Origin of the sequence: Mesorhizobium sp. B2-4-13 (assembly GCF_006658535.1) — a bacterium.
In the GTDB taxonomy this organism is placed as follows: Bacteria; Pseudomonadota; Alphaproteobacteria; order Rhizobiales; family Rhizobiaceae; genus Mesorhizobium; species Mesorhizobium australicum.
Genome location: NZ_VFVB01000003.1, coordinates 739,392 through 794,552 on the forward strand (window position 1 = coordinate 739,392; position 55,161 = coordinate 794,552).

Genomic DNA, 55,161 nt, shown 5'->3' on the forward strand with positions numbered 1-55,161 from the left:
TGAGGCCGAGGAAAATCAGCCAGCCGACCTGGTTGTTCGACCGAAACAGCCGCAGGCACTGGTCTGGATCGTCGATATCCAGAACCGCGATCTGCCGCGCCATGTGGGCGCCGGCGGCGATCAATCCCGCCAGTGCCACCACCGGGGCTTGCGCCGAGGCGAAGGCGATGGCGAAGCAGATCAGCGTACCGCCATAGAGCCCCGCGAGCCATGCCTTGGTGTTGTCGCCGAACAGCCGCGCGGTCGAACGCACGCCGACAATGGCGTCGTCTTCCTTGTCCTGGTGGGCATAGATCGTGTCATAGCCGATCACCCACAGGATCGAACCGATATAGAGCATGATGGCGGGGCCATCGAGATCACCGAACTCGACCGCCCACCCCATCAGCGCGCCCCAGGAAAAGGCGAGGCCGAGAAACAGTTGCGGCCAGTTGGTTATCCGCTTCATGAATGGATAGACGGCGACGATCGCCAGCGAGCAGACGCCGAGCAGAATGGCAAAGCTGTTGAACTGCAGGAGCACCGTCAGGCCGACCAGGGCCTGCAGGACAAGAAACAGCCAGGCCCGCCGGCGCGTGGTCTGGCCGGACGGCAGCGGGCGTGAGCGGGTGCGTTCGACCTGATTGTCAATGTCCTGGTCGACAATGTCGTTATAGGTGCACCCGGCGCCACGCATGGCGATGGCGCCAATCAGGAAGAGCACGAGGTACAAGGGCGCCGGCAGCAGCGAGAGCAGCGGGTCGCCTGGGCGCGGATAGGCGCTCGCCGCAAGTGCGGCCGACCACCAGCATGGCCACAAAAGCAACTGCCAGCCGATCGGCCTGTCCCACCGCGCCAGTTGCGCATAGGGCCAGATGGCGCGCGGCAGCACGCGATAGACCCAATGGCGGTTCGGCGCATCGGCGACGCGACCCTGGGCCGCTTTTGACTGGACAGGTTCCATCGGCATGGAGTGGCAGCAGTGGCGGAAACCGTCAAGCGGCAAGCGGAGGAGCGGCGGCCCGCCAACCGTCACGACGCGAAGATGTCGCGTGTGGAAAACCAGACTTGCGCCACCGCGATGAAAGCCAGCGCCGCATTCGACACGCGCTGATGCGTATCGTGGGTGAGAATGATGCGCTGCATGGGCAGCGGATCCGACAGCGGTTTGCAGACGAGGCGCAAGCCGTCATAGCTGCGGTCGCCATGCGGGCGGGTATAGCTGACCGCGACGCCGAAGCCGTTGGCCACCATGCTGCGCTGGAGTTCGAACGAACTTGTTCGCATGTCGGCCACCGGCGACAGGCCACGGCCGCGGAACAGGTCGAGCATATGCTGCCAGCTATGCGGCTGGTCGGTCGTGATCAGCGGGTAGGCGGCCAGATCCGCCAGGCTGACCTCGGGGTGGCCCGCCAGTGCATGGCCCGCCGGCAGCAGCGCATGCGGCCGAAGCTCGTGCAGCAGGATGCGGGCGAAATGCGACGGCAGGCCGAGATCGTAGCTGAGGCCGAGGTCGACTGTGGCGTCCGCCAGGCGTCGCCCAAGCGTCTCGAACGTCTCGTCACGGACGACAACCGCGACCGCTGGATGACGTTCGGAGAAGGCGCGGATAAGGCCCGGCGCGAAAAAGGGCGCCAGATCCTCGAAGCAGCCGAGCACCAGCTCCCCACCGATGGCTGAATTGCCCGCCCCCAGGCTCATGAGTTCGTCAGTCTCGGCAAGAACCTGCTTTGCCTTCGCTACCACGACACGGCCGAACGAGGTCAGCGAAACGCCGCTTCCCCGCTGGCGTACGAATAGTTTCTGGCCGAAATCCCTTTCGATGGTGTCGATGGCCACTGAAACCGACGGCTGCGAAATGTTGATCGCTCGCGCCGCGCCGGTGACGCTGCCATGGCGGGCGACGGCGATGAGATAGCGGAGTTGCGTGAGCGTAAGGCTCATAGTCAAAACCTATGTGTCAGATGAGAAGTTATTATTTTACTGAATGAGAGGACATTGCGATAGTGGCCTCGATCCTGAGAGGAGGACACCATGGCTTCCCAAACCGCCACGCAGCCAATCGTCACCGAAATCATCGATGCGCAGACAATTGCCGACTACCAGCGTGACGGCGCGGTCTGTATCCGCGGCGCCTTCAAGGGCTGGGTCGACACGATTGCCGCCGGCATCGAGCGCAACATGCGGAGCCGCAGCGCCACCGCGTCCGACATCGCTGGCGGCAAGGGCAGCTTCTTCGACGACTACTGCAACTGGGAGCGTATCCCTGAATTCGTCGATGTCGTGCGCAATTCGCCGGCGGCGCGACTGGCGGCCGCGGTGATGCAGTCGCGCACCGCGCAGTTCTTCCACGACCATGTGCTGGTCAAGGAGCCCGGTACGCAGAAACCGACGCCGTGGCACCAGGACATCCCCTATTATTTTGTCGACGGCCAGCAGACGGTGAGCTTCTGGATCCCCATCGATCCGGTGAAGGAAGCGACGCTGCGCCTGATCGCCGGCTCGCACAGATGGGACAAGATGATCCTGCCGGTGCGCTGGCTGGACGACGGCAATTTTTACGCGGCCGAGGGCGATTATCGTCCGGTGCCCGATCCCGACACCGATCCGTCGATGAAAGTTATCGAATGGGAGATGGAGCCGGGCGACGCCATCCTGTTCGACTTCAGGACGGCACACGGCGCGCGCGGCAATATGACCGCGGCCCGGCGCCGGGCGTTGTCGCTGCGCTGGGTCGGCGACGATGCCCATTATGTCGAGCGACCGGGCCGCACCTCGCCGCCCTATCACGGCCATGGCATGCAGCCGGGACAGAAGCTGCGCGAGGATTGGTTTCCGGTGGTCTTTCAGGGCTGAACGAGCGCCGGAATAGGGGCGGTGGTGGCCGGCGCCCTATTCGACAGGGATAACGTTCCCGTGCGCAATCCACCCTGATGCCTTGACCCGTCGCCCAGAGAGCAATAGCGGGTTGTTTTCTCTATGGGATAGGCGGCATCAAGAGGTGGCCATGAACGTTCTTCTTCTCGGCTCCGGCGGCCGCGAACATGCGCTGGCCTGGAAGATCGCCGCTTCGCCGCTGCTGACCAAGCTCTACGCGGCCCCCGGCAATCCGGGCATCGGCGGCGAGGCCGAACTGGTGAAGCTTGATATCACCGATCATGCCGCGGTCGTTGCCTTCTGCCGGGAGAAGAAAATCGATCTCGTCGTGGTCGGCCCGGAAGGGCCGCTCGTCGCCGGCATCGCCGATGATCTGCGCGCCGAAAACATCCGCGTCTTCGGGCCTTCGAAGGCCGCCGCGCGGCTGGAAGGTTCGAAGGGTTTCACCAAGGACCTCTGCGCCCGGTACAACATTCCGACCGCCGCCTATGGCCGGTTCGGCGACCTGGCCTCGGCCAAGGCCTATGTCGAGAAGACGGGCGCGCCGATCGTCATCAAGGCCGACGGGCTCGCAGCCGGCAAGGGTGTCACCGTCGCCATGACGATGGACGAGGCACGGGCGGCACTCGCTTCCTGCTTTGACGGGTCCTTCGGTGCTGCCGGCGCGGAGGTGGTGGTCGAGGAATTCATGACCGGCGAGGAGGCGAGTTTCTTCTGCCTCTGCGACGGCACCACGGCGCTTCCCTTCGGCACCGCGCAGGACCACAAGCGCGTCGGTGATGGCGACGTCGGTCCCAACACCGGCGGCATGGGCGCCTATTCGCCGGCCCCGGTAATGACGCCTGACATGATCGAGCGCACCATGCGTGAGATCATCGAGCCGACCATGCGCGGCATGGCCGAGCTTGGCGCGCCTTTCGCCGGGATTCTGTTCGCCGGACTGATGATCACGGAAAGCGGGCCGAAGCTGATCGAATACAACACCCGCTTCGGCGATCCGGAATGCCAGGTGCTGATGATGCGGCTCAGGGATGACCTGCTGGTGCTGCTCAATGCCGCGACCGATGGCCAGCTCGCGCATATGTCGGTGCGCTGGCGTGACGAGGCGGCGCTGACCGTCGTGATGGCGGCCAGGGGCTATCCCGGCACACCGGAGAAAGGCTCCGTCATCCGCGGCGTCGAGGACGCCGCCGGTGAAGGCGTCCAGATTTTCCATGCCGGCACCGCAATCAATGGCGGTGCGCTGGTCGCCAATGGCGGCCGTGTGCTCAATGTCACGGCGAGCGGCGCCACCGTCGGAGAGGCGCAGGCGCGGGCCTATGCCGCCCTCGACCGCATCGACTGGCCGGACGGGTTCTGCCGCCGCGACATAGGCTGGCGGGCCGTGGCGCGCGAGCAGGCCGGCTGAAGCTCCGACCGGGTGGCGGCTATTGCTGACTTCGGTCGAGGGTTGTCGAAGCGGTGCTGACCGGGTCGGCCGCGGCAAAGGCGGCGTCAAGCTGTTCGGGGGAACGCTGCCCGCCCCGCTTCCAGGCCACATATTGGACAATGCCGAACCCCGGCCGTCGCGGCACCGTCTTCACGACTGGCATGCGGAACCCGTCGCGAAATTTTGACCACCGCGAACCAAGCACGGCGACCATTTCCTCGAAGGTCGGCGGCGTCGCCACATCGGCATAAATGATGGTGGCCTTGCCGGCGAGCGCGGCTTCCCGCGAGAGCGGCACTGGTACGCTGGCAAGATAATCGGCAGGCACGTCGATCAGGCCACCGAAAGGCCATTGCTGGCGCAGAGTGACGGCATCCGTGGGCGCCACGTTGACGTCGATGTTGTCGGGTGTGCCGGCAACCCTGTAGGGACAACGGAAGCGGCCGCAATTGGCCTGCGCCGAGAACTGCCAGAGCGCGTAGCCCTGCCAGTTGCCCATCGGAAAATGCACGTCGATGTCAGGCTTATAGCGCGCGTACCAAAGCGGCAGCCGCGACAAGAGCCGGTATTTGTAGCGGTTGTCGGCGATATATTGGGCGGTCTTGCCGTTGGTGTAGAGCACCGGGAAACGGCCGATTCGCCGATGCACCTGGCGGGCGAACTCCTCGGCATCGTCGAGCGACATCCATTGCGAGGGATCGATGCCCTCGATGTCGAGGGCCATGAGGTCGTCCGGTGCGGGGTCGGCGAAATCGAGGAAATTGTTGGCCTGTTCGACCGGATTGCCGGGACGGGCGAGATGATAGGCGCCCCATTTCATGCCGAGCGCCTTGGCCACGACCCTGCGTGTCTGGAACAATTCGCGCGTCACCGCGTGGCGTTTCCACAATGCCTTGCACAGTTTCACGTCAGTGTCGCCGCCGAAACAGAAATAGGGCGGCGGCATGCCGTCGGAAGCCTTGTTGATGAAGGCGACGATGCGCTTGTCGGTGGCAAGCTGGGCCCAGTCGATGGAATTGTATTCGTAGGCGTCGATGACGAGCGCGCGGTCAGCGCTCTTCCACGGCTCGGAGAAGTCCGAAGCCTTTGCCGCCGTGCCCAGCACAATCGCTGCCGCGAAAGCGAGAAGCGCCGTGCGGCGAAGGAGGCGCGCCGTCCTTTTCAAAACAGGGAATCCCCGTTGATCAAGGGTAAATCCTGGACCGCTATGGTTAAGAAAATATTTCTCGGACCCTGGTGCGGGATAAGCTAGCGCCGGCTGAACGGTTGAAATTCGAACGGGTTGGGCGCGGGCTCCTGTTGCAGCGTACCTTCGGCGGCGCGTTTGCGGTGGTGGGCAAGCGAGCATCGCGGCGAGCACAATATGCCGCGATCCGACCAGTAGGCGGCACCATTTCCCAGGTCGCCGTGATAATAGGAAAACCCGGTTGCCCGATAGGGCAAACCGCATTCGATGCAGCGATAGGCGTCAGGTCTGGCAAGCATGGGAATGTTCCGGTCGCTGGTTTTCCGTCGCCGGTCGATTTGGCCCGGCATCTGTCGAATTTAATACAGCCCTGCCTGATTGCAAAATCAGCGTGACAAAATTTGACGTTTACGTAAAAAGGCGATCGGAGACCGCCCAAAGGCGGATGGTTTTGCGGCGGCACTGGCTCTACGGTCGACGAGGCCGATGCATAAGGGAGGATCGAGCGGCATGTATCGGGCACCGGTCGAGGATATCGCGTTCACCCTGAAGCATGTGGCCGGCATGAAATCCGCCATCGACACGGGAGCGTTCGGAGACCTCAGCGAGGATCTGGTCGACGCCGTCCTTGGTGAGGCGGGCCGTTTCGCCTCCGAGGAGGTGGCCCCCCTTTATAAAATCGGCGACGAACATGGCGCCGTGCTCAGGGATGCCGCGGTGACCACGCCTCCGGGCTGGAAGGAACTCTATCGCCGCTGGATCGAAGGCGGCTGGAATGCGCTCTCCGGGCCGGAAGAGTATGGCGGCCAGGCACTGCCGACCATGCTCGGCGTCGCCGCACTCGAAATGTGGAACTCCGCCGCCATGGCCTTCGGCATCGGCCCGACGCTGACCATGGGCGCGGTCGAGGCGCTCGACAAGCACGCTTCCGAGGAACTCAAGGCGACATATCTGGCAAAGCTCGTCTCCGGCGAATGGATGGGCACGATGAACCTGACCGAGCCGCAGGCCGGATCGGACCTCGCCGCCTTGCGCGCCCGCGCCGAGCCCGCCGGCGACGGCACCTACCGCCTCTTCGGCCAGAAGATATTCATCACTTACGGCGAGCACGATTTCACCGACAACATCATCCATCTGGTGCTGGCGCGGCTTCCCGATGCGCCGGCCGGAACGCGTGGCATCTCGCTGTTCCTGGTGCCGAAATTCCTGGTCGGCGACGATGGCTCGCTCGGCGCGCGCAACGACGTCTTCTGTTCCGGCCTCGAGCACAAGCTCGGCATCCATGCCTCGCCGACCTGCACCATGATCTATGGCGACGGTTTTCAAGGCGCCAGGCCTGGCGCCATCGGCTGGCTGATCGGCGAGGAGAACAAAGGCCTCGCCTGCATGTTCACCATGATGAACAATGCCCGCCTTGCTGTCGGGATGCAGGGCGTCGCGGTCGCGGAAGCAGCGACCCAGAAGGCGATTGCCTATTCCAATGAACGCCGCCAGGGCAAGGCGGCGGATTACGCCGGCGCCGGCATGGCGCCGATCGTCCATCACCCCGACGTGCAGCGCAATCTCCTGACCATGAAGGCGCTAACCCAGATCGCGCGGTCGATCAGTTATTCCTGTGCCCATGCCATCGACATGGCGCGCGTGTCGTCTGGCGGCGAGGCGACGCATTGGCGCGACCGTGCTAATTTGCTGACTCCGCTCGCCAAGGCGTTTTCGACCGATGTCGGCGTGGAAGTCGCCTCGCTCGGCGTCCAGGTGCATGGCGGCATGGGCTTCATCGAGGAAACGGGTGCGGCCGCGTACTATCGCGACGCGCGCATCGCGCCGATCTATGAAGGCACGAACGGCATCCAGGCGATCGACCTGGTGACCCGAAAACTGCCGCTTGGCGGCGGCGAGCATGTGCATGGCTATATCGACGAACTGGCCGGCATCGCCAATGCGGTGCGAACGTCGAACCTCGAAGGTTTTGGCCGCACCGCCGACACTCTCGATCAGGCGCTCTCCGATTTGACGCAAGCGACGCGTTTCCTGCAGAAATTGTCGGCCGAGGGCCGGACGGAGGAGGCGCTGGCTGGCGCGACACCGTATCTCCGGCTGATCTCGCTTGCCGCCGGCGGCGCTTATCTGGCGCGGGCCGCTCTTGCCGACCAAGGCCGCATCGCGCTTTGCCGCTTCTTCGCCGAGAACCTGCTTGGCGAAGCCAGCGCTTTGAAGGAGCGCGTCATCGACGGCGCCGTCAGCCTGGCTGCTGCCGCCGAGGCACTGATTTCCGCCTGACCTTCACAAGGAAAACACCGTGACAGACCACATCCTCGTCGAGCGCCAGGGCGCCATCCAGATCATCCGCATGAACCGGCCGGACAAGAAGAACGCGCTGACGCGTGCCATGTATGCGAAAATGTCGGCGGCCCTTGCCGAAGGCGACGCCGATCCGGCGGTCCGCGTTCATGTCTTTCTCGGCGTGCCGGGCGCCTTTTCCTCCGGCAACGACCTTGCCGATTTCATGGTCGTGGCCACCGGCGGCGATGGCGGCACCGAAGTCTGGGATTTCCTGATCGCCCTGGCCGAGGTCGAAAAGCCCATCGTGTCCGGCGTCGACGGTATCGCGGTCGGCATCGGCACCACGATCAACCTGCACTGCGACCTGACTTTCGCCACGCCGCGCACCGTGTTTCGGACCCCCTTCGTCGATCTCGGCCTCGTGCCCGAGGCAGGATCGAGCCTTTTGGCGCCCCGCATCCTGGGCCAGCAGGGTGCTTTCGCGCTGCTCGGTCTCGGTGAGGGATTTTCGGCCGAGCGCGCGAAGGCCGCCGGGCTGATCTACGAGGTGGTCGAGGAAGGTGGGCTGGAGGCTTCGGTGCTTGCAGCGGCCGGCCAGATCGCGGCCAAGCCACCGCAAGCGCTCAAGATCGCGCGCGACCTGATGCGTGGCTCACGCGACGATCTGGTTGCCCGCATCGGGATAGAGAGCGAGCATTTCCGCGAGCGGCTGAAATCCGACGAGGCGCGCGCCGCCCTCACGGCATTCATGACCAGGAAAAAGGGCTAATGGTTCGTCAGGGATAGAGCCTGGCCTTGTCCCAGCCGCCTGCCGCGTTGCGTGAAAAGACGACGCGGTCATGCAGCCGGAACGGCCGGTCGTGCCAGAATTCGATCGTCTTCGGCACGATCCGGAAGCCCGACCAATGTTTCGGTCGCGGGATTTCGCCGATGGCATAACGCGCCGTGTATTCTGCGACCGCCTTTTCCAGCGCGAAGCGGCTTTCCAGCGGGCGCGATTGCTTCGACGCCCAGGCGCCGATGCGGCTGCCGCGTGGCCGCGTGGCGTAATAGCTGTCGGCTTCCGCATCGCTGACGAGCTCCACCGGACCGCGAATGCGCACCTGGCGGCGCAGCGATTTCCAATGGAAACACATCGCCGCCTTCATGCTGCCAAGAATCTCCTGGCCCTTGGCGCTCTCGAAATTCGTGTAGAACACAAAGCCGCTTTCATCGAACCCCTTGAGCAGCACCATCCTTACGTCCGGCATGCCCTCGGCATCGACGGTCGCCAATGCCACGCCATTGGCATCGTTGATTTCGCTCTTGGTAGCGTCGTCCAGCCATGCGGCAAAGAGGCGAAACGGCTCGGCCGCCTCGGTAAAGTCACTGCTTGTTAACTCTGTGTCACTCATAGTTTTTCTCAAATTGTCACGAGACCAGGGAGGTTGCCGATTGTCGCGTATCGCGCAAGCTTTTGACAGCAGGCAATGGGGCGTTATCGCTTCAGCCAGCACGAAAGCGGCGATCGTGGCAGTCGCCCTGCCGCTCGCGGCCTGCGGTGCAGGTGGCTTCAGCCTGGAAAAGGCCGAAGTCGACCGCTCGATCCTGACCAGCAGCACATCGGCTTCGCCCAAGCCGGCCGATTCGGATCGCGACTCCGACCAGACGACGATCGGCAATGCGGTATCGTCCGCCGATATCGAGCAACTCGGCGGCCAGGCGGTGCCGTGGGCGAACACCGGCACCGGCTCGCGCGGCTCCATCACCGAACTGGCGGAATTGAAGGACAGCGGCCAGACCTGCCGCCGCTTCAAGGTTTCGCGCGAAAGCTTTGACGGCGTTGCCATGTTCCAAGGCGAACTCTGTCTTGCCGGTGCCGGCGGCTGGCGCATGCAGGGCTTCAAGGCACTCTGATTTTCCGCCGTCGATATGAAGGTCCGCTACTGGAATTTCTTCCTATGCGAGCGCATATAGGGGGCAAGTATGGACTCAACTCATTTCCAGGGCAGGAAGCATGCGCGACCCCTATGAGGTGCTGGGCGTTGCAAAGAACGCATCGGCCAAGGACATAAAATCGGCGTACCGGAAACTCGCCAAGAAGCATCATCCGGACCAGAATCCGAATGATCCCAAGGCGAAGGACCGTTTTGCCGCGGCCAATCAGGCCTATGAGGTCATCGGCGACGAGAAGAACCGTGCGGCTTTCGATCGTGGCGAGATCGACGCCGACGGCAAGCCGCGTTTCCAGGGTTTTGAAGGTGCGGCCGGCGGTGGCGACCCCTTTGCCGGGTTCCGCCGCCAGCAACAGGGCGCCGGAGGCTCGCGATTCGAGTTCCGTTCGGGCCGTCCGGGCGGCGATCCATTCGACGGCAACAGCGATATCTTCAGCCAGATCTTCGGCGATGCCTTTTCAGGCGCGCGCGGGCCAGGCGCGGGCGACCGCCGCCAGGCGGCGACAGCAGCCGACCTGAACGTCACGCTCGACGTCACCATCGAGGAAGCGGCCAATGCCGAGAAGGTGACGGCGATGTTCCCGGATGGCCGCAAGGTTGCGGTCAAGCTGCCGGCCTATGTCGAGGATGGCCAGACCATCCGGCTGAAGGGCCAGGGCGAGCAGGGACCGGGCCAACCCGGCGACGCACTGGTCAAGATCCATATCCGCCGGCATCCACGTTACCGCATCGAAGGCCGTGACCTGCACGCCGACCTGCCGGTTTCGCTGGCCGATGCGGTGCTGGGCGCCAAGGTGCCGGTCGAGACGCCGACAGGCAGGCTTGCGGTCAACGTTCCCGCCTGGTCGAGCTCGGACAAGGTCCTGCGGCTCAAGGGCAGGGGCTTGCCGGAGAAAGCCGGCGGCCATGGCGATCTCTATGCCCATGTGCGCATCATGCTGCCGGAAGGCGGCGACAGCGCGCTGGAATCGCTGTTGCGCGGCCAAAAAGGCTGATCGAGAGCTTTTGTCCCCCGAACTGTCCGCTTTGAACGCTTGAAGGGGCTGTATGCCTGTGCGATAGGCACTCCACAAAGCAGATATCTTGCGGAGAACACGCATATGGCGGGTGGACAGGGCCTGATGGCCGGCAAGCGCGGCCTGATTCTTGGCGTCGCCAACAACAGGTCGATCGCTTATGGCATTGCCAAAGCCTGCGTCGATCACGGCGCCGAGATAGCGCTGACCTATCAGGGCGAAGCCTTCAAGAAGCGCGTGGAGCCGCTGGCGGCGGAACTGGGCGCCTTTGTCGCCGGCCATTGCGACGTAACCGATCCGGCGAGCCTGGACGAGGTCTTCGCCAATGTCGCCAAGCATTGGGGCAAGCTCGACTTCCTCGTGCACGCCATTGCCTTTTCCGATAAGGACGAGCTGACCGGCCGCTATGTCGAGACGACGCGCGACAATTTCCTGCGCACCATGGACATTTCGGTCTATTCCTTCACCACCATCGCCAAGCGCGCTGAAGCGCTGATGACCGAGGGCGGTTCGCTGCTGACGCTGACCTATTACGGCGCCGAGAAGGTCATGCCGCACTATAACGTCATGGGCGTCGCCAAGGCGGCACTGGAGGCCAGCGTGCGTTATCTCGCCGTCGACCTTGGCGCCAAGAAGATCCGTGTCAACGCCATCTCGGCCGGTCCGATCAAGACGCTTGCCGCCTCCGGCATCGGCGACTTCCGCTACATCCTGAAGTGGAACGAATACAATTCGCCACTGAAGCAGACGGTCACGCAGGAAGAGGTCGGCGATTCCGGCGTCTATTTCCTGTCCGACCTGTCGCGTGGCGTCACCGGCGAAGTGCACCATGTCGATTCCGGCTACCACGTCGTCGGCATGAAAGCGGTCGACGCACCCGATATTTCGACGGTCAAGGATTAGCTCTCCCCGCCTTTCCTCCGTCCAGGCCCTGGCCCGATCTCCGGAAGAGCTGATGTACCCGCTGGTTTATATCGTGCGCCACGGCCAGACCGCGTGGAATGCCGAGTTCCGGCTTCAGGGCCAGGCCGATACCGATCTCAATGCTCTCGGCCGCGAACAGGCGAGCGCAAACGGGCATCGGCTGGCCGAACTCGTCGGCGCTCCCCAGGAATTCGACTTCGTCGCCAGTCCGATGAGACGCACGCGCGAAACGATGGAACGCATCCGCGCCGCCATGAGGCTCGATCCGCTCGCCTATCGAACCGATATCAGACTGATTGAAGTCAATTTCGGCGATTGGCAGAGTTTTACCTTCGCCGAGCTTGAGAGGCAGTCGCCCGGCGCGAGCCGATCCCGCGCACTGGACAAGTGGAATTTTCAGCCGCCAGGTGAAGGCGCGGAGAGCTACCAGATGCTGCTCGAACGGGTGAAGCCATGGTTCGATGAGCTTCGGGGGCAGACGATTTGCGTGACGCACGGGGGCGTCATGCGCACCCTGTTTCGCTTCGTGCTCGATATGGCCGAGGACGAGGCCGCGAACCTGGAGATACCGCAGGATCGCGTGCTCAAACTTGAAGGCAGGAGCCTGGAGTGGCTCGCCCGGTGACGCCAACTCCTAGTTCGTGTCGCTGTCCCCCGGCAGCTGCATGTCGGTGACGACGTTTTCGCCATCGGTCACATCGTAAGCAATGACGATGTCCATCCCCGGCTTCAGCGCATCAAGATCGGTTTCGGCGTTCAGCTTGTAAGATTTGCCGTCGTCCAGCGTCAGCGTCAGCGCGTCCTTGTCGATCTTCTTGATCAGGCCTTCGGTCTGGCCGGCAAAGGCGGCGGTGGAGAGCAGCAGCGTGGCGGCAACAGCGCCAATCAGGGTACGCATCATCGTCCTCTTTGGTCATTGCGCCGGCCTGGGTGGCGGCGGATCCTCAACGGCGAATGGAGGAGAGCAGAAACCAACCGAATGTGTCAAAACTAAATCCGTCGGATCACAGTTTGACCACTGTGGAAAACGCCAATAGAAGGCTGGCTTCAGCCGGTTTCGATGCCGGGCAGGGCACTTTCCATGTCTCACAACACGTTCGGCCATCTTTTCCGCGTCACCACCTGGGGCGAGAGCCATGGCGCGGCGCTCGGCTGCGTGGTCGATGGTTGTCCGCCGGGTATCCGTTTCACGCGCGATGAAATCCAGGCCGAACTCGACAAGCGCCGCCCGGGTCAGTCGCGCTTCGTCACGCAGCGCCGCGAGCCGGACGAAGTGAAGATCCTCTCAGGCTTCGTCCTCGACGAGGACGGCGCGACGATGATCACCACCGGCACGCCGGTGTCGATGTTGATCGAGAATGTCGATCAACGCTCGAAGGACTATGGCGAGATCGCCCGCCAGTTCCGGCCGGGCCATGCCGACTACACCTACGACGTCAAATACGGCATACGCGACTATCGCGGCGGCGGCCGCTCCTCGGCACGCGAGACCGCTGCCAGGGTCGCTGCCGGCGCGCTCGCCCGCAAAGTGGTGCCGGGCATGGTGGTGCGCGGCGCGCTCGTGTCGATGGGCGAAAAGTCGATCGACCGCGCCAACTGGAACTGGAATTTCATCGGCGATGCCGAGAACCCGTTCTTCACGCCGGATCCGGCTTCGATTCCTGTTTTCACGCGGTATCTCGACGGTATCCGCAAGGCCGGTTCCTCGGTTGGCGCGGTGATCGAGATCGTCGCCGACGGTGTGCCTGCCGGCCTCGGCGCGCCGATCTACGCCAAGCTCGACCAGGACATCGCGTCCGGCTTGATGTCGATCAACGCCGTCAAGGGCGTCGAGATCGGCAATGGTTTCGAGGCCGCCCGCATCACCGGCGAACAGAATGCCGACGAGATGCGCATGGGCAATGACGGCAAGCCGGTGTTCCTGTCCAACAATGCCGGCGGCATCCTGGGCGGCATCTCGACGGGCCAGGCGATCGTCGCCCGTTTTGCGGTGAAGCCGACTTCGTCGATCCTGACGCCGCGCAAATCGATCGACAAGGACGGCAGGGATGTCGAAGTGATGACCAAGGGTCGCCACGATCCTTGCGTCGGCATCCGAGCCGTGCCGATCGGCGAGGCCATGGTTGCCTGCGCCATTGCCGACCACTATCTGCGGCACAGAGGACAGACGGGGAAGGGAGGGGAATAGGGCCGTAGGGCAGTAGGGCAGTAGGGCAGTAGGTTACGCAGCCAGCCGAAACAGCCAGGATTTTCCTTTCCCCTACTGCCTTACTGCCCTATTCCCCTACTGCCCTGCGAGCAAAGCGAGCGTTCCATGCCTTACGACCAGAAGAAGATTGTCGAAGCCATCCGCGCCTTCGAACGCGGCGAGATCGTCGTCGTCATGGACGATGACGGGCGCGAGAACGAGGGCGACCTGATCGTCGCCGCCGTCCATTGCACGCCGGAGAAGATGGCCTTCATCGTTCGCAACACGTCGGGCATCGTCTGCACGCCGATGCCGCGCGAGGAGGCTAAACGGCTGAACCTCGCGCCGATGGTGGCCGACAATGATTCGGCTCACACCACCGCCTTTACCGTCAGCGTCGACTTCAAGCATGGCACGACGACAGGCATTTCGGCCGACGACCGCACGCTGACCGTGCGCAACCTCGCCAACGGCAATGTCGGCGCCTCCGATTTCGTCCGCCCTGGCCACATCTTCCCGCTCATCGCGCGCGAGGGCGGCGTCTTGATGCGCTCGGGTCATACCGAGGCGGCGGTCGATTTGTGCAAGCTCGCCGGCCTGCCGCCGATCGGCGTGATCTCGGAACTGGTCAACGACGACGGCACCGTCAAGCGCGGCCCGCAGGTCGCGGCTTTCGCCGAGGAGCATGGCCTCAAGCAGGTATCGGTCGCCGACCTCATCGCTTACCGGCAGCGCAAGGAGACCCTGGTCGAGCGCGTCGCCTGCTCCGACATCGAGACGCTGGGCGGCAAGGCGCAGGTCTTCACCTACACGCTGCCCTGGGACACGATGCATCACGTCGCCATCGTCTTCGGCGACATCCGCGATGGCGAGGAGGTGCCGGTGCGGCTGCATTCGGAGGATGTGGTGACCGACGTGTTCGGAACCAGCCACCGGCTCGACGGCATCATGAAGGCGATGGGCGAGCGCAAGCGCGGCGTCATTGTCTATCTCAGGGAAGGCTCGGTCGGCGTTGCCCACCAGGAGCGCAACCGGCCGGCGCCAGGCGACCGCGAGGACCATGAAGAGGCGCGCCGGCGCGAGAGCGAATGGCGCGAGATCGGCCTTGGCGCCCAGATCCTGAAGGACCTCGGCATTTCATCCATTAACCTGATTGCCTCGCGCGAACGCCACTATGTCGGCCTCGAGGGTTTTGGCATTCACATCGCCAAGACCGAGATCCTCTGATCTCGACAAACCCTGCCTGTCACTCGGCCGGGATTGCCGCCTCGCATCCTTCCAACTCGCATTCGTGGGTGGCGAGGCTGCGCTGGCCGAGCAGCACCGTGATCAGCGCGATAGCGCCTGACGTCACCGAGACCCAGAATCCGTTCTGGGCGCCGAATGCATCCACCACGGCGCCGGCGGCGAAGGAGCCCAGCGCCATGCCGATGCCGATCCCGGTGGTTACCCAGGTGATGCCTTCGGTCAGCATCGCTTCCGGGACATGCCGCTCGATCAGGCCGAAGGCGGTGATGAAGGTCGGCGAGATCGCCACGCCACTGATGAAGACAGTCAGCGCGAGCGCTGGCACGGTGCTGGCGGTAAGCGGCAGCAGTGTGCCGAGCGCGACCAAGGCAACCGCGATGGCGAGCTGGCGTTGCAGCGGTGCTTTCAGGTTGAGCGCGCCGATGATGATGCCGAGCACGAAGGAGCCCAGCGCATAGACGCCGATGACGAGACTGGCAGTGCCCGGCTGGCCGAGTTCCTTGGTGATCGCCACCGTGCTCACCTCCGTCGTCGCGAAGGTCGCGCCGATGAAGATCATGGCGAAGGTGATGATTTGGACCGGCCCCAGGCGGATTGCCGAGCCGCTGGAGCCATGGTCCACCGGCCGCACTTGCGGCTCGGTCGAACGCTGCAGAATGAAGGCTGTCGAGCCCAAGGCGAGGAACAGCGTGCTGACGAGCACGCCCGCTTCCGGGAACAGCGCGGCGCTGAGGCCCACAGACAGCGATGCGCCGGCGATATAGACCAGTTCGTCCGCCGCCGACTCGAAGGCGAAGGCGGTGTTCATCTCGGACCGGCCCCGGAAAATCTCGGTCCAGCGCGCCCGCACCATGGCCGGCATGCTTGGCATCGCCGCGGCCAGCAGTGCCGACGCGAACAGCGTCCATACCGGCCAGCCTTGATTGGCCGATGCGATCAGGGCCGCGAATGCGAGCACGGAGATGATGGTGGTGGGTACGACAACCCGCGTCTGGCCGAGGCGGTCGACCAACCTCGATATCTGCGGCGCCAGGAAGGCATTGGCCAAGGCGAATGTCGCCGAAACCGCACCCGCCAGCCAGTATTCGCCACGCGTCTGCGACAGCATCGCCACGATGCCGATCGGCGCCATGGCGATCGGCAGGCGCGCCATGAAGCCGGCGGCGGCAAAGCCCGTGGCTCCGGGAGCGCGAAAGATTTCCGAATAGGGGTTTTGCATGATCCTGTTCCTCGACAAGGGGCGATTCGACAATTACATACGAGACGTATAAGTGTTAAATAGAGCATACGTCGCGTATGTCAATTGGCATACGGAGCGTATGTAAGTAAGGCCAGAAGCATGCATCGACCGCGCAAGGAGATGATCGCCGAGACACGCGCCAAGCTGATCGCCGCGGCGCGCCAGGCTTTCGGCACCATCGGCTATGCCGAAGCGTCGATGGATGATTTCACCGCGTCGGCCGGGCTGACGCGCGGCGCCCTTTATCATCACTTCGGCGACAAGAAGGGACTGCTTGAGGCGGTTATCGCCGAAATCGACGCGGAAATGGCGGCCCGGGTGAATGAGGTCGCGTCGCGGGCGCCGACCCGCTGGCAGCATTTCGTCGACGAATGCACCACCTATATCGAAATGGCGCTGGAGCCGGAAATCCAGCGCATCATGTTCCGGGATGGTCCGGCTGTGCTGGGCGATCCGGCACTGTGGTCGAATGCCAATGCCTGCGTCGGTTCAATGACCGATCATCTGACAGCGCTGCAGCGGGAAGGGGTGGTCGTCCCCGGCGTCGACCCGGAGTCGGCAGCGCGGCTGATCAATGGGGCGAGCAGCCAGGCCGCGCAGCGCATCGCCAATTCGCAAGATCCCGAAGCGACATCGAAGATGGTGGTGGCCGCGTTCAAGCAATTGCTCGAAGGCCTGCTGAAAAAGCCGGAAGCGCTTTCAAGATGAACCACCATGGCAGTCCCGCCACTGCCTGCAATTGACAATAGCCGGTTTGAGCGCATCCTCCGCAGCCATCTCTGAGGGGAGATTCGGGCATGTGGGATTTCGATATCGGCAGGTCGGTGTCCATCATGATGCGGACCTGGCCTTTCATTGTCTTTCGCATGATCATCTATTTTGGGATCACCCTGGCCTACATCGTGGCCACCGGCACCGGCGCCTCCGTCGGCTATGGCGTCGGCCATATTTCCACCGATCCCGACGGACCATTGTCTTTTGCGATGTGGGGCGGCGTGGTCGGTTTCGGCATCGTCTCGATCGCCGTCCACTGGATCCGCGAATACATCCTCTACGTCGTCAAGGCGGGCCATATCGCCGTCATGGTGCATCTGATCGAGGGCCATGATATTCCCAATGGCCAGAACCAGATCGCCTACGCGAAAGAGGTCGTGACCGAGCGTTTTGCCGAGGCCAACATCCTTTTCGTCGTCGACCAATTGGTCAAGGGCGCCATACGCGCCATCACCGGCCTGCTCGGCGGCATCGCGGCCTTCCTGCCCATTCCTGGCCTGAGCGGCCTGGTTTCGTTCCTCAACACGGTGATTCGCCTGTCGCTGACCTATGTCGACGAGATCATTCTCGGCTACAACATCCGCAACAGTTCGTCCTCGCCGTTCGAAACCGCGCGCCAAGGCGTTGTGCTCTACGCCCAGAACGGCAAGACCATGGTCAAGAATGCCGTCTGGCTAGGGGTCATCATGTGGGGCGTGTCGTTCGTGATTTTCCTGCTGATGCTGGCTCCGGCAGCCGCTATTCTTTACGTCATGCCCGGGCAGCTCGCCGGCTGGGCTTTCGTGCTGGCAATCGTCTTTGCCTGGGCTTTCAAGGCGGCCTTCATCGAGCCGTTCGCCATTGCCTGCCTGATGCAGGTCTATTTCAAGACCATCGAGGGTCAGGTGCCCGATGCCGCCTGGGACGCCAGGCTGGCCGAAGCCTCGTCGAAGTTCAGGGAACTCAAGGACAGGGCACTGGCTTCTTTCGGTGGCTCACGGTGGGGCACTGCCGGCGCGACGAGCTGATCAACCGGCCTCGCCGGCGCACCGGCGACGGTGCCGAGGCGCGCCACTGCTGATTTGAGCGGCGCTTCGCCTTGTCCGCGAAAAGTCTCGCTCATGATAAGCTCGGGCAACGGCAGCCGCCGGCCCCAGCCGTGTGTTTCGAGATCCGGCTTCGGTGCGAATTCGGAAACGCGGCCGACGCAGAGATAGGCGATCGGCGTCACTTGATCGGGAATACCCAGCAAGCTTTTCAGCGCTTGCGCCTCGATGATGCTGACCCAGCCGACGCCGACGCCCTCGGCGCGTGCCGCCAGCCAAAAATTCTGCACCGCGCAGACCGTGCTGTAGAGATCCATCTCCGGATTGTGCCAGCGCCCCAGCGGCGAGCCTTTCGAGCGCTCGCGGTCGCAGGTGATGCAGATGTTGAGCGCGCTTTCGCAAATGCCTTCCAGCTTAAGCTTGCGGTAGAGCGCCTGCCGTTCTGCCTCGATTTCAGGCAGTTCCCGTTCTCGCGCGGCCAGGAACAGGTCGCGCACTTCCGCCCGCCGCGCGGCATCGCGAATGACGATGAAGTTCCAGGGTTGCATGAAGCCGACCGATGGCGCGTGATGGGCGGCAAGCAGCAGCCGCGCCAGCACTTCGTCGTCGATCGCTTCCGATGTAAAATGGCTGCGGACGTCGCGCCGCGTAAACATGGCGCGGTAAACAGCGTCGCGCGCAATCTGGTCAAATCCATCGCCCATTGGAGCGGTCATAGCTTCCGGCATCGCTTGTCCCCTTGCGATTGCAATCGATGTCATCCGCCTGACCATGCGGATGACGATGCCTGCCAGGCCGGTCTTCTGGCTCGGGATCAACCCGCGTCCGGTGCCTTCCCGTCATCGACAGTGGCATTTTACCGGCGCGGTCCCCCTCACAGCGTTGGGCACGCCACGGAGTTCAACCGTGTTCCCGATTCTCCCGCCAAGGCATTTGCAGCCAAGTGGAATCACTTGGCGTCGCAGAATGTCGCTAAAACAAACAGCCCGGCGGGCACCAGGCAGTGGTTGCGACCTTACGCCGAAGGGCCGGCGCCGCCAATGCCCGCAGCGACATGAATGGACGCAGGTTCGATTTTCCCCAGCGATCAAGCCGCAACGCATGGCCATCACGACGCCGGGGCACTAGATAGGGGGCATGGCCACCCGTCTCTACACGCACCCGATCTTTCTCGAACACATCACGCCGCCCGGTCACCCCGAGCGGCCCGACCGCCTGCGCGCCATCGAGCGCGTGCTCGACGACGAAGCTTTTGCCACGCTTGACCGCGTCGAGGCACCGCACGGCGACGAGGCGACCATCCTCTACGCGCATCCCGCCGATTTCGTCGCGCGTGTCCGCGCCGCCATCCCCGACGAAGGCATTGCCCGCATCGACGCCGACACCACCGCCAGCCCGAAAAGCTGGCAAGCGGTGATTACGGCGATCGGTGCCGCCAATGCTGCCGTCGACGACGTCTTTGCGGGCCGCGCCGACAACGTTTTCGTCGCCGCCCGTCCGCCCGGCCACCATGCCGAAAAGACCACGGCCATGGGCTTCTGCTTCTTCAACACGGCGGCAATCGCAGCGCGCCATGCGCAGAAGAAGCACGGCGCCGAGCGTGTCGCGGTCGTCGACTGGGACGTGCACCACGGCAACGGCACGCAGGATATTTTCTGGGACGATCCCTCGGTGCTCTATTGCTCGACGCACCAGATGCCGCTTTATCCCGGCACGGGCGCGAAGAGTGAGACCGGCGCCGGCAACATCGTCAATGCGCCGCTGGCGCCTCGGACGGGCAGCGAGGTGTTTCGCGATGCGTTCCTGTCGCGCGTGCTGCCGGCACTCGACAATTTCGCGCCGGATCTGATTATCGTTTCGGCCGGCTTCGACGCGCACCATCGCGACCCGCTGGCGAAAATCAATCTGACCGAGGACGATTTCGACTGGGCGACCGGCCAGCTGATGCAGCGCGCCGCAATCCACGGCGGCAACCGGCTCGTCAGCCTGCTCGAGGGCGGCTACGATCTGCAGGGATTGGCATTTTCGGTCGCCGCCCATGTCGGGCGACTGATGAAAGGATGAATGATGACCGGTGAGATCAACGAAGACGTCAAGGCGATGAGCTTTGAACAGGCACTCGACGCACTGGAGAAGATCGTCGATGATCTGGAGCGTGGCGACGTGCCGCTCGACCAGTCGATCCGGATTTACGAGCGCGGGGAGGCGCTGAAGGTTCATTGCGACCGGCTGCTGAAGGCCGCCGAGGACAAGGTCGAGAAGATCAGGCTGTCGCGCGACGGCAAGCCGGTTGGAACCGAGCCGCTCGACGCGGACTGAGGTCCGGAGCAGCCTTACCGGTTTTTGGACACGATCATCATTGAGGATACAGTTCGTCCCGATTGAAACGGACAAGAGGAGATACGGAAGCGATGTGCAGAAACATCAAGACCCTGTTCAATTTTGATCCGCCGGCAACCAACGACGAAGTCCGCGACGCGGCACTGCAGTTTGTCCGCAAGCTGAGCGGCACGACGCGGCCTTCTGCCAAGAACCAGCATGTGTTCGATCATGCGGTCGAAGCCATCGCGGCATCCGCACGCGAATTGCTCGATTCCCTCGAAACCCACCAGCATCCTCGCAATCGCGAAGAGGTGGCGGCCAAATTAAAAGCGAAAGCGGCGATCCGGTTCGCCTGATATGCCCAAGCGCCCACTGACCGCTGACGAGGAGAGTTCATGAGCTTCTTCCCCGGCAAGGACCCTGAGGCCGGCGATGCCTTCGCCAGCGACCAGATCGAGCTGATGGTTATCCCCAACGCCAAGGACATTGGCGGTTTCGAGGTGCGTCGCGCCTTGCCGACCGCCAAGCGGCGCCTGGTCGGGCCGTTCATCTTCTTCGATCGAATGGGTCCCGCGATCATGCGCGCGGGCCAGGCGCTCGATGTCCGTCCCCACCCGCATATCGGCCTGTCGACCGTGACCTATCTGTTCGACGGCAAGATCAGGCACCGCGATTCGCTCGGCACCGAAATGGTCATTCAACCCGGCGACGTGAACCTGATGACGGCCGGTCGCGGCATCGTCCACTCCGAGCGCACGCCGCAGGAATTGCGCGGCGCGCCGATGTCGATCTCCGGCCTGCAGACCTGGTTGGCTCTGCCGGACGGCAAGGAAGAGGTGGCACCGGTGTTCGAGAACACAGCGGCGCTGCGGCTTCCCGAAATCGACGCCGAAGGCGTCAGCGGCCGCGTCGTCATCGGTGATTTCCAGGGTTTGCGATCTCCGGTGCGGGCCGATTCCGAAACGCTCTACGCAGATTTGCGGCTGGCGCCCGGCGCCAGCGTAAAAATCCCAGCCGATGCCGAGGAGCGCGCCATCTACACGCTGGAGGGCGAGGTCTCGATTTCGGGTGATGCGTTCCCAGCGGAACGGCTGCTGGTATTCCGGCCCGGCGACGAGATCGTCATATCGTCATCGACCGGTGCGCATTTCATGCTGTTCGGCGGCGCCTCGCTTGGTTCGAAGCGCTACATCTGGTGGAATTTCGTTTCCTCGTCCAAGGAGCGCATCGAGCAGGCCAAGCAGGAATGGAAGACTGGCCGCTTCGATATCGTTCCTGGCGATGAGAAAGAATTCATACCGCTGCCGGAAGGCTGAGAAGATCGGTGATGCGCTGACCGTCCGCGTCAGCGACACGCATTTACTTTCGCCGGCCGGCGGCCTATCCCGCCGATGAACAGAAAGTCTGGGCCCAACGTGAACGCAACGCCGCATACGCCGCTTCTCGATAGGGTTCGCGTCCCGGCCGACCTGCGCACGCTGGCCGAGAGCGACTTGCCGCAACTGGCATCAGAGCTTCGCCTCGAACTGATCGACGCGGTGTCGCGCACCGGCGGCCATCTCGGTGCCGGCCTTGGCGTGGTCGAACTGACGGTGGCGCTGCATTATGTCTTCAACACACCCGATGACCGGCTGATCTGGGATGTCGGCCACCAGGCCTATCCGCACAAGATACTGACCGGCCGTCGCGACCGCATCCGCACCTTGCGCCAGGAAGGCGGGTTGTCGGGCTTCACCCGCCGAGCCGAGAGCGAATACGACCCGTTCGGCGCCGCCCACTCCTCGACATCGATATCGGCCGGCCTCGGCATGGCCGCCGCCCGCGACCTCTCAGGCGGGCGCAACAATGTCATCTCCGTCATCGGCGACGGCGCCATGTCGGCCGGCATGGCTTATGAGGCGATGAACAATGCCGGCGCGCTCGATGCGCGCCTCATCGTCATCCTCAACGACAATGACATGTCGATCGCCCCGCCAACCGGCGCCATGAGCGCCTATCTGGCGCGTCTGGCTTCCGGCAAGGCCTATGTCGGCCTGCGCGACTTCGGCAAGAAGCTGACCTCCTATCTCGGCAAGCGGGCCGATCGAGCCATCACCCGCGCGGTCGAGCATGCGCGCGGTTACGTCACCGGCGGCACCTTGTTCGAGGAACTCGGCTTCTATCACATCGGCCCGATTGACGGTCACAATCTGGAGCATCTCATCCCGGTCCTGAAAAATGTCCGTGACAACGGCAAGGGTCCGGTGCTGATCCATGTCGTCACCCAGAAGGGCAAGGGCTACGCGCCGGCGGAAGCGGCCGCCGACAAGTATCATGGCGTCAACAAATTCGACGTCATCACCGGCGCACAGGCCAAGGCGCCGGCCAATGCACCGGCCTACACCAAGGTGTTTGCCGAAAGCCTGATCCAGGAGGGGCGCGAGGACGACCGCATCGTCGCCGTCACCGCCGCGATGCCGGGCGGCACCGGCCTCGACCTGTTCGGCGAGGTGTTTCCGTCAAGGACTTTCGACGTCGGCATTGCCGAGCAGCATGCGGTGACCTTCGCCGCCGGCCTGGCGACGGAAGGCTACAAGCCCTTCGCCGCGATCTATTCGACCTTCCTGCAGCGCGCCTACGATCAGGTCGTCCATGACGTCGCGATCCAGAAACTGCCGGTGCGTTTCCCCATCGATCGCGCCGGCTTTGTCGGCGCCGACGGTGCCACCCATTGCGGCGCCTTCGACACCACCTTCCTGGCAAGCCTGCCGGGCTTTGTCGTAATGGCCGCGGCCGACGAGGCGGAATTGCGTCACATGGTGCGCACCGCCGCCAGCTATGACGACGGGCCGATCGCCTTCCGCTATCCGCGCGGCAACGGCGTCGGCGTCGACATGCCCGAGCGCGGCTCTGTTCTGGAGATCGGCAAAGGCCGCATCGTCCGGGAAGGCAGCAAGGTTGCCCTCCTGTCCTTCGGCACAAGGCTGCAGGATTGCCTCATCGCGGCCGAGGAACTCGGCGCGGCCGGGCTTTCCACCACGGTCGCCGATGCCCGTTTCGCCAAGCCGCTCGACCAGGATCTGATCCGGCGGCTGGCCCGCTCGCATGAGGTTCTGGTGACGGTGGAGGAGGGCGCAATTGGCGGCTTCGCCAGCCATGTGCTGCAATTCCTCGCCCATGAAGGACTGCTCGAAAGCGGCCTGAAGGTACGCCCGCTGGTGCTGCCGGATGACTTCACCGACCACGCCAAGCCAGAGAAGATGTATGCCGATGCTGGCCTCGACGTCGCCGGAATCGTGCGCACCGTATTCACCGCGCTCGGTCATACGGTCCGCGCCCAGCGCGCCTGAATCAAAACCTCAACAGCTTGAATCAGTTTGCCGGCTCGATTTTATAAGGCATTGTTAACGTTGCCGTTTGGCGTTTTGCTTACCCTGTCCCTTGGCCGTTTTTCAACGCCGCCCTGCTAGATCACAGCCAGGCAGGGAGACAACGAGAATGAAGACGCTTCTGTGCGGCGCGGCCTTCTTGGCGGTGATGGTCGTACCGGCTGCCGCCGAAACGCCCTACGACCGCAATCTCGAAAAGGCGGCGATAGGCATTGTCGCCGGCAAGATGGGCGATATCCGCGGCGGCTTTTCCTACAAGCAAATTCCGCAGCTTGTGGTGCCGCCGGATCCTTCGCCTGTATCACCTGTTGCGACCGGGCATGCGCGTGAGCAGGCTTCAGGCGGTCGAGACGACGGTTTGTCTCCAGCCATCGAGCGCCAGGCTCCGCGAACCATCTTCTAAAACCACATGTCGCGTACGCAGCGGCCGTCGCGCGGCAGATCGTCGTAAGTGTCGAGGCCATCGAAATGGTCGATCGGCAGATCGGCGACGGCCTCGGGGGGCGCCAGCCGGACATTGACGGCCATGCGTCTTCGACCCGAGGCGCTGGCGCGCAGTCCGCGCCAGCCGAGCACGCAGGCGCAACGCGGGCAGAACAGGATCTCGAGCGACGGGTCTTCCTGTCCGGCGCGCGTATAGCTGCCCATTGGCCCCGAAACGCGAATGCGTTCGTCGACATAATCATAGGCCCAGAGCGTGCCATAGCGGCGGCAAAGCGTGCAGTTGCAGGCCGTCACCGGGCCGGGGTCGCCCTCCAGCGTCCAGTGGGCGGCGCCACAGTGGCAGGTTCCCGTCAGCATTCGTTCTCCTTCGAGTTGCGACAAACAGAGGGCTCTTCGTGACCAATATTCTGCCGGACCCGGCATGATGGGCGCAAGCCGCAGCCTGGTTCGATGCACCAGCCGCTCTCGTAGGATCACTTTGGTCCATCTAATGTCCTTGCCTTCACCGCGGGCTTTCGTCAGAGAAGGCCGATGAACTCGCCTCTGCCAGCCAGCACACGCCAGCGGCTCGACGACCTGCTCGTCCAGCGCGGGCTGTTTGCCAGCCGCTCGCGCGCCCGCGACGCGGTGGAGCGCGGCACGGTGACGGTCGACGGCGCCATAGCCCGCAAGCCCGGCCAGAACGTTTCGCCGCAATGCGTTGTCGCCATCGACGATCCGGCGCAAGCCTATGTCTCGCGCGCCGCGCTCAAGCTGATCGCCGGGCTCGACCATTTCAGCCTCGACCCGGCCGGTCGCGAGGCCCTCGACATCGGCGCCTCGACCGGCGGTTTCACCCAGGTGCTGCTCGAACGCGGCGCGTCCCATGTCACGGCAATCGATGTCGGGCATGGCCAGATGCATCCTGATGTCGGTGGTGATCCGCGCGTGACCGTGATCGAGGGCCTGAACGCGCGCGATCTCACCGTTGCCGATCTTGCCGGCCGCAATCCGGATTTCATCGTTTCCGACGTCAGTTTCATCTCGGTGAAACTGGCGCTGCCGCCGGCACTCGCCATTGCCAATCCCGGCGCCGGTGCGATCTTTCTGGTCAAGCCGCAATTCGAGGCCGGTCGCGAGGCGATCGGCAAGGGCGGTTTGTTGAAGGATCCCTTCGATGCCGCCCGTGTCGCGGGCCTGCTGCAGGATTGGCTGGATGCCGTTCCCGGCTGGCGCTCGCTTGGCCTGCATCTGTCGCCGATCGAAGGTGGCGACGGCAATCGCGAATTCCTGCTCGGTGGGATCAAGGACCGATGAGCGTACGCTTCACAATACGAAAGCTCGGATCGCAGGGCGACGGCATCGCCGAAACCGAGAGCGGCGATCTGTTCATTCCCTTCACGCTGCCAGGCGAGATCGTCACCGCCGCGCGCGAGCGGGATCGCGCCACGCTGATGGCGGTGCTGGAAGCCTCTCCGCTGCGCGTCGAACCAGCCTGTCGCCATTTCACCGAATGCGGCGGCTGTGCCCTCCAGCATTTCGAGACCGAAGCCTATCGCCGATGGAAACGCGAAAAGGTGGTGCACGCATTGAAGGGCAAGGGCATCGAGTGCGAGATTGGCGAACTGGTCGCCTGCGCGCCGCAGTCGCGCCGCCGCGTCGTGCTTGCCGCCCGGCGCACGGACGCAGGCATGCTGCTCGGCTTCAATCGCCATCTGTCGCCCGAGATCATCTCCATATCCGAATGCCCGATCTCACTGCCCGAGATCGTCGCGGCACTCGGCCAGCTGAGGGCGCTGGCCGAATTGATATGCGCCACCACCAAATCGTTCCGGATGGCGGTCACCGTTACGGGTTCCGGCCTCGACATCGCGGTGCACGAGTCAGGCAAGCTCGGCGAACACCAGCGCCGTATCGCCTCCAACTTTGTCGTTGCGCAAGGCTTTGCCAGGCTGTCCATCGATGACGAGATCGTCATCGAACCAAGGAAGCCCGTGGTCATGTTCGGCAGTGTTGCGGTCGCCGTGCCGCCCGGCGCCTTTCTGCAGGCGACGGAGGCCGCCGAACGGACCATGGCCGAGATCGTCGCCGGACATCTGAAGCGTGCAAAAAAAATTGCCGATCTCTTTGCCGGTTGCGGCAGCTTTGCCTTGCGGCTGGCGGCGAAATCGGAAGTCCATGCGGTCGAAGGCGACGCGGCCGCGCTTTCGGCGCTCGACCGGGCATCACGTTTCGCGACCGGCCTCAAGCGGGTGACGGGCGAACGACGCGACCTGTTTCGCCGGCCACTGACCTTCAAGGAGTTGAACGCCTTCGACGGCCTTGTCTTCGATCCGCCGCGCGCCGGCGCCGAAGACCAGTCGACGCAGATCGCCCGCTCGGACGTTCCATACGTTGCCGCGGTGTCTTGCAACCCGGTGACGCTGGCCCGCGACCTGCGCATTCTCATCGACGGCGGCTATACCCTGAACAGCGTGACGCCAATCGATCAGTTCCTGTGGTCGCCACATGTCGAGGCGGTCGCCTTGCTGGAAAAACCCAAGAAGAGGCGCGGCTGAGCACGTTTCGTTCAGACTGCTGAGGCCACAGAAAACCGCGCTTCCGAAGCGCTGCTGCGGGATCCTCCGGTTAAAGCGACTCCAGGAAGAATGGGTAGCGGTTTTCCGTCCGGAATTGCGTCGAAATGAAGAGAGAGCGGTTCAGCGATTCTATCAAACACCGAACCGCTCTAAAAAAGCCGCCGAACGCCTGTAATGCCTGAACCGTACGGTCCAGGCAGGCTCAATCTGCGAGCTTTGCAGCATTCGCGAAGGTTTTCGGCGTGCCGCCTCGCTGGTTGACCGACTGCCAGACATTCGGATTCTGCTGCGATTGACGTTTCAGGAAGTAGTAGCCGGTTGCGTTCCAAGGCCTGATTTGGTCGACCATATTGTCGAGGACAAGATCGCCTTTATCGGTTTTCACCGTCAGGATGGTGTGGCCCTCATTGTTGAGATCGCGCACGACCGTCATCAACAGCGCTTGCCGGGGAAATCCAGCCTCTTGAAGGAGCTTGCGTTTGTAGAGTGCGTAGATCTTGCAATCGCCTTTGCCGTCAACCGGATAATCCCAATGGTCCGCCATCGTGCCCCAGTGATCGAAATTGCTGACGGGTTTGATGGCGCTGTTCGCCTTCTGATTTATCCGCTTGAGGATGCGGAAGGTCCGCGCTGTCAGCTTGACATTCGCGGCCGGCAGAGCCGGCACCTTGCACTCTTTTGGGCGGCGATGACAGAAATCGATCCAACCGTAGGGGACGCTGGTGCTTCCACCCACGGAGGCAGAGCGTGATCCATCCATGGAAGATTGGGTCGATCGCGACTTGAACAAAGTCGACTGGGCCGACGCCGGACTGGCTAGCAGCGATGCCGCACCAATCAACGAAACAAAGCCAAGCAGGAGAGCCAGGACGGGGGAGTGCCGCATTGCCAAAACCACCACCGCAACGAGGAACTGGTGCTGCGTTCGTGCTCGAGAGGCAGCCCAGGCAGTCAAAGACCTAATAATTTGTTAATGTGGATTGTGTCCACTTCAAGGTCCCGGCCGCCGCAAAGCCGGTCCCTGTCAGGCCGGCCCCTGTCAGGATCACAATGGGCATGGTGGAGGGCGCCTGCATCCGGAAACGTCACGGCGGGCGATGACACCGGAACGGCACCGAGTTTCAAACCCGCGTGCCGCCGACCGTCATCTGGTTCATCCTGAGATGCGGCTGGCCAACGCCGACGGGTACGCCCTGGCCGGCCTTGCCGCACATGCCGATGCCGTTGTCGAGCTTCATGTCGTTGCCGACCATCGAGACGCGGTGCATGGCATCAGGCCCGTTGCCGATCAGCATCGCGCCTTTGATCGGCTGCGTCACCTTGCCGTTCTCGATCATGTAGGCCTCGGTGCAGCCGAACACGAATTTGCCCGACGTGATGTCGACCTGGCCACCGCCGAAGGAGACGGCGTAGATGCCGTTCTTGACGGAGGCGATGATTTCGTCCGGCTCCATGTCGCCTGAGGTCATGTAAGTGTTGGTCATGCGCGGCATCGGCTGGTGCGCATAGCCTTCTCGCCGGCCATTGCCGGTGGCTTTCATGCCCATCAGCCGGGCATTCTGCCGGTCCTGCATGTAGCCGACCAGTTTGCCGTCCTCGATCAAGACGTTGCGGGCCGAAGGCGTGCCTTCGTCGTCGACGGTGAGTGAGCCGCGCCGCTCTGGGATGGTGCCGTCGTCGACGACCGTCACCCCCTTGGCGGCCACCTGCTGCCCCATCAGGCCGGCGAACGCCGACGTCTTCTTGCGGTTGAAATCGCCTTCAAGACCATGACCGACGGCTTCGTGCAGCATCACGCCCGGCCAGCCATTGGATAGCACGATGTCGAAAGTGCCTGCCGGGGCCGGGATTGCCTCCAGGTTGACCACCGCTTGCCGGAGCGCCTCCCTGGCGGCGTGCTTCCAACTATCCTCGATCAGGAATTCGCCGAATGCCTTGCGCCCGCCCATGCCATAGGAGCCGCTTTCCTGGCGGTCGCCGTCGCCGACGACGACCGAGACGTTGACGCGGACCATCGGCCTGATATCGCGCACTATCTGGCCGTCGGCACGAACGATCTCGACATGCTGCCAGGACGCGGCGATCGAGGCCGTCACCTGGCGCACGCGTGGATCCTCGGCGCGCAGCCAGGCATCGATTTCTTGCAGCAGCTTCGCCTTGGCCTCGAAGGAAGGCGAGGGGATCGGGTTCTCGTCGCCGTAGAGATGGCGGTTGGTACGGGCGGGGGCTGCGGCAAGCGTGCCGGAATAGCCACCCTTGACAGTCGAGACGGCTTCGGCCGCGCGCAGCAGCGACGCCTCGGACAGGTCGCTGGAATGAGCGTAGCCGCTGGCCTCGCCGGCGACGGCCCGCAGGCCAAAGCCCTGGTCGGTGTTGAAATTGGCGGTCTTCAGCTTGCCATTGTCGAACATCAGCGCTTCGCTCTCGCTGTATTCGAGGAAAAGCTCGCCGTCGTCCGCGCCCTTGATGGTGTCAGCGACGATCTGCTTGATGCGGTCGTCTGAAATGTCGAATTGGCCGATCAGGCTGTTCATGGCGCGTCCGTCCGTGGGATGTTTGCTTTCCCCCCCGATGTAGGCGTGAAGCCGCGCCCACACAATCGGCAATGACGAATCGGCGCCGACGAATGATTTCGTTCGCTAAACGCAAGGCATGCGTCTGGGGTCGGCAAAAGCCGCGTCCAGGCCTGGTTCAGCGCGAAGCCGCGATCAGGGCAGAGCGGCGAAGCCTTCGGCGAAACCCTTGAGGTCGACGGGAATGCCGATACCCTCTTCCGGGGTCTGGAAAACGATGAATGTTGCCGACGTACCGGTCTTCAGCGTGTCGAGCAGCGGCTTTTCGAGAATGACCTCGGCATAACAGCCGTCCTGGAAGCAGCGCACGAAATAGGCGCGGCCAATGTCCTTGCCGTCGACGTTGAGCCCGAGGCCGTTCGGCAACAGCACGCCGAGCGGCGCCAGCACGCGCAGGATCTCGGCCTTGTTGTCGGCGGTGCGCAGCACGACGACCGAAAGCCCCATCTCCGGACGATCCTCGGCGACGACGTTCTGCATCATCACGCATTGTTCCGAGGTGGCGCCGGCCGGCGTGTCGCAGATGATCGACCATGCGCCATGGGTCGAGCGCACCGTGCCGCTTGGCTGGGCAGCATTGGCGTTGCCGGCGATGGACAGACCGGCCGCGCACAGGACCGCGAGAAACAGGGCGTTTGCCAAGGTTCTCGAAAGGCCCAGTCGCGTATGCCTCAGTCTCGAAAGCCAAGAGTTCATGACGGCTCCATTGCGAATCACGGCACTTTAAGCCGCGCCAATGCCAAGTAAAGGACGAGACCGTGGCCGAACTGTCCCTAAAAAGGCAATGCGGCGCTTTTCCTTGCCAAATTCGCCTGAATTACGACGCTTTGCGGGTGTCGCCGGCACAAGGCGTGCGGCCCGCCGAACATACGCGATTCGCCACTACGGCCATTGCCCCGGAAGAGCCACGTCAGCTTGCGCGCAAAAATGCCGCACGGTTTCGACCGCTCCTTTCTTGCGGAGGGAAAAAGAGTATGGTTTGAACCAGCTTGAGACTGTCCGGGATTCCCGTCCCGGCATTGTTGGTTATTCTCGCGGGCACAGCCGGCGAGAGACTGGGAGACGAAGAGGGCGATGAGAAAATTCCTAGCGAGCACCGGTGCTGCTGCCACGTTCCTCGCCTGCGGATCCGCTTATGCGGACCAGCCCAGGCCGTGGGAGATCGGCTTCCAGGCGCCTGCGACCGACATGATGCGGCAGATCGAGTGGTTCGGAAACTACACGATGTGGTTTATCATCCCGGTCACGGTCCTTGTGCTGTTTCTGCTGATCTACTGCATCGTCAAATTCCGCGCGAGCGCCAATCCGACCCCGTCCAAGACCAGCCACAACACGCTGATCGAGGTGATCTGGACCATCGGCCCTGTCGTCATCCTGCTTTGCCTCGCCATCCCCTCGTTCCAACTCCTGACCGCCCAATATACGCCGCCGGAAGAGGCCAAGCTGACCGTCAAGGCAACCGGCAACCAGTGGAACTGGGATTACGAATACCAGACCGACAACACGCTCGCCTTCAATTCGGCCATTCTTCAGGATGGCGATCGCGCCAAGGCCGGCAAGGAGGATCGCGCGGTCTATCCGCGCCTGCTCGCCGTCGACAACGAGCTGGTCGTGCCGGTCAACACGATGACCCGCGTGCTTGTCACCGCGACCGACGTGATCCATTCCTTTGCCGTGCCGTCCTTCGGCATCAAGATCGACGCCGTTCCCGGCCGCACCAACGAGACCTGGTTCAAGGCGGAGAAAGAAGGCCTCTACTACGGTCAGTGCTCGCAGCTCTGCGGCAAGGACCATGCCTTCATGCCGATCGCCGTTCGTGTGGTGTCGGACACGCAGTTCAAGACCTGGCTGGCCGCGGCCAAGACCGACCTGCCAGGTGCCAACAAGACGCTCATGGCCGAGGTCGATGGCCAGAACAAGGTAGCGGCCGCCGGCAACTGATGCCGCGGGTTAGCAAGATTTAGGGAACGGAGCGGAACATGGCAGACGCTGCAGCTCACGACGGGCACGACCACAAGCCGTATCATGGCTGGGTGCGCTGGGTTTATTCGACCAACCACAAGGATATCGGTACGCTCTACCTGATCTTCGCGATCATGGCCGGCATAATCGGCGGCGCGCTTTCGGTCGCCATCCGCATGGAGCTGCAGGAGCCTGGCATCCAGATATTCAGCGGTCTTGCGCAGATGGTCTATGGCATGAACGGCGACGCCGCGATCGACGGCGGCAAGAGCATGTACAATGCGTTTGCCACCGCGCACGCGCTGATCATGATCTTCTTCATGGTCATGCCGGCCCTGATCGGCGGTTTCGCCAACTGGATGGTGCCGATCATGATCGGTGCTCCCGACATGGCATTCCCGCGCATGAACAACATCTCATTCTGGCTGCTGCCGCCGGCCTTCATCCTGTTGCTCACCTCGATGTTCGTGCCGAGTGCGCCTGGCGCCTTTGGCGTGGGCGGCGGCTGGACGCTCTATCCGCCGCTGTCAACTTCGGGCCAGCCCGGACCGGCCATGGATCTGGCGATCCTGTCAATCCACATCGCCGGCGCCTCCTCGATCCTCGGTGCCATCAACTTCATCACCACCATCTTCAACATGCGCGCGCCAGGCATGACCCTGCACAAGATGCCGCTGTTTGCCTGGTCGGTGCTGGTCACCGCCTTCCTGCTCTTGCTGTCGCTGCCGGTTCTGGCCGGCGGCATCACCATGCTGCTCACCGACCGCAACTTCGGCACGACCTTCTTCGCGCCTGACGGTGGTGGTGATCCGATCCTGTTCCAGCACCTGTTCTGGTTCTTCGGCCACCCGGAAGTCTACATCCTGATCTTGCCGGGCTTCGGCATCATCAGCCATATCGTCTCGACCTTCTCGAGGAAGCCGGTATTCGGTTATCTCGGCATGGCTTATGCCATGGTCGCGATCGGCGCGGTCGGCTTCATCGTCTGGGCGCACCATATGTATACGACGGGCCTGTCGCTCGACACGCAGCGCTACTTCGTCTTCGCCACCATGGTCATCGCGGTGCCGACGGGCGTGAAGATCTTCTCCTGGATCGCAACCATGTGGGGCGGATCGATCTCGTTCAAGCCGCCGATGCTGTGGGCGCTGGGCTTCATCTTCCTGTTCACCATCGGTGGCGTCACCGGTGTCCAGCTGGCCAATGCCGGTCTCGACCGGTCGCTGCATGACACCTATTTCGTCATTGCCCACTTCCACTACGTACTGTCGCTGGGCGCGGTGTTCGCCATCTTCGCCGGCTGGTACTACTGGTTCCCGAAGATGACCGGCTACATGTACTCGCCCGTCATCGCCAACACCCATTTTTGGGTCATGTTCGTCGGCGTGAACCTGATCTTTTTCCCGCAGCACTTCCTCGGCCTCGCCGGTATGCCGCGCCGCACCATCGACTATCCTGACGCGTTTGCGGGCTGGAACATGGTTTCGTCCTACGGTTCGTATATTTCGGCCGTCGGTGTGGTGATCTTCCTCTATGGCGTGTTCGAAGCCTTCCAGAAGAAGCGGATCGCCGGGGCCAACCCGTGGGGTGAGGGTGCTACCACGCTCGAATGGCAGCTGCCTTCGCCGCCGCCGTTCCACCAGTGGGAGCAGCTGCCGAAGATCAAGTAAGGCGGCTCCCGCTCGAATACAAAACCGCCGGCCCGCCGGCGGTTTTGGCCAACGGAATGATGGACTTGAGTACGCATGGCCCTAGTCGACAAAACCAGCATTGACGAAGCGGGCTTCCGTATGTCGGAAGCTACGGCGGGCGATTTCTTCGCCCTGCTGAAGCCGCGCGTCATGTCGCTGGTGGTGTTCACCGCCTTTGTCGGACTGGTCGCGGCCCCGATGACCATCAATCCGCTGCTGGCGGTGATCGCCATCCTTGCCATTGCGATTGGGGCCGGCGCCTCTGGCGCGCTCAACATGTGGTACGACGCCGACATCGACGCGGTGATGACCAGGACCGCTAGCCGCCCGGTGCCTTCCGGCCGGATCCAGCCGCACGAGGCGCTGAGCTTCGGCCTGGTGTTGTCGGTGCTGTCGGTGATGACGCTCGGCGTGTTGGTCAACTGGTTGTCGGCGACGCTGCTGGCCTTCACCATCTTCTTCTATGCCGTGGTCTACACGATGTGGCTGAAACGCTCGACACCGCAGAACATTGTCATTGGCGGTGCAGCGGGCGCCATCCCGCCGGTTATCGGCTGGGCCGCGGTGACCGGGTCGGTCAGCCTCGAAAGCATCATCCTGTTCCTGATCATTTTCCTGTGGACGCCGCCGCATTTCTGGGCGCTCGCGCTGTTCAAGTCCGAGGACTATGGCCGCGCCGGCATCCCGATGATGCCCAACGTCGCCGGCCATGCATCGACCCGCCGTCAGATTTTCGCCTACGCGCTGGTGCTGGCCCCGGTCGGCGTGCTGCCCTGGCTGCTCGGCTATACGACGCCGTTCTACGGCGTGGCCGCCTTGCTGTTGGGGGCTGGTTTCGTCTGGTATGCCTGGAAAGTGCTTGGCATAGCCGACGATGACCGCGTCATGAAGCCGGCCAAGGCCCTGTTCGCCTATTCGCTGCTCTATCTCTTCGCAATCTTCGCCGCCTATCTGGCTGACAGTGTCGTCGAACGCGCACTTGCCATGGGTGGGGCATGACCATGGCCGAGAAAGAACTCGAAACGGTCACCTTGACCGATCGCCAGAAGAAGGCCCAGCGCAGCCGTTCCATCGCCATCGGCGTGGCGCTGGCGGTGCTGGTCGTGATCTTCTACATCGCGACAATCGTGAAGTTCGGCCACAATTTGTCGGGCTCGATGTGATGAGCGCCGAGACGTCCAAGAAGACGGTAGGCAAGACCGGCAACCGCGTTGTCGCGGTTGTCTGCCTTGCTTTCTTCACCGGCATGATTGGCATGGCCTATGCAGCCGTGCCGCTCTACAAGATGTTTTGCCAGGCGACCGGCTATGGCGGCACGACGCAACGTGCCGAGAAGCAATATGCCGGCCGCGTGCTCGATCGCGAGATCACCGTCCGCTTCGACGCCAACATCGCCGGCGTGCCATGGGAGTTCCAGCCGGTCCAGCGCTCGATGACCATGAAGATCGGGCAGACCGTGCAGGCGCATTATCAGGCGACCAACAAGTTCGATCGCCCCGTCACCGGCCGCGCAACCTTCAACGTGCAGCCGGAACTGGCGGGTCCGTACTTCAACAAGGTCGAATGCTTCTGCTTCACCGATACGACGCTGAAGCCGGGCGAGACGCTGGACATGCCGGTTCTGTTCTATGTGGACCCCGACATCGTGAATGTGCCGGAACTGAAGGACGTGAAGACGATCACCCTGTCCTATACGATGTTCCCGGTCGAGAAGACCAAGCCGGTGGCGTCGTCCGGGCCGGCCCAGGGCAATAGCAAGACAGTTTCAGATACCGAAGGAAATCTCGGGGGTTGATATGGCAGACGCGCACGCAAAACCACACCATGACTACCATCTCGTCGACCCGAGCCCATGGCCCTTCCTGGGATCGGTAGGGGCGCTTGTCACCGCTTTTGGCGGTGTCTGCCTCATGGAATACCTGAAAGGCGGCTCCTTCCCGATCTTCGGCGTCAACATCGCCAATCCGTGGCTGTTCTTCATCGGCATTGTGATCGTGCTGTACACCATGTTCGCCTGGTGGTCGGACACGATCAAGGAAGCGCATGAAGGCCACCATACGCGCGTCGTGTCGCTGCACCTGCGCTACGGCATGATCATGTTCATCGCCTCGGAGGTGATGTTCTTCGTTGCCTGGTTCTGGGCCTATTTCGATGCCAGCCTTTTTGCCGGTGAGGTGCAGAACTATGCCCGCCACACGTTTACCGGTGGTGTCTGGCCGCCGAAGGGCATGGAGGTTCTCGATCCCTTCCATTTGCCGCTCTACAACACCATCATCCTGCTGCTGTCGGGCACCACGGTCACCTGGGCGCACCACTCGCTCATCCATGGCGACCGCAAGGGCCTGATCAACGGCTTGGTGCTGACCGTCGGGCTCGGCATGCTGTTCACCATGGTGCAGGCTTACGAGTACATGCACGCGCCGTTCGGTTTCAAGGATTCCATCTACGGCGCCACCTTCTTCATGGCGACCGGCTTCCATGGCTTCCATGTCATCATCGGCACCATCTTCCTGCTGGTCTGCCTGATCCGGGCGATGAAGGGCGACTTCACCCCCAAGCAGCATTTCGGCTTCGAGGCGGCCGCCTGGTATTGGCACTTCGTTGACGTGGTCTGGCTGTTCCTGTTCGCCTCGATCTACGTCTGGGGATCGGTCGGCGCGGTGATCGAAGGCCACTGATCCAGCCTTTTGAGTTTCAATTTCGGGAAGGCGGCCGCGGCGACGTGGCCGCCTTTCTTCTTTTCGGCGCAAGGATCGCCAATCGATGAAAGATGCGGCTGACTTCAATTTGCGCATTTTAACGTCTTGGCATTCCGGCTCTTGCCCGAGAAGGTCTTGCGCGTCGAGGAGGCGAAGCGGCTTCAGCTAGTGGGGCTGGCTGCTTCAATTGGTCGACTGGACCGATGACTGCATTGGGGTTACGGAGTCCGATATGGACAAATCTGGGCGATGGTGGCCGATGGGACGCCGATCGAGATCGAGCAATAGCCATGAATTACGGCACTACGCATGAGTGAAGACAAGGCGATCTGGCCTCCGATCGATCCGATTTCGGCCGGCCTGCACGGCCGCTGCCCGCGTTGCGGCGAGGGGCGGCTGTTTTCCGGCTTTCTCACCGTCGGCAAGCGCTGCGTCAATTGCGGCCTCGACTATTCCTACGCCGATGCCGGCGATGGACCGGCGGTGTTCGTCATCCTGATCATCGGCTTCATCATCGTCGGTCTGGCGCTCTGGGTCGAGGTGACGCTGAGCCCGCCGCTCTGGCTGCATCTGCTGATATGGATCCCACTGGCCCTGGTGCTGTGTCTCACGGCGCTTCGGTTGATCAAGGGCGTGCTGCTCACCCTGCAATACAGCAACAAAGCAGCCGAGGGTCGGCTGGATCGCGGCGAATGAGCGAAGCGTCCCTGAAAGACCGCGGCCATTCGCGGCCACGATCGGCACTGTTGTTCGTCCTTGGCCTTGTGTTGTTCTTGATTCTGCTGGCGCTGGGCACCTGGCAGGTCCAGCGCCTGCACTGGAAGGAAGGCCTGCTGCAGACCATCGACCAGCGCACCCATTCGGCGCCACGACCGCTTTCCGAGGTGGAGAAGGAATTCGCCTCGACCGGCGACGTCGACTACACGCCGGTCACTGTCACCGGCACTTTCGTGCATTCCGGCGAGCGGCATTTCTACGCGACCTGGGAAGGGGATGCCGGCTTCAATGTCTATACGCCGCTGGCCCTCGACGATGGTCGTTTCGTCCTGATCAACCGCGGCTTTGTTCCCTACGACCTCAAGAATGCGGCGAAGCGCGCCAAGGGACAGGTAACGGGCAGGGTCACGGTCACCGGGCTTGCCCGCAACCCGCTGCCGGCAAAGCCCTCCATGATGCTTCCCGACAATGATGTGGGGAAGAACATCTTCTACTGGAAGGACCGCGACGTCATGGCCGCGAGCGCCGGCCTGCCGGCTGGGTTCACCTTGGTGCCGATCTTCATCGATGCCGACAAGACGCCAAATCCCGGCGGCCTTCCGGTCGGGGGTGTCACCATCATCGACCTTCCGAACAGCCATCTGCAATATGCCGTCACCTGGTACGGGCTTGCCGCGGCACTCGCCGCGGTGCTTGTCCTCCGGCTTCGCCGGCCCGCGAAAGAGGAATGAACGCAAGCGACGCCTCTCTTTCCACCGACACCCTTGACAGGGCAGGGGTAGGCACCTCATTTCGGCGCTGACCAACCGGCAGGATTTGATGCTTCACACAATCGCCAAGCCTCCTCTGACGATCCGGCTCTGCCAGCCGCGCGGTTTTTGCGCGGGCGTCGACCGTGCCATCCAGATCGTCGTGCTGGCGCTGAAAAAATATGGCGCCCCGGTCTATGTCCGCCACGAAATCGTCCACAACCGCTATGTCGTCGAGGGGCTGCAGAGCCTTGGGGCCGTCTTCATAGAGGAACTTTCCGAAATCCCGGCCGAACATCGGCAGTCGCCGGTCGTCTTCTCCGCGCACGGTGTGCCCAAGTCCGTGCCGGCGGATGCGCAGGCGCGCAACCTGTTCTATCTCGACGCAACCTGTCCGCTGGTCTCCAAGGTCCACAAGCAGGCAATGCGTCACCAGCGGCTTGGCCGCCATGTGCTGTTGATCGGTCATGCTGGGCACCCCGAGGTGATCGGCACAATGGGGCAGTTGCCGGAAGGCGCGGTAACGCTGATCGAGACCGAAGCCGACGCAGCCCGGCTTGTACCGGCCGATCCAAAAGCACTTGGTTTCGTCACCCAGACCACGCTCTCGGTCGAGGATACCGCCGGCATCATCCGCGCGTTGCAGGAGCGCTTTCCGGACCTGCAGGCGCCGGCGGCGGAATCGATCTGCTACGCCACCACCAACCGCCAGGAAGCGGTCAAGGACACCGCCCCGGGTGCTGACCTCTATCTGATCGTCGGCGCCCCCAATTCCTCGAATTCGCGCCGCCTTGTCGAAGTTGCGGAACGGGCAGGTGCCTCGATGTCGCTTCTCGTGCAGCGCGCCGCTGAAATTCCGTGGAATGACATCGGCACCATTTCGACGCTCGGCCTGTCGGCGGGAGCATCGGCGCCGGAGATCATCGTCGACGAGATCATCGACGCGTTCCGCCAGCGTTTCGACGTCACCATCGACCTGGCCGTCACGGCCACCGAAACAGAGGATTTTCCGGTCATGCGGGTACTGCGCGATGTCGAACTGACGCCGGCCGACATGGCCTTCGTCAATGGGACCGCGTGAACGGCCATGGCGGTCTATACCGACGTTGCGGAGGGCGAACTCGGCGCTTTCCTGAAGCACTACCCGGTCGGCGATCTCCTATCCTACAAGGGCATCGCCGAAGGCACCGAGAATTCGAACTTTCTGCTGCACACCTCGAGCGGCTCCTACATCCTGACGCTCTATGAAAAGCGGGTCGAGAAGGCGGATTTGCCGTTTTTCCTCGGGCTAATGGGCCATCTCGCCAGCAAGGGGGTGTCCTGCCCGCTGCCGGTGACCGCGCATGACGGCAGCGTCATCGGCACGCTGGCCGGCCGGCCGGCCGTGATCATCACCTTCCTCGAAGGACTTTCGCTGCGGCGACCGGCCGCAACGCATTGCGCCGAGGTCGGCAAGGCGCTGGCGGCGCTGCACCTGGCCGGCGCCGACTTTCCGATGACGCGTCCGAACGCGCTCGCCCTCGACGGCTGGCGCAAGCTTTGGGATGCGTCTCGCGGCCGCGCCGACGAGGTCGAGCCGGGCCTTGCGGCCGAGGTCGATGCCGACTTTGCCGATTTCGAGCGGAACTGGCCCAAGGGCCTCCCCGAGGGCATCATTCATGCCGATCTGTTCCCGGACAATGTCTTTTTCCTGGGCGAGAAGCTTTCGGGGCTGATCGATTTCTATTTCGCCTGTGACGATCTCTATGCCTATGATGTCGCCACCTGCCTCAACGCCTGGTGTTTCGAGAAGGATTTTTCCTTCAACCTTACCAAGGGCAAGGCACTGCTTGCCGGTTATCAAAGCGTGCGCCCCCTGAGCGATGACGAGAAAGCGGCGCTGCCGATGCTGGCGCGCGGTTCGGCGCTACGCTTCATGCTGACCCGGCTTTACGACTGGCTGACCGTCCCCGATGGCGGACTGGTGATGAAACGCGACCCGTCCGAATATATCCGAAGGATGCGGTTCCACCGGGCGATCAGATTTCCTTCGGAATATGGATTGGCCGAAAACGGGGTGTCATGAGCAAGCAGGTTGAAATCTTTACCGATGGCGCCTGTTCGGGCAATCCCGGCCCCGGCGGCTGGGGCGCCATCCTGCGCTTCAACGGCACCACCAAGGAACTCTTCGGCGGCGAGGCCGAAACCACCAACAACCGCATGGAATTGCTGGCGGCCATTTCGGCGCTGAATGCGTTGAAGGAGCCTTGCACGGTCGAGCTTCATACCGACAGCAAATACGTCATGGACGGAATTTCCAAATGGATCCATGGCTGGAAGAAGAATGGCTGGAAGACCGCCGACAAGAAGCCGGTCAAGAACGGCGAACTCTGGCAGGCGCTGGACGAGGCCAACCGGCGCCACAAGGTCACCTGGAACTGGGTGAAGGGCCATGCCGGCCACATCGAGAACGAGCGCGCCGACGAGCTGGCTAGGGAAGGCATGGCGCCGTTCAAGAAAGGGCCTTTCAGGCCGGTAGTGTCGGCGCCAAAGCCGGATGTCCAGGCAAAGCAGCCGCTGGCCCCGAAGGCGCGTCGTTCGACCCAGAGCTATTGAGCTTCTGGCATTCGCTGCGCCAGGCCGACAGGAGAATTTCTGTTATGCCGATCGCCTATTACATCACCCATCCTCAGGTTCAGATCGACGCCAGCGTGCCCGTGCCGGATTGGGGTCTGTCCGACATCGGTCGTGCCAGGGCGCATGCAATGCTGAACCAGCCGTGGATCGCATCGATCGGGCGTGTGGTGTCGTCGGGCGAACGCAAGGCCGTTGAAACCGCCGAGGTGCTCGGGCGGCACCTCGACCTTGCGGTGCAGGTGAGGGAACGGATGCATGAGAACGACCGGTCGGCGACGGGTTTCCTGCCGCCTCCGGAGTTCGAGGCGGTCGCCGACCGGTTCTTCGCCAATCCGCACGAAAGCATTCGTGGCTGGGAGCGGGCCATCGACGCACAGCAGCGCATCGTGAGCGAGGTCGAGGCCGTCCTCGGTGCCGGCGGCGGCAACATCGCCCTTGTCGGACATGGCGGTGTCGGCACGCTCCTGCTGCTGTCGCTCAGCGGCAGACAAATCAGCCGCGAAGCCGATCAGCTGGCGGGCGGCGGCAACTATTTCGCCTTCGATACCCACACGCGCCAAATTATTCATGGATGGCGACCGATCGACAGGCTGTCCTGATCGGCGTACCGCAGCCGTACTCGTAGCGCAAGGACAGGCTCTTCTCGCGACATCGCAGTTGCTCGAGGATGTGGATGGGAGTAATATTTCCCACTATCGAGCAATGCAAGAGAGGACGCAGCGTGGCGAACGTTGAAAAAATGAGCGTGGCTGTGACCCCACAACAGGCAGCCCTGATGCGCGAGGCCGTGGAGGCGGGCGAGTATGCCACTGCAAGCGAGATCGTGCGTGAAGCGATGCGGGATTGGCTGGCCAAGCGCGAACTGCGGCATGACGATGTTCGTCGGCTGAGACGGTTGTGGGATGAAGGCAAGGCAAGCGGGAGACCGGAGCCTGTGGATTTCGACGTGTTGCGAAAGGAAGCTCGGCGAGAGCTGACGGAAGCCTCGCGGAATGGCCGTTAGGCTAGTCTGGTCACCCGCGGCCAAGGCTGACCTCATCGACATCTACGTGACGATAGGCAGCGAAAACATACGGGCGGCCGATCGTTACTACGATCAGTTAGAAGCGCGGGCCATGCAGCTGGCAGACCAGCCGCGCATGGGTGTCAGGCGACCGGATATCAGGCCTTCCGCACGAATGCTGGTGGAGGCGCCTTTTGTACTGCTCTACGAAACGATTCCAAACACGGACGATGGCCCAGTGGAGTGGGTTGAAATCGTCCGTGTGGTCGACGGGCGGCGGGATCTGAACAGTCTGTTCTAGCTGTCTACCGGATCAGCAGCGCCGTACCGTAGAGCCCGAGCGCGAACACCGTGTGCGAGACCAGATTGAGGGCGCGGACCCGCATCGGATTCGGCCGCTTCGAGGCCGCCCAGCCGGCGCCCATGCCTGGCGCCAGCAGGAACCAGCCGGCGCCGACGGTAACGATGCCGAGGATGAAGGCCGGCAGGAAGGTCGGCGCGGCCAGCCAGCCCGCGCCCGCCAGCATCACCAGGATTATGCCGTAGGCGATGCCGACGAAGTAATGGAAGGCCCAGCCCAGCGCCTGTTCATACGCGTAGGGCGCCGCATCGCCGATATCGTCGTGAAACACCTTGTCGCGGAGGTGCCAGACCCAGCGCCCGACCGGCCCCCAGTTCGGGCGTGGCTGGCCGAACGCCTTGTGCAGGAAGAAGGCCCAGAGATCCATCAGGACGGTCGCGCCGACGCCGATCGCGACAGCGCGCCAGAAGATGTCAAACATCGTAGGATCCCCCCGAAAACCGGCAATTCTGGAGCGCGGCTGCTTGTCACGCGAGGCCGGCCATTGCGGCCTCGCGTGATTGGCCGTCGAAGTTCAGAGCTGGCCCAGAATATGAGCCGCGCCGGACTCGTCGACGCCGGGTTTGGTCTCGACATTGAGCGCGGTAACCTTGCCGTCGTCGATAATCATCGAAAACCGCTTCGAGCGCAGGCCCATGCCGCCACCGGAATAGTCGGCGTCGAGGCCGACCGCCTTGGCGAAATCGCCATTGCCGTCGGCGAGGAACAGGATCTTGCCTTCGCCGCCGGTGAAGCGCGCCCAGGCGCCCATGACGTGGACGTCGTTGACCGAAACGACGGCGATGGTGTCGACGCCGCGCGCCAGGATCGCGTCATGGTTCTCGAGATAGCCGGGCAGGTGGTTGTTGCTGCAGGTCGGCGTGAAGGCGCCGGGAACGCCGAACAGCACCACTTTCTTGCCCGGAAAAATCTCGGCCGACGTGATCGGCTTGGCGCCGTCCGCGGTCATGGTCTTGAAGGTCGCCTCGGGCAGCTTGTCGCCAACGGAGATGGTCATGAGTTCCTCGCTTGGAATAGGGAAAGACGCGTGCTTGCGTAACGAACTCGGCGGCTTCCTGCAACCATCGCGGCATCAAGGGAAAGGCAGCAACCCTTCGACCGCGCCCGCCGAACTCGTCAACGTGTAGTGAAGCCCGCCGTCGGTCGGCGTCGTCGAAGGGCGATCGAGGATCGGCACGGTGAAGATCAGCTTGCCGTCCTTTTCCGCGCGGGAAGGTGTGCCGAACATATAGTCGCGTTCGCCGGCAACGAAGAAATCCGCTGCCTGCGGATCGCCAGGAAAACTTGCCTCGACAACCAGCGTCTCGTGATCGCCGGGCAGCACCTTGATGCCGAAGTCAGGCTTTGCCGCAGCCGGCAGTGCGGTAAAACTCGCCTTCACCAGCGCCGCGTCGTCGGCATTATCGGGATCGGAAGCGGGGTCGACGCTCAGCCGTGTCTGCACGGGGATGCAGATGGATTCGCAAATGCCGAGAAAGACGTCGGCATCGATGACCGCCGGCTGGTTCGGCGCCGCCAGCGTGAACGTCACGGGCAAGGAAACCGGATAATTGTAACCGGCCCATTTGCCATAGCCATCATCGTGGCGCTGCGGCGCGGGAAAAGACAGTGTCGCATCGGCTATATTGGTGCTGGCCGAAACGTCGAGCTGCGGCGGCACACCTGCATCGCCCGGGTCGCGCCAATAAGTCTTCCAGCCGGGTTTGAGCGCGATATCGAGAACACCGTATATGCGGCCGGCGTCGTCCGGCTTGCCTGATGTCACCAGCCGCACCTTGCCGCCTTCGCTGTTGTACCAGGCGGATGAGGAGGCGCTGGCTGGGAGGGCGGCCGCCAATCCAATGGCGGCGCCGAGCAACAGGATTTTCAAGCTTTGCATGGCGGTGATTTGATCGTCCCTTCGTGGCCGCGCAATGATTTCATGGCCGTGCTGATATCATATTTGCGTGACCTTTGCGGGCAAGCCAAGGCCGGACTCGCAATATGAGCTTTGGTCGAATCCGCTACGGCGCATCTTTTCGGCGCCGGGGAAACGCGTTACCTTCCCTGGCATGGATTTGTTGCGCCACAAAAAGACAGCCGCCGGCCGCGGCTTTCTCGACGATCAGTTCCTGATTGCCATGCCTGGTATGAAGGACGACCGTTTCACGCGCTCGGTCATCTACATCTGCGCCCATAGCGATGAAGGCGCGATGGGCCTGATCATCAACCAGACGCAGCAGATGCTGTTCCCGGACCTTCTGGTACAGCTTGGCATCATGAACGAGCAGGAGGCGATCCGCCTGCCGGCACAGGCGCGCGATTTCGTCGTGCGCAATGGCGGGCCTGTCGACCGCAGCCGGGGCTTCGTCCTGCATTCGGGCGACTACCGTGTGGATTCCTCGCTCACCGTTTCCGACGACATCTGCCTGACCGCGACCGTCGACATACTGCGGGCGATATCGTCAGGACGCGGGCCGCGCCGCGCGCTCATGGCGCTCGGTTATTCCGGCTGGGGCGCCGGCCAGTTGGAAACCGAGATCGCTGAGAACGGCTGGTTGACCTGCCCGGCGACGCCGGAATTGCTGTTCGACGCCGACATCGAACGCAAATACGACCGGATTCTCGCCTCCATCGGCATCGATCTCGCCCATCTCAGCCTGGCCGCCGGGCACGCTTGAGCCTCGTCTTTGCCGGCCAGGGCCCCTTCGCCAGGTAAGGCGCAGCCGGAACGCTGCGCCGTTAGCGCAATCTCATCCCATGGCGGTGCGCGAGAGCTGTTCAGGCTTGGAATTGCGTAAACAGGCGAAACCGCGTGTCCGGCTTGTTATCCGCTATGCCGGCTCATAGCCGTACGCTCCGTCCTCACGCATCACGCGGCCGATGCCCGGCCAGCCAAGGTGCGCTCCGGCGATCCATGTTCCAGCCTCGGCCGCGTCGCGGAAAACCTTCTGGCGCGTTGCGCGTGCGATCGCTTGGTCGTCGTCATAGCCCCAACTCAACGCGGGATTGCCAAACTGCAAGGCCGGCACATGAACGATGTCCCCGAAGAACAGGAAGCGGGCCTCGTTCGTGTCGAAAGCGTAGCCGATGTGACCGGGAGCATGACCCGGCAGGGCAACTGCTCGCAGTCGCTTGGCCACCTGGTCGCCATTCCGCACGGGCTTCAAAATGGATCTGAACCGCGCAAGGTCTGTTTCGGCGAGAAAGCTCTCGACAGCTTCCTCGGCGATTACGATCGCTTTCAAATTCGGAAAGAGCACCCGGTCGTCCCGGGTCAAAAGCCCGTACACATGATCCTGGTGGGCATGGGTGAGAGCCAAGACCGTGATCGAGGCAGGATCGATGCTGGCTTCGGCTAGCGTCCGCTCGAGGCGTCCTGTTGTTGAGGCCCAGCCGCCTCCTCCACTGTCGATCAGAATGCCGTCAACGCCTGGACCCGCGAGGGCAAAGCAATTGACGGAAAGGCGTAGCGCTCCCGCCTGCGCTACTTGCGGAACCGGCTTATTGCGCGGATCGCGCAGAAGGTCCGCCGGCATCTCGATATAGCCGTCCGAGAGCGACCAGACCCGCCAGGCGCCGGCGGTGCAGCCGAGGACGTTATCGCTGCGGAATGTTACGATCATAGAGTACCTCAATCTGCCGTTGCCGATCAAAGCTAGGACAGAGTCACCTATGAGGATAGGCCTGTTGCATAGCAAGGCCTCATGAGTGATATTCATGAATGATGAGAAACGAACTGAACGAACTCGCTGCGTTCGCGATGGTCGCCCGGGAACGAAGCTTTACACGAGCCGCGGCAAAACTAGGCGTGTCTCAATCTGCGCTGAGCCACACTATCCGTGGGCTCGAGCAGCGGCTCGAGCTACGGCTTTTGGCTCGAACGACGAAGAGCGTCGCGCCAACAGCCGCAGGGGCCGCTCTCTTGAAAGACCTGTCTCCGGCGCTTGAGCAAATCGCTGCTGCCCTTGACGGAGCGCGAAGCCTCAGGCGGCGCCCTGCGGGGCGCCTTCGAATTGTGATGTCACGCTCGGCCGCCGTAATGGTGCTGCTGCCACGGCTCGCGGCATTCGCGCAGGCCTACCCCGATATCGTTCTCGACGTTGTCACCACGACAGGCCCTGTAGACCTCGTTGCCGGCGAGTTCGATGCCGGTATCCAGCTCGGCGAATATATTCAGAAAGACCTGATCGCGGTACGCGTCACGCCGGAGTTGCGGCTGGCTGTGGTGGGATCGCCCGGTTATTTCTCATCACGAAGAGTCCCCCAAAAGCCGAGGGATCTCAAGGATCATCAATGCATAGCCCTGCGTCTTCCAGGTGGTCCATCTCGGTGGGAGTTCGAGCGTGCGAGAAAGTCGGTCACGATCAACGCCAGCGGCTCGCTCATAATCGACGATACTCACCTGGTGATTGAGGCGGCGCTCGCCGGCGTTGGTCTCGGTCTCGCCTATGAAGAGCAAGTCGCGGAGTATATCGCGGAGCGACGGCTTGTCCGCGTCCTGGAGGAATGGACGCCGCCAATCGCAGGCTTTTTCCTGTATTATCCCAGTCGTCAGCTTCAGCCAGCGGCGCTGTCAGCATTGGTCAATGCGCTGCGACTCTCGCAACAATAGTGATGCATGTCGTTGTTCCGGAACCGAGGACACTTCCGGGTGACATGCATTAGGCCTGCGTGAGCGGATACTGCTCCTTCAGCGTCTTCAGCACCTGGTCGCCTGGCATCGGCGCGCCGAACATGAAGCTCTGGACATATTCGCATCCCATCTGGCGCAGCTCCAACGCATCGCGCTCGTCCGATATGCCCTCGGCGACCACCGAAAGGCCGAGCTCATGCGCCATGTTGACCATGGATTTGAGCAACACCGCGCGTTTTGGCGTGCTGTCGTCGACGAAGCTCTTGTCGATCTTGATGGTGTCGAACGGGAACCGCGTCAGATAGGCGAGCGATGAATAGCCGGTGCCGAAATCGTCCAGCGACAGGCCGATGCCGAGCTGCTTGAGCTTGGTCAGCACATGGGCCGTCTGCTCGGGATTGTCCATGACCAGCGACTCGGTCAGTTCGAGCCGGAAGCAGCGCGGCTTCAAATTGGCGCGCGCGATCACGGAACGCACGTCGCTGACCAGGTCGCGGCGGATGAGCTGGCGGCTGGACAGGTTGACCGACACCGACAGCGGCGCGTCGCCGATCTGCTTTTGCCATCCTGCCAGATCCTCGGCCGCCTGCTGCATGGCAAACAGCCCAAGTTGCACGATCAGCCCGCAGCTTTCCGCGACCGGGATGAAATCGGCCGGCGGGATCATGCCGCGGCGCGGATGGTCCCAGCGCAGCAGGGCCTCGAAGCCGGCGACGCTGCCATCCTCGAGCCGCACGATCGGCTGGTAGGCCAGCGTGAATTCGCGCCGCTCGATGGCGCGCCGCAGATCGGATTCGAACTGCAGGCGATCGGTGCCGACGGTGCGGAACGCCGGGCGGAACGGCTCGATCCTGTCGCCGCCGAAGCGCTTGGCCTGGTGCATGGCGAGCTCGGCGTCCTTGACCATGTCCTCGGCCGAGGTTTGCGCCGAGGTCCAGGTGATCAGGCCGATCGAGGCGGTCAGCACGATCTCGCGCTTGGCAAAGGTGATCGGATTGTTGATCGCATGCTTGATCGCATCGGCCACGCCGGCGATGCGGGCAGGGTCCTGCTCGGACAAAAGCATCAGGGCGAACTGGTCGCCGGCGAAGCGCGACAGCGAATCCTTCGGCTTGAGCAGCCGGTGCAGGCGGCGCGCTATGGTGAGCAGGATGGTGTCGCCGGCCGAAATGCCGAGCCCGTCATTGACCTGCTTGAAGCGGTCGATATCGATGACGAAGACGGTCGGCCGCACCTTCTCTTCGGTGCGGGCGATCGAAATGATCGCCTCCAGCCGGTTCATGAACAATTCGCGGTTTGGCAGGCCGGTCAGATTGTCGTGCACGGCGTCGTGCAGCAGCCGTTCCTCGGATTTCTTCTGTTCGGTGACGTCGACCATGGTACCGACGCAGCGGATCACCTCGCCGTCCGATCCGATGACGGGTCGCGCGCGCAGGGCAAACCAGTGATAGTGCCCATCGGCGCCACGCAGGCGGAAATTCTGCGACACCCGGCCGCGGCGATGTTCCAGCACCACATCGAGCGTGGTGCGGAATGTGTCGCGGTCGTCGGCATGCAACACCGGCAGCCAGTTGCGGGCGGCACCACCCAGGCTGTTGGGCGCAAGGCCGAGCTGGATGCTGACGTCGGGTTTGGTCACCACGCGGTCGCGCAGCACGTCCCAATCCCACACCGTATCGCCCGATCCCGCGACCGCCAGCGCCTGCCGCTCGAGGTCGGAGAACAGCCCCTGATGCAGCGCACCGCCAGCAAAGGCGTGCTGCATGACGGTGAAGCCGATCAGCAGGATGATGAGGATCAAGCCGCCGCCAAGTGCCGGCTGGGCGATGTCGTTATCGAGCATGCCGGTGATCGCCATCCACGATCCGCATAACCACAACAGCACCATGACCCAGCTGGGCACCAGCATGATCGCTCGGTCATAGCCACGAATACCGAGGAAGATGATCAAGCCGAGCCCGGTCAGTGCGGTCGCGGCAAACGAGATGCGGGCGATGCCGGCGGCGACCGCCGGATCGACGATTGCGACGCCGGCGATCAGCAGCAGCCCCAGAATCCAGACCAGGGCGCCGTAGCTGAAATGGCCGTGCCATCGGTTGAGGTTGAGATAGGCAAACAGGAACACCACGAAGGTCGCTGCCAGCGCCACCTCGGTGCCGGCCCGCCACATCTGCTCGTTGCCGGGCGAGATCTCGATGACCTTGTTGAGGAAGCCGAAATCGACACAGATATAGGCAAGCACCGCCCAGGCGAGGGCCGCCGTCGCCGGGAACATCGACGTCCCCTTGACCACGAACAGGATGGTCAGGAACAGCGCCAGAAGGCCGGCGATACCGATGACGATGCCGCGAAACAGCGTGTAGGAATTGACCGAATCCTTGTAGGATTCCGGATCCCAGAGGTAGACCTGCGGCAGCTTCGGCGAGGCGAGTTCGGCGATGAAGGTGATCACCGTGCCGGGGTTCAGCGTCACCCGGAACACGTCGGCGTCGGGGCTGGTCTGGCGGTCGAGCGCGAAGCCTTCGCTGGGCGTGATGGCGGCGATGCGCGTAGAACCCAGATCCGGCCAGAAGATGCCGGAATTGACCAGCCGGAAGTGCGGCGCCACGATCAGCCGATCGAGTTGCTGGTCGGTGGTGTTGGCGAGCGCGAAGACAGCCCAGTCGCCGGTCGAGCGGGCATCGTTGGCTTCGACCTCGATCCGCCGCACGATGCCGTCCGGCCCGGGCGCGGTCGACACCTGGAAGTTCTCACCCTGGTTGCGGTAGATTTCGACGGCGCGCGAAAGATCGAGCGCGACATCGTCGCGGGCGATCTTGATCGGTTCTACGGCAAAGGCCGACGAAGCCGCGCACAGCGTCAGCATCGTCGCCAGCAGAAAGGCGAACAGCGGCCCGTTTCGCAGGGAATTCGTCAAAAATCAGTCCTTCGTTCCAGCGCCCGGCGAATCGTCGGCGATCCGGGCGTAGAGGTAGTGGTCCTGCCAGATGCCGTTGATCCTGAGATAGGATCGCAGAAGTCCTTCGCGCCGGAATCCGGCTTTTTCAAGCACGCGGATCGACCTGATATTGTCGGGAATACAGGCGGCTTCGATCCGGTGCAACCTCAGCGTATCGAAGGCGAAGCGGGCCACCACCTTGACCGCGTCTGTCATCAGGCCGCGGCCGCCGAAGCGCTCGCCGATCCAGTAGCCGACATGGCCGCTTTGCGAGACGCCGTGGCGTATGTTGCCGAGCGTAATGCCGCCCGCGAGCTTGCCGCTCGATTTCTCGAAGATGAAGAAGGCGATCGCGGTTCCCTGTGCGTAGTCCTCGCGATAGCGGCTGATGCGCAGGCGCCATGCCGTGCGGTCGAGTTCGTCCGGAGTCCAGCGCGGCTCCCATGGCTCCAGGAACGCCCGGCTTTCGCCGCGCACCGCCGACCACTCGCGATAGTCGTTGGTGAACGGCACGCGCAGCGTGACGAGATTGCCCTTCAGTGCCGGCAGGTCACGGCGAAAGAAAGGGAGCGCGAACACGGCGCTTGGAACTTAGACGGCGAGCCTGCGGGCCGTGGTCTGCGTGCCCGGAAGCGAATCGAGGATCGCTTCATATGGTGCCAGCGTACCCACGGGCCCGACAGCGGTAAGCGTCGGCTTGGTCGAGAACATCCGCGACGACAGGTCGGTCAGGCGCTCGATCGTCAGCGCCGCCAGGCGCTCCATCAGCTCTTCCTTCGCGATCGGCCTGCCGAAAAGGAGTAGTTGCCGCGCGATCTGCGAGGCGCGGCTGGCCGGGCTCTCGGCCGACATGATCAGCCCGGCGCGATATTGGGCGCGCGCACGGTCGAGTTCTTCCTGCAGGATGCTCTCGCCGGCCTTCTGCAACTCGTCGATGATGACAGGCACCAGCTTGGCGATGTCGCTTTGGCCCGTCGCGGCGTGAACGCCGAATATGCCCGTATCGGAAAAGCCCCAGTGGAAGGCGTAGACCGAGTAACAGAGGCCGCGTTTTTCGCGGACCTCCTGGAACAGGCGCGATGACATGCCGCCGCCGAGGATCATCGACAGCACCTGCGAGGCGTAGAAATCCCGCACATGGTAGGCGCGGCCCTCGAAGCCCAGCACGATCTGCGCGTCCATCAGGTCGCGGTCCTCGCGGAAGTCGCCGCCGACATATTGCGCGTATTGCGGGATGGTGCTGTCGGCCTTGCTGCGGAAACCGCCGAGCCGGTTTTCGACCTCGCGCACGAACTTGTCGTGCTTGATGTCGCCTGCGGCCACGATCACCATCCGCTCGGCGCCATACTGGCGTTCTATGAAATCGTGCAACTGCTTGGAGGTGAAGGATTTTACCGTTTCGGGCGTACCCAGGATCGAGCGGCCGATGGTCTGGTGGCGAAAGGCCGTCTCGGTGAAACGGTCGAAGACGATGTCGTCGGGCGTGTCGTGCGCGGCGCCGATCTCCTGCAGGATGACATGCTGTTCGCGCTCAAGTTCCTGCGGGTCGAATTCGGACTCCTGCAGAATGTCGGACAGGATGTCGACGGCCAGCGGCACATCGTCGGAGAGCACCCTGGCGTAGTAGGACGTGGTCTCGACGCTGGTGGCCGCATTGATCTCGCCGCCGACGTCCTCGATTTCCGAGGCGATCTCGAAGGCGCTTCGCCGCTTCGTCCCCTTGAACGCCATGTGCTCGAGCAGATGGGCCATGCCGTGCTCGTCTTCGCGTTCATTGCGGGCACCCGACTTGACCCAGGCACCCAAGGCAACCGATTCGATACTTGGAAGGGTTTCGGTGGCGACTGTCAGGCCGTTCGACAGACGGCTTACCTCAACACCCATATGGCTCGTACTCCCTAACGCGCCGCCCGCGCGCGGCGACTGACGTAATCTTCCACCATTTTGAGGTCGGATGGAAGTACCGTGTATTTTTCCTCGAATGTCATCAATCCCCCTAGCCATGCGGGCAGGGCGGGCGAGACACCGCTGGCGGCTTCGACGGCGGCCGGGAATTTCGCCGGATGGGCGGTGCCGAGCACCACCATCGGCACGGCGCCCGCAGCCCTGGCCGCCGCCACATGCATGGCTGCCGCCGTATGTGGATCGAGCAGGTAGTTGCTGTTTGCCAGCGTCGAGCGGATGGTGGCGGCAACCTCGTCCATATCGGCACGGCCGGCGTCGAATTCGGTTCGCATACCGGCGATTTCCGCGGCTTCGATGGTGAAGGCGCCCGATTGTTTGAGGCCGGCCATGTAGCGCCGCACCGTTGCGGCGTCGCGGTTTGACGCCTCGAAAAGCAGGCGTTCGAAGTTCGACGAAACCTGGATGTCCATCGACGGCGAGGTGGTCGCAAAGACCCCTTTGGTCCGGTATTCGCCGGTCGCGAAGGTGCGTGCCAATATGTCGTTGTCGTTGGTGGCGATGACCAGCCGGTCGATCGGCAGGCCCATCTTCTTGGCGGCATAGCCGGCGAAGATATCGCCGAAATTGCCGGTCGGCACGGTGAACGAGACCGGCCTGTCCGGTGCGCCGAGCGACAATGCCGAGGAAAAATAATAGACGATCTGGGCCATGATGCGTGCCCAGTTGATCGAATTGACCCCCGACAGCGACACCTGGTCGCGGAAGCCGTGATCGTTGAACATGTCCTTCAGCAGGCCCTGACAGTCGTCGAAATTGCCCTCGATCGCCAGCGCATGGACATTTTCAGCCTTCGACGTCGTCATCTGCCGCTGCTGCACCGGCGAGACGCGGCCATGCGGAAAAAGGATGAAGATGTCGGTGCGGCTGCGCCCGGCAAAGGCGTCTATGGCCGCGCCACCGGTATCGCCCGACGTGGCGCCGACGATGGTGGCGTGCTGGTCGCGTTCGGCAAGCACATGGTCCATCAGCCGGGCAAGCAACTGCATCGCCACGTCCTTGAACGCCAGTGTCGGCCCATGAAAGAGTTCGAGGACAAAAGTGTTGGCGCCGGTCTGCACCAGCGGGCAGACGGCCTCATGGCGGAAGGTGGCATAGGCTTCGCGGACCAGGCGCTCGAAGACCGGCGCGGCGATCTCGCCGCCCAGGAACGGCGTCAGCACGCGTATGGCGAGGTCGGGATAGGCGAGGCCGCGCATGGCTCGGATCTCGGATGGCGAGAAATGCGGCCATTCGCGCGGCACGTAGAGGCCGCCATCGCGCGCCAGGCCCGCCAGGATGGCGTCGGAAAATCCAAGCGCGGGCGCTTCACCGCGGGTGCTCACATAATGCATGTCACAGATCCGTTTGCCGCCTGTTTTTCCGTTCACCACAAGGTGGTTAATTTCTGCACCGGCTCTAGTCGCATTTTTGCCGCGCGGTTGATATACGTCACCAGCTTTGCGAGAGGGAAGTGCAGTTTCATGGCGTTTCGTATATCAAGTGGTCGCTTTTTGGCGGGTCTTGCGCTCACCGGCTTTATGCTTGCCGCCGCGGGCTGCCAATCAGGCGACAATGGCATCCTGAACCTCGGTTTCGGCAAGAAGGATCCGACGGCGCCACCCCCGCCGCAGGACCCCAAGGTGCTGGCCAGCCAGCTGAACGCCTATTGTCCAAGGGTGACGGTGCGCGACGGCACGGCCTTCTTCAATACCTATGTCAACGAGGTGCAGAAGCCCAAGCCGAAGCTCAAGAAGACCGGCGATGCCGCTGCGGATGCCGCGGCCCAGGCCGCCGCTGACGCCGCTGCTGCTACGCCGCCCGACGATTCGGCGAGGATCATTTATCAGGCGTCGATCAGCGACGTGACCCGCGATTGCAGCCGTGCCGACGGACAACTGACGATGAAGATCGCGGTTGCCGGCAAGATCGTGCCAGGGCCGAAGTTCACGCCAGGCACCATCACCATGCCGATCCGCACCGCGGTCATGCACGGCACCGACGTGCTTTATTCGCAGATCCACCAGTATCAGGTTCAGGTGACCGATCCCTCGGTCGCCACCCAGTTTGTCTTCACCGATTCCAATGTCGTCGTACCGGCGCCGACGGCGCAGGACTATCAAGCCTATGCCGGTTACGACGAAACCGCGCCAAAGGCGACGACCGACAAGCCGAGGAAGAAGACCCACAGGAAGAAGACGGCCGCGACGAACTAGGCGGCTGTCGGCCTGGCGTGCGTCCGGCCGGACGCACGCATCTCAGGCATCCGCCGACCACTCCGACAGAGCGGCAATGACACTCTTCAGTTCCGCCCAGCGGCGGATCACCGTCTCGGCACCGGCCTCTGTCAAGGCGTCGGCATGGCCGGGATAGCTGTGGCTGGCGCCCGTAAAGCCGATCACGCGCATGCCGGCGGCCTTGGCGCCGGTGACGCCGTGCACGGAATCCTCAATGACGAAGGTGTTCGCCGGGTTGACGCCGAGCTTTTCGGCGGCATGCAGGAACACGTCTGGAGCCGGCTTGGTCTTTCCGGTCGGCGTTTCCATCGCCGAGAAGATGCGCCCGGCGAAGAACGGCAACAGATGCACCTTCTCCAGCATGAACTCGATCCGCTCCGAACGTGAGTTGGAGCAGACGCAGCGTTGCGACGTGACCGAGGCGACCGCTTCGCGCACGCCTTCGATGGCGCGCACGTCGCTGCGCAGTTTGCGGTCGACCAGTTCCTCGGCGCGGTCGATCAGCGACACCTGGAACGGGATTTTGGACTTCTCCTCAATTCGTATCAGTATGTCCTTGAAGGTCAGGCCGGCATAGGTCTCGGCAATCTCCTCCGCCGAGATTTCGTATCCGGCCAGGGTTATCAGTTCAGCTTCGACCCGCGCGGCGATGATTTCGGAATCGACGAGCACGCCGTCGCAATCGAAGATGACAAGATCTGGCTGGGGCATGGTGATCCGAACGATGGAGGGTGGAGGAATGGCCGCTCAGGGCTCAAGCGGCGCGGCATACACCAATGGACACGGCTTCGCAAACTCCTCCACGGCATCGATAAAGCTTCACCGAATATTTACGCTGATCGGTAACCATAACGGGCAGTAAACAGTAACGCGTGCCTTGGGTGTAAAAATGTCAGCCGTGCGTCTTCTCGACGAGCTCTCCCACGCTCCCCAGCAATCCGAATGGCTGGACACGATCCTGAAAGGCGACTGCGTCGCGGCGCTCGACCGCCTGCCGGAAAAGTCGATCGACGTCATCTTTGCCGATCCGCCCTACAATCTGCAGCTCGACGGCGACCTGCGCCGTCCCGACCAGTCCAAGGTCGATGCGGTCGACGACGACTGGGACCAGTTCGAGAGCTTCGAAGCCTATGACGCTTTCACCCGCGCCTGGCTGCTGGCGGCACGCCGCGTGCTGAAGCCCAACGGCACCATCTGGGTCATTGGCTCCTATCACAACATCTTCCGCGTCGGGGCCAAGATGCAGGATCTCGGCTTCTGGATTCTCAACGACGTGGTCTGGCGCAAGACCAATCCGATGCCGAATTTTCGCGGCCGCCGCTTCCAGAACGCGCATGAGACGATGATCTGGGCTTCGCGTGACCAGAAGGGCAAGGGCTATACCTTCAACTACGAAGCGCTGAAGGCGTCGAACGACGATATCCAGATGCGCTCCGACTGGCTGTTCCCGATCTGCACCGGCGGCGAGCGCCTGAAGAATGAGAATGGCGACAAGCTGCATCCGACTCAAAAGCCCGAGGCGCTGCTTGCCCGTATCATGATGGCCTCGACCAAGCCGGGTGACGTCGTGCTCGACCCGTTCTTCGGCTCCGGTACGACAGGCGCGGTTGCCAAGCGCCTCGGCCGTCACTTCGTCGGCATCGAGCGCGAGCAGGCCTATATCGACGCCGCCAATGAGCGCATCGACGCGGTGCGGCCACTCGACGAGGCGGATCTCACCGTGCTCACCGGCAAGCGCGCGGAGCCGCGCGTCGCCTTCGTCAGCCTGATCGACACCGGGCTGATGACGCCCGGCGCCACGCTCTATGACGCCAAGAAGCGCTGGGCCGCCAAGGTTCGCGCCGATGGGACCGTCGCGATCGGCGACAGCGCCGGCTCGATCCACAAGATCGGCGCCGAGGTGCAGGGATTGGACGCCTGCAACGGCTGGACCTTCTGGCATTATGAGCGCAGCGGCGGGCTTACCCCCATCGACGAACTGCGCCGCATCGCCCGGCTTGGCATGGAAAGGGCAGGGGCCTGAGTCCTGCAGCCTGCCTCATATTTGGTGATTCAAAGTCTCACCGGATCGCCGCAAGCGATGGAGATCACACTCTGATCCCCAATCGCTCAAGGTCTGCTTTAAGCGTGCTGGCATCGGTGAACAGCACCGCTTGCCAGCCGGCGGCCTTGGCGCCGTCGACATTTTTCTGGCTGTCGTCGATGAACAGCGTCGCCGACGGCTCGAGGCCGAACGCGGCCACGTGATGGTCGTAGATGCCACG

At 63.0% G+C, this 55,161-nt stretch carries 59 protein-coding genes, 1 pseudogene and 1 riboswitch (2 of these 61 running past the window's edge); of the genes and pseudogenes, 38 read left to right on the forward strand and 22 right to left on the reverse strand.

The window, feature by feature from the left end; genetic code table 11:
- Window positions 1-943, reverse strand: partial view of a 4-hydroxybenzoate octaprenyltransferase gene (gene ubiA / locus FJ936_RS11555; RefSeq protein WP_181763129.1) — the 5' portion only. 41 nt of this gene lie to the left of the window's left edge; 943 of the gene's 984 nt are visible here — the first part of the coding sequence; its start codon is at window positions 941-943; its stop codon lies off the left edge, out of view.
- Window positions 944-1,011: 68 nt separating this feature from the next.
- Window positions 1,012-1,923, reverse strand: coding sequence for a LysR family transcriptional regulator (locus FJ936_RS11560; RefSeq protein WP_141906580.1), 912 nt, complete (start codon window positions 1,921-1,923; stop codon window positions 1,012-1,014).
- 90 nt (window positions 1,924-2,013) lie between these two features.
- Here FJ936_RS11560 and FJ936_RS11565 point away from each other — a divergent pair, with 90 nt between their 5' ends.
- Window positions 2,014-2,835, forward strand: coding sequence for a phytanoyl-CoA dioxygenase family protein (locus tag FJ936_RS11565; protein WP_015318827.1), 822 nt, complete (start codon window positions 2,014-2,016; stop codon window positions 2,833-2,835).
- Between the two features lie 151 nt (window positions 2,836-2,986).
- The gene (gene purD, locus FJ936_RS11570; RefSeq protein WP_141906581.1) at window positions 2,987-4,264 is read left to right on the forward strand and encodes a phosphoribosylamine--glycine ligase; all 1,278 of its coding nucleotides are present in this window, start codon (window positions 2,987-2,989) and stop codon (window positions 4,262-4,264) included.
- 19 nt (window positions 4,265-4,283) lie between these two features.
- On the opposite strand, the gene FJ936_RS11575 is transcribed toward purD, so the two are convergent.
- Window positions 4,284-5,393: a glycoside hydrolase family 25 protein gene (locus FJ936_RS11575; protein WP_141906607.1), complete on the reverse strand. Its 1,110-nt coding sequence runs from the start codon at window positions 5,391-5,393 to the stop codon at window positions 4,284-4,286.
- 140 nt (window positions 5,394-5,533) lie between these two features.
- A complete protein-coding gene (locus FJ936_RS11580; RefSeq protein WP_141906582.1) occupies window positions 5,534-5,770 on the reverse strand; it encodes a hypothetical protein in 237 nt (78 codons plus the stop codon).
- 211 nt (window positions 5,771-5,981) lie between these two features.
- Here FJ936_RS11580 and FJ936_RS11585 point away from each other — a divergent pair, with 211 nt between their 5' ends.
- Both FJ936_RS11585 and FJ936_RS11590 read left to right on the forward strand, forming a co-directional pair.
- Window positions 5,982-7,751, forward strand: coding sequence for an acyl-CoA dehydrogenase family protein (locus FJ936_RS11585; RefSeq protein ID WP_141906583.1), 1,770 nt, complete (start codon window positions 5,982-5,984; stop codon window positions 7,749-7,751).
- A 19-nt stretch (window positions 7,752-7,770) separates the two neighbouring features.
- Window positions 7,771-8,523 (forward strand): crotonase/enoyl-CoA hydratase family protein, encoded by a 753-nt coding sequence (locus FJ936_RS11590; protein ID WP_141906584.1) that lies wholly within the window; start codon window positions 7,771-7,773, stop codon window positions 8,521-8,523.
- Between the two features lie 7 nt (window positions 8,524-8,530).
- Here the strand turns inward: FJ936_RS11590 and pdxH are convergent, their stop codons facing one another.
- Complete coding sequence (pdxH, locus tag FJ936_RS11595; RefSeq protein ID WP_140617306.1) at window positions 8,531-9,148, reverse strand: pyridoxamine 5'-phosphate oxidase; 618 nt, start codon at window positions 9,146-9,148, stop codon at window positions 8,531-8,533.
- A 40-nt stretch (window positions 9,149-9,188) separates the two neighbouring features.
- Between pdxH and FJ936_RS11600 the strand changes: the two genes are divergently transcribed.
- The 4 genes from FJ936_RS11600 (at window position 9,189) to FJ936_RS11615 (ending at window position 12,253) form a co-directional block, all read left to right on the forward strand.
- The gene (locus FJ936_RS11600; RefSeq protein WP_015318820.1) at window positions 9,189-9,650 is read left to right on the forward strand and encodes an RT0821/Lpp0805 family surface protein; all 462 of its coding nucleotides are present in this window, start codon (window positions 9,189-9,191) and stop codon (window positions 9,648-9,650) included.
- A gap of 100 nt (window positions 9,651-9,750) precedes the next feature.
- Window positions 9,751-10,683, forward strand: coding sequence for a J domain-containing protein (locus tag FJ936_RS11605; protein WP_140724792.1), 933 nt, complete (start codon window positions 9,751-9,753; stop codon window positions 10,681-10,683).
- Between the two features lie 105 nt (window positions 10,684-10,788).
- Complete coding sequence (gene fabI, locus FJ936_RS11610; protein ID WP_015318818.1) at window positions 10,789-11,607, forward strand: enoyl-ACP reductase FabI; 819 nt, start codon at window positions 10,789-10,791, stop codon at window positions 11,605-11,607.
- Between the two features lie 52 nt (window positions 11,608-11,659).
- Entirely contained in the window at window positions 11,660-12,253 is a 594-nt protein-coding gene (locus tag FJ936_RS11615; RefSeq protein WP_140661424.1) for a histidine phosphatase family protein, read from the forward strand.
- Between the two features lie 9 nt (window positions 12,254-12,262).
- Here FJ936_RS11615 and FJ936_RS11620 read toward each other — a convergent pair whose 3' ends face one another.
- Complete coding sequence (locus FJ936_RS11620; protein WP_015318816.1) at window positions 12,263-12,526, reverse strand: DUF1344 domain-containing protein; 264 nt, start codon at window positions 12,524-12,526, stop codon at window positions 12,263-12,265.
- 183 nt (window positions 12,527-12,709) lie between these two features.
- Between FJ936_RS11620 and aroC the strand changes: the two genes are divergently transcribed.
- Both aroC and ribB read left to right on the forward strand, forming a co-directional pair.
- Window positions 12,710-13,816, forward strand: coding sequence for a chorismate synthase (aroC, locus tag FJ936_RS11625; protein ID WP_140793768.1), 1,107 nt, complete (start codon window positions 12,710-12,712; stop codon window positions 13,814-13,816).
- A 126-nt stretch (window positions 13,817-13,942) separates the two neighbouring features.
- Complete coding sequence (ribB, locus tag FJ936_RS11630; protein ID WP_015318814.1) at window positions 13,943-15,043, forward strand: 3,4-dihydroxy-2-butanone-4-phosphate synthase; 1,101 nt, start codon at window positions 13,943-13,945, stop codon at window positions 15,041-15,043.
- 19 nt (window positions 15,044-15,062) lie between these two features.
- Here the strand turns inward: ribB and FJ936_RS11635 are convergent, their stop codons facing one another.
- Window positions 15,063-16,283 carry an MFS transporter gene (locus FJ936_RS11635; protein ID WP_140724798.1) on the reverse strand — a complete coding sequence of 407 codons (1,221 nt, stop codon included), beginning with the start codon at window positions 16,281-16,283 and terminating at the stop codon, window positions 15,063-15,065.
- Window positions 16,284-16,403: 120 nt separating this feature from the next.
- On the opposite strand from FJ936_RS11635, the gene FJ936_RS11640 reads away from it, so the two are divergent.
- A complete protein-coding gene (locus FJ936_RS11640; protein ID WP_015318812.1) occupies window positions 16,404-17,012 on the forward strand; it encodes a TetR/AcrR family transcriptional regulator in 609 nt (202 codons plus the stop codon).
- An 89-nt stretch (window positions 17,013-17,101) separates the two neighbouring features.
- Complete coding sequence (locus tag FJ936_RS11645; protein WP_246680452.1) at window positions 17,102-18,085, forward strand: hypothetical protein; 984 nt, start codon at window positions 17,102-17,104, stop codon at window positions 18,083-18,085.
- A gap of 116 nt (window positions 18,086-18,201) precedes the next feature.
- Here the strand turns inward: FJ936_RS11645 and bluB are convergent.
- Window positions 18,202-18,876, reverse strand: a pseudogene (bluB, locus tag FJ936_RS30880) (5,6-dimethylbenzimidazole synthase); the annotation flags it as partial.
- A gap of 2 nt (window positions 18,877-18,878) precedes the next feature.
- Window positions 18,879-19,062, reverse strand: a riboswitch (cobalamin riboswitch).
- Between the two features lie 178 nt (window positions 19,063-19,240).
- Between bluB and FJ936_RS11655 the strand changes: the two are divergent.
- The 6 genes from FJ936_RS11655 (at window position 19,241) to FJ936_RS11680 (ending at window position 24,196) form a co-directional block, all read left to right on the forward strand.
- On the forward strand, window positions 19,241-20,167 hold the full coding sequence (locus FJ936_RS11655) for a histone deacetylase family protein (RefSeq protein ID WP_141906585.1): 927 nt from the start codon (window positions 19,241-19,243) through the stop codon (window positions 20,165-20,167).
- Between the two features lie 3 nt (window positions 20,168-20,170).
- Window positions 20,171-20,422 carry an exodeoxyribonuclease VII small subunit gene (locus FJ936_RS11660; RefSeq protein WP_015318808.1) on the forward strand — a complete coding sequence of 84 codons (252 nt, stop codon included), beginning with the start codon at window positions 20,171-20,173 and terminating at the stop codon, window positions 20,420-20,422.
- Between the two features lie 92 nt (window positions 20,423-20,514).
- The gene (locus FJ936_RS11665) at window positions 20,515-20,781 is read left to right on the forward strand and encodes a DUF2277 domain-containing protein (RefSeq protein WP_140724805.1); all 267 of its coding nucleotides are present in this window, start codon (window positions 20,515-20,517) and stop codon (window positions 20,779-20,781) included.
- Between the two features lie 39 nt (window positions 20,782-20,820).
- Entirely contained in the window at window positions 20,821-21,741 is a 921-nt protein-coding gene (locus tag FJ936_RS11670; protein WP_140791879.1) for a pirin family protein, read from the forward strand.
- A 75-nt stretch (window positions 21,742-21,816) separates the two neighbouring features.
- On the forward strand, window positions 21,817-23,754 hold the full coding sequence (gene dxs, locus FJ936_RS11675; protein WP_181171393.1) for a 1-deoxy-D-xylulose-5-phosphate synthase: 1,938 nt from the start codon (window positions 21,817-21,819) through the stop codon (window positions 23,752-23,754).
- 148 nt (window positions 23,755-23,902) lie between these two features.
- The gene (locus FJ936_RS11680) at window positions 23,903-24,196 is read left to right on the forward strand and encodes a hypothetical protein (RefSeq protein ID WP_015318804.1); all 294 of its coding nucleotides are present in this window, start codon (window positions 23,903-23,905) and stop codon (window positions 24,194-24,196) included.
- Here FJ936_RS11680 and FJ936_RS11685 read toward each other — a convergent pair.
- Window positions 24,193-24,594, reverse strand: coding sequence for a GFA family protein (locus FJ936_RS11685; protein WP_140617295.1), 402 nt, complete (start codon window positions 24,592-24,594; stop codon window positions 24,193-24,195). The genes FJ936_RS11680 and FJ936_RS11685 overlap by 4 nt on opposite strands.
- A 174-nt stretch (window positions 24,595-24,768) precedes the next feature.
- On the opposite strand from FJ936_RS11685, the gene FJ936_RS11690 reads away from it, so the two are divergent.
- A complete protein-coding gene (locus FJ936_RS11690) occupies window positions 24,769-25,533 on the forward strand; it encodes a TlyA family RNA methyltransferase (RefSeq protein WP_140724814.1) in 765 nt (254 codons plus the stop codon).
- Window positions 25,530-26,774, forward strand: coding sequence for a class I SAM-dependent RNA methyltransferase (locus FJ936_RS11695; protein ID WP_140791881.1), 1,245 nt, complete (start codon window positions 25,530-25,532; stop codon window positions 26,772-26,774). The genes FJ936_RS11690 and FJ936_RS11695 overlap by 4 nt, the downstream gene beginning before the upstream one ends.
- Before the next feature lie 223 nt (window positions 26,775-26,997).
- Here FJ936_RS11695 and FJ936_RS11700 read toward each other — a convergent pair whose 3' ends face one another.
- The 3 genes from FJ936_RS11700 to FJ936_RS11710 form a co-directional block, all read right to left on the reverse strand.
- The gene (locus FJ936_RS11700; protein ID WP_181171394.1) at window positions 26,998-27,681 is read right to left on the reverse strand and encodes a transglutaminase-like cysteine peptidase; all 684 of its coding nucleotides are present in this window, start codon (window positions 27,679-27,681) and stop codon (window positions 26,998-27,000) included.
- Window positions 27,682-27,916: 235 nt separating this feature from the next.
- Window positions 27,917-29,329: a metalloprotease TldD gene (tldD, locus tag FJ936_RS11705; protein WP_140791883.1), complete on the reverse strand. Its 1,413-nt coding sequence runs from the start codon at window positions 29,327-29,329 to the stop codon at window positions 27,917-27,919.
- 174 nt (window positions 29,330-29,503) lie between these two features.
- Window positions 29,504-30,064, reverse strand: coding sequence for an invasion associated locus B family protein (locus FJ936_RS11710; RefSeq protein WP_015318798.1), 561 nt, complete (start codon window positions 30,062-30,064; stop codon window positions 29,504-29,506).
- Between the two features lie 378 nt (window positions 30,065-30,442).
- Here FJ936_RS11710 and coxB point away from each other — a divergent pair, with 378 nt between their 5' ends.
- From coxB to FJ936_RS11780, 14 genes are all read left to right on the forward strand, one after another.
- Complete coding sequence (gene coxB / locus FJ936_RS11715; protein WP_141906586.1) at window positions 30,443-31,309, forward strand: cytochrome c oxidase subunit II; 867 nt, start codon at window positions 30,443-30,445, stop codon at window positions 31,307-31,309.
- Window positions 31,310-31,347: 38 nt separating this feature from the next.
- Entirely contained in the window at window positions 31,348-33,000 is a 1,653-nt protein-coding gene (gene ctaD, locus FJ936_RS11720; protein ID WP_015318796.1) for a cytochrome c oxidase subunit I, read from the forward strand.
- A gap of 75 nt (window positions 33,001-33,075) precedes the next feature.
- On the forward strand, window positions 33,076-34,020 hold the full coding sequence (locus tag FJ936_RS11725) for a heme o synthase (protein ID WP_015318795.1): 945 nt from the start codon (window positions 33,076-33,078) through the stop codon (window positions 34,018-34,020).
- A 2-nt stretch (window positions 34,021-34,022) separates the two neighbouring features.
- Window positions 34,023-34,184 carry a hypothetical protein gene (locus FJ936_RS11730; RefSeq protein WP_015318794.1) on the forward strand — a complete coding sequence of 54 codons (162 nt, stop codon included), beginning with the start codon at window positions 34,023-34,025 and terminating at the stop codon, window positions 34,182-34,184.
- Window positions 34,184-34,816, forward strand: a complete 633-nt coding sequence (locus FJ936_RS11735) for a cytochrome c oxidase assembly protein (RefSeq protein WP_015318793.1) — start codon at window positions 34,184-34,186, stop codon at window positions 34,814-34,816. The genes FJ936_RS11730 and FJ936_RS11735 overlap by 1 nt, the downstream gene beginning before the upstream one ends.
- 1 nt (window position 34,817) lies before the next feature.
- On the forward strand, window positions 34,818-35,699 hold the full coding sequence (locus FJ936_RS11740; RefSeq protein ID WP_015318792.1) for a cytochrome c oxidase subunit 3: 882 nt from the start codon (window positions 34,818-34,820) through the stop codon (window positions 35,697-35,699).
- A 330-nt stretch (window positions 35,700-36,029) separates the two neighbouring features.
- A complete protein-coding gene (locus FJ936_RS11745; protein ID WP_015318791.1) occupies window positions 36,030-36,416 on the forward strand; it encodes a DUF983 domain-containing protein in 387 nt (128 codons plus the stop codon).
- Window positions 36,413-37,168, forward strand: coding sequence for an SURF1 family protein (locus FJ936_RS11750; RefSeq protein ID WP_181763123.1), 756 nt, complete (start codon window positions 36,413-36,415; stop codon window positions 37,166-37,168). Before FJ936_RS11745 ends, FJ936_RS11750 begins: the two co-directional genes overlap by 4 nt.
- Window positions 37,169-37,256: 88 nt before the next feature.
- A complete protein-coding gene (gene ispH, locus FJ936_RS11755; protein ID WP_015318789.1) occupies window positions 37,257-38,267 on the forward strand; it encodes a 4-hydroxy-3-methylbut-2-enyl diphosphate reductase in 1,011 nt (336 codons plus the stop codon).
- Window positions 38,268-38,273: 6 nt separating this feature from the next.
- Window positions 38,274-39,251: a homoserine kinase gene (locus FJ936_RS11760; RefSeq protein ID WP_140714996.1), complete on the forward strand. Its 978-nt coding sequence runs from the start codon at window positions 38,274-38,276 to the stop codon at window positions 39,249-39,251.
- Window positions 39,248-39,781: a ribonuclease HI gene (gene rnhA, locus FJ936_RS11765; protein WP_015318787.1), complete on the forward strand. Its 534-nt coding sequence runs from the start codon at window positions 39,248-39,250 to the stop codon at window positions 39,779-39,781. Before FJ936_RS11760 ends, rnhA begins: the two co-directional genes overlap by 4 nt.
- A 44-nt stretch (window positions 39,782-39,825) precedes the next feature.
- Window positions 39,826-40,401, forward strand: coding sequence for a histidine phosphatase family protein (locus FJ936_RS11770; protein ID WP_140724825.1), 576 nt, complete (start codon window positions 39,826-39,828; stop codon window positions 40,399-40,401).
- A gap of 122 nt (window positions 40,402-40,523) precedes the next feature.
- On the forward strand, window positions 40,524-40,805 hold the full coding sequence (locus FJ936_RS11775; RefSeq protein WP_041163894.1) for a type II toxin-antitoxin system ParD family antitoxin: 282 nt from the start codon (window positions 40,524-40,526) through the stop codon (window positions 40,803-40,805).
- Window positions 40,795-41,106 carry a type II toxin-antitoxin system RelE/ParE family toxin gene (locus tag FJ936_RS11780; RefSeq protein ID WP_015318784.1) on the forward strand — a complete coding sequence of 104 codons (312 nt, stop codon included), beginning with the start codon at window positions 40,795-40,797 and terminating at the stop codon, window positions 41,104-41,106. Before FJ936_RS11775 ends, FJ936_RS11780 begins: the two co-directional genes overlap by 11 nt.
- A 4-nt stretch (window positions 41,107-41,110) precedes the next feature.
- Here the strand turns inward: FJ936_RS11780 and FJ936_RS11785 are convergent, their stop codons facing one another.
- From FJ936_RS11785 to FJ936_RS11795, 3 genes are all read right to left on the reverse strand, one after another.
- On the reverse strand, window positions 41,111-41,587 hold the full coding sequence (locus tag FJ936_RS11785; RefSeq protein ID WP_140617286.1) for a DUF2938 domain-containing protein: 477 nt from the start codon (window positions 41,585-41,587) through the stop codon (window positions 41,111-41,113).
- 93 nt (window positions 41,588-41,680) lie between these two features.
- On the reverse strand, window positions 41,681-42,163 hold the full coding sequence (locus FJ936_RS11790) for a peroxiredoxin (RefSeq protein WP_015318782.1): 483 nt from the start codon (window positions 42,161-42,163) through the stop codon (window positions 41,681-41,683).
- 75 nt (window positions 42,164-42,238) lie between these two features.
- Window positions 42,239-43,045: a protein-disulfide reductase DsbD domain-containing protein gene (locus FJ936_RS11795; protein WP_141906587.1), complete on the reverse strand. Its 807-nt coding sequence runs from the start codon at window positions 43,043-43,045 to the stop codon at window positions 42,239-42,241.
- Between the two features lie 172 nt (window positions 43,046-43,217).
- Here FJ936_RS11795 and FJ936_RS11800 point away from each other — a divergent pair, with 172 nt between their 5' ends.
- Window positions 43,218-43,826: a YqgE/AlgH family protein gene (locus FJ936_RS11800; RefSeq protein ID WP_015318780.1), complete on the forward strand. Its 609-nt coding sequence runs from the start codon at window positions 43,218-43,220 to the stop codon at window positions 43,824-43,826.
- A gap of 153 nt (window positions 43,827-43,979) precedes the next feature.
- Here the strand turns inward: FJ936_RS11800 and FJ936_RS11805 are convergent, their stop codons facing one another.
- Entirely contained in the window at window positions 43,980-44,771 is a 792-nt protein-coding gene (locus FJ936_RS11805) for an MBL fold metallo-hydrolase (RefSeq protein WP_181763124.1), read from the reverse strand.
- Between the two features lie 98 nt (window positions 44,772-44,869).
- Between FJ936_RS11805 and FJ936_RS11810 the strand changes: the two genes are divergently transcribed.
- Window positions 44,870-45,760, forward strand: a complete 891-nt coding sequence (locus tag FJ936_RS11810; protein WP_141906589.1) for a LysR family transcriptional regulator — start codon at window positions 44,870-44,872, stop codon at window positions 45,758-45,760.
- Window positions 45,761-45,809: 49 nt separating this feature from the next.
- Here FJ936_RS11810 and FJ936_RS11815 read toward each other — a convergent pair whose 3' ends face one another.
- From FJ936_RS11815 to thrC, 4 genes are read right to left on the reverse strand one after another with little or no spacing between them, the layout of a single operon-like run.
- Complete coding sequence (locus FJ936_RS11815) at window positions 45,810-48,698, reverse strand: EAL domain-containing protein (protein WP_140617282.1); 2,889 nt, start codon at window positions 48,696-48,698, stop codon at window positions 45,810-45,812.
- Window positions 48,699-48,701: 3 nt separating this feature from the next.
- Window positions 48,702-49,298, reverse strand: coding sequence for a GNAT family protein (locus FJ936_RS11820; protein WP_140791899.1), 597 nt, complete (start codon window positions 49,296-49,298; stop codon window positions 48,702-48,704).
- A gap of 12 nt (window positions 49,299-49,310) precedes the next feature.
- A complete protein-coding gene (locus FJ936_RS11825) occupies window positions 49,311-50,603 on the reverse strand; it encodes a pitrilysin family protein (RefSeq protein WP_140617280.1) in 1,293 nt (430 codons plus the stop codon).
- A gap of 14 nt (window positions 50,604-50,617) precedes the next feature.
- Window positions 50,618-52,015, reverse strand: coding sequence for a threonine synthase (gene thrC / locus FJ936_RS11830; protein ID WP_140791901.1), 1,398 nt, complete (start codon window positions 52,013-52,015; stop codon window positions 50,618-50,620).
- Between the two features lie 129 nt (window positions 52,016-52,144).
- On the opposite strand from thrC, the gene FJ936_RS11835 reads away from it, so the two are divergent.
- Window positions 52,145-52,876, forward strand: a complete 732-nt coding sequence (locus FJ936_RS11835) for a hypothetical protein (RefSeq protein WP_140661407.1) — start codon at window positions 52,145-52,147, stop codon at window positions 52,874-52,876.
- A 42-nt stretch (window positions 52,877-52,918) separates the two neighbouring features.
- On the opposite strand, the gene FJ936_RS11840 is transcribed toward FJ936_RS11835, so the two are convergent.
- Complete coding sequence (locus FJ936_RS11840; protein ID WP_140617277.1) at window positions 52,919-53,608, reverse strand: HAD family phosphatase; 690 nt, start codon at window positions 53,606-53,608, stop codon at window positions 52,919-52,921.
- A 178-nt stretch (window positions 53,609-53,786) separates the two neighbouring features.
- Between FJ936_RS11840 and FJ936_RS11845 the strand changes: the two genes are divergently transcribed.
- Window positions 53,787-54,920: a site-specific DNA-methyltransferase gene (locus FJ936_RS11845; protein ID WP_140791902.1), complete on the forward strand. Its 1,134-nt coding sequence runs from the start codon at window positions 53,787-53,789 to the stop codon at window positions 54,918-54,920.
- A 64-nt stretch (window positions 54,921-54,984) separates the two neighbouring features.
- On the opposite strand, the gene FJ936_RS11850 is transcribed toward FJ936_RS11845, so the two are convergent.
- A protein-coding gene (locus FJ936_RS11850) for an HAD family phosphatase (protein ID WP_140791904.1) crosses the window boundary here: on the reverse strand, window positions 54,985-55,161 show its end. Its footprint extends 435 nt past the window's final position; only the last 177 of its 612 coding nucleotides appear in the window; its start codon lies off the right edge, out of view; the stop codon is at window positions 54,985-54,987.

Coding starts and splice junctions, on each gene's coding strand:
- FJ936_RS11725 (WP_015318795.1), top strand. CDS start 33,076: ATGGCCCTAGTCGACAAAACCAGCATTGACGAAGCGGGCTTCCGTATG.
- FJ936_RS11620 (WP_015318816.1), bottom strand. CDS start 12,526: ATGCGTACCCTGATTGGCGCTGTTGCCGCCACGCTGCTGCTCTCCACC.
- FJ936_RS11745 (WP_015318791.1), top strand. CDS start 36,030: ATGAGTGAAGACAAGGCGATCTGGCCTCCGATCGATCCGATTTCGGCC.
- FJ936_RS11685 (WP_140617295.1), bottom strand. CDS start 24,594: ATGCTGACGGGAACCTGCCACTGTGGCGCCGCCCACTGGACGCTGGAG.
- rnhA (WP_015318787.1), top strand. CDS start 39,248: ATGAGCAAGCAGGTTGAAATCTTTACCGATGGCGCCTGTTCGGGCAAT.
- ispH (WP_015318789.1), top strand. CDS start 37,257: ATGCTTCACACAATCGCCAAGCCTCCTCTGACGATCCGGCTCTGCCAG.
- thrC (WP_140791901.1), bottom strand. CDS start 52,015: ATGCATTATGTGAGCACCCGCGGTGAAGCGCCCGCGCTTGGATTTTCC.
- FJ936_RS11740 (WP_015318792.1), top strand. CDS start 34,818: ATGGCAGACGCGCACGCAAAACCACACCATGACTACCATCTCGTCGAC.
- FJ936_RS11710 (WP_015318798.1), bottom strand. CDS start 30,064: ATGAACTCTTGGCTTTCGAGACTGAGGCATACGCGACTGGGCCTTTCG.
- coxB (WP_141906586.1), top strand. CDS start 30,443: ATGAGAAAATTCCTAGCGAGCACCGGTGCTGCTGCCACGTTCCTCGCC.
- FJ936_RS11835 (WP_140661407.1), top strand. CDS start 52,145: ATGGCGTTTCGTATATCAAGTGGTCGCTTTTTGGCGGGTCTTGCGCTC.
- FJ936_RS11640 (WP_015318812.1), top strand. CDS start 16,404: ATGCATCGACCGCGCAAGGAGATGATCGCCGAGACACGCGCCAAGCTG.
- FJ936_RS11795 (WP_141906587.1), bottom strand. CDS start 43,045: ATGCAAAGCTTGAAAATCCTGTTGCTCGGCGCCGCCATTGGATTGGCG.
- FJ936_RS11680 (WP_015318804.1), top strand. CDS start 23,903: ATGAAGACGCTTCTGTGCGGCGCGGCCTTCTTGGCGGTGATGGTCGTA.
- FJ936_RS11615 (WP_140661424.1), top strand. CDS start 11,660: ATGTACCCGCTGGTTTATATCGTGCGCCACGGCCAGACCGCGTGGAAT.
- tldD (WP_140791883.1), bottom strand. CDS start 29,329: ATGAACAGCCTGATCGGCCAATTCGACATTTCAGACGACCGCATCAAG.
- FJ936_RS11670 (WP_140791879.1), top strand. CDS start 20,821: ATGAGCTTCTTCCCCGGCAAGGACCCTGAGGCCGGCGATGCCTTCGCC.
- FJ936_RS11565 (WP_015318827.1), top strand. CDS start 2,014: ATGGCTTCCCAAACCGCCACGCAGCCAATCGTCACCGAAATCATCGAT.
- FJ936_RS11665 (WP_140724805.1), top strand. CDS start 20,515: ATGTGCAGAAACATCAAGACCCTGTTCAATTTTGATCCGCCGGCAACC.
- ctaD (WP_015318796.1), top strand. CDS start 31,348: ATGGCAGACGCTGCAGCTCACGACGGGCACGACCACAAGCCGTATCAT.
- FJ936_RS11690 (WP_140724814.1), top strand. CDS start 24,769: ATGAACTCGCCTCTGCCAGCCAGCACACGCCAGCGGCTCGACGACCTG.
- dxs (WP_181171393.1), top strand. CDS start 21,817: ATGAACAGAAAGTCTGGGCCCAACGTGAACGCAACGCCGCATACGCCG.
- FJ936_RS11635 (WP_140724798.1), bottom strand. CDS start 16,283: ATGCAAAACCCCTATTCGGAAATCTTTCGCGCTCCCGGAGCCACGGGC.
- aroC (WP_140793768.1), top strand. CDS start 12,710: ATGTCTCACAACACGTTCGGCCATCTTTTCCGCGTCACCACCTGGGGC.
- FJ936_RS11700 (WP_181171394.1), bottom strand. CDS start 27,681: ATGCGGCACTCCCCCGTCCTGGCTCTCCTGCTTGGCTTTGTTTCGTTG.
- FJ936_RS11655 (WP_141906585.1), top strand. CDS start 19,241: ATGGCCACCCGTCTCTACACGCACCCGATCTTTCTCGAACACATCACG.
- purD (WP_141906581.1), top strand. CDS start 2,987: ATGAACGTTCTTCTTCTCGGCTCCGGCGGCCGCGAACATGCGCTGGCC.
- FJ936_RS11560 (WP_141906580.1), bottom strand. CDS start 1,923: ATGAGCCTTACGCTCACGCAACTCCGCTATCTCATCGCCGTCGCCCGC.
- FJ936_RS11810 (WP_141906589.1), top strand. CDS start 44,870: ATGATGAGAAACGAACTGAACGAACTCGCTGCGTTCGCGATGGTCGCC.
- FJ936_RS11785 (WP_140617286.1), bottom strand. CDS start 41,587: ATGTTTGACATCTTCTGGCGCGCTGTCGCGATCGGCGTCGGCGCGACC.
- FJ936_RS11770 (WP_140724825.1), top strand. CDS start 39,826: ATGCCGATCGCCTATTACATCACCCATCCTCAGGTTCAGATCGACGCC.
- FJ936_RS11730 (WP_015318794.1), top strand. CDS start 34,023: ATGGCCGAGAAAGAACTCGAAACGGTCACCTTGACCGATCGCCAGAAG.
- FJ936_RS11585 (WP_141906583.1), top strand. CDS start 5,982: ATGTATCGGGCACCGGTCGAGGATATCGCGTTCACCCTGAAGCATGTG.
- FJ936_RS11660 (WP_015318808.1), top strand. CDS start 20,171: ATGACCGGTGAGATCAACGAAGACGTCAAGGCGATGAGCTTTGAACAG.
- FJ936_RS11790 (WP_015318782.1), bottom strand. CDS start 42,163: ATGACCATCTCCGTTGGCGACAAGCTGCCCGAGGCGACCTTCAAGACC.
- FJ936_RS11645 (WP_246680452.1), top strand. CDS start 17,102: ATGTGGGATTTCGATATCGGCAGGTCGGTGTCCATCATGATGCGGACC.
- FJ936_RS11780 (WP_015318784.1), top strand. CDS start 40,795: ATGGCCGTTAGGCTAGTCTGGTCACCCGCGGCCAAGGCTGACCTCATC.
- ribB (WP_015318814.1), top strand. CDS start 13,943: ATGCCTTACGACCAGAAGAAGATTGTCGAAGCCATCCGCGCCTTCGAA.
- pdxH (WP_140617306.1), bottom strand. CDS start 9,148: ATGAGTGACACAGAGTTAACAAGCAGTGACTTTACCGAGGCGGCCGAG.
- FJ936_RS11580 (WP_141906582.1), bottom strand. CDS start 5,770: ATGCTTGCCAGACCTGACGCCTATCGCTGCATCGAATGCGGTTTGCCC.
- FJ936_RS11760 (WP_140714996.1), top strand. CDS start 38,274: ATGGCGGTCTATACCGACGTTGCGGAGGGCGAACTCGGCGCTTTCCTG.
- FJ936_RS11695 (WP_140791881.1), top strand. CDS start 25,530: ATGAGCGTACGCTTCACAATACGAAAGCTCGGATCGCAGGGCGACGGC.
- FJ936_RS11845 (WP_140791902.1), top strand. CDS start 53,787: ATGTCAGCCGTGCGTCTTCTCGACGAGCTCTCCCACGCTCCCCAGCAA.
- FJ936_RS11840 (WP_140617277.1), bottom strand. CDS start 53,608: ATGCCCCAGCCAGATCTTGTCATCTTCGATTGCGACGGCGTGCTCGTC.
- FJ936_RS11825 (WP_140617280.1), bottom strand. CDS start 50,603: ATGGGTGTTGAGGTAAGCCGTCTGTCGAACGGCCTGACAGTCGCCACC.
- FJ936_RS11805 (WP_181763124.1), bottom strand. CDS start 44,771: ATGATCGTAACATTCCGCAGCGATAACGTCCTCGGCTGCACCGCCGGC.
- FJ936_RS11750 (WP_181763123.1), top strand. CDS start 36,413: ATGAGCGAAGCGTCCCTGAAAGACCGCGGCCATTCGCGGCCACGATCG.
- FJ936_RS11605 (WP_140724792.1), top strand. CDS start 9,751: ATGCGCGACCCCTATGAGGTGCTGGGCGTTGCAAAGAACGCATCGGCC.
- fabI (WP_015318818.1), top strand. CDS start 10,789: ATGGCGGGTGGACAGGGCCTGATGGCCGGCAAGCGCGGCCTGATTCTT.
- FJ936_RS11735 (WP_015318793.1), top strand. CDS start 34,184: ATGAGCGCCGAGACGTCCAAGAAGACGGTAGGCAAGACCGGCAACCGC.
- FJ936_RS11800 (WP_015318780.1), top strand. CDS start 43,218: ATGGATTTGTTGCGCCACAAAAAGACAGCCGCCGGCCGCGGCTTTCTC.